Below are 50,841 nucleotides of genomic sequence, written 5' to 3'. Positions count from 1 at the left end.
GGGGGGCGGGGTCCCGGGCGCCGTGGGGGTCAACGCCGGGGTGGGGGGGCGGGACAGCGGACTCCTCGGACGTTCCGCCCGCCGTTCCGACGAGCGAGCCGACCGAGGGGGCGATGACGGCGGCCACCGCGATGACCGCGGCGGCGGCGCCGCCCGCGATCCACAGCCGGCCCCGGCGCGTGCGCCGGGCGGACCGACGCGTGCGCTCCCGCGCGATGTCGGCGAAGAGGGCGTCCTCCATCTCGTCGATGCGCTGCGCGCTGAGCTCGGGCAGGGGTGCCGATGTCTCGGGCACCGGGGACTGCGTGTTCATGTGCTCTCCTTCACGACGGTCCGCAACCGGGTGCGGATACGGGAGAGACGGTTGCGGACGACGCCGTGTGCGACGCCGAGCTCGTCAGCGGCGGCCTGGTAGGCGTAGCCCTCGGTGGCGCACAGCCGGAAGATGGCGCGATCGAGTTCGCCGAGGCCGGCGACCTCCCGCAGGATCGCGTCGGCGAGCCGCTCGTCGATCACCTGCTGTTCGACGTCGACCGTCGACGGGAGCTCCTCGTCGGCCGCCGCCGCGGTGTGCACGCGGTCGCGTCGCTGCCGGCGCACGCGGTTGGCGGATTGGAACCGGCAGATCGTCGCCAGCCACGGGAGGAGCGAGTCACCGGCGAGCTCGAGGTCGGGGAGCTTTCGCCAGGCGACGAGGAACGTCTCCTGGGTGACCTCCTCGGCGTCGGCCGGGTTGCCGACCAGCCCGTGCGCCATCCAGTACACCGGGCGCACATAAGCCCGGTAAAGCGTGCGGAAGGCGTGCTCGCTCCCGCCCGCGGCCAGCACCACGAGCTCGGCGTCGCCGGTGGCGCCGTGCGGCAGGTCGTCGTCGGGCATGCCCATCCTCCGAATTGTCTCTCACCGTGTCAGTGTCCGCACTGGCGGGATCGTCTCACGGCACGCGGACCCGGCATCCCCACCCTGTATTCTGTTGCGAGCGAGAGGGAGTATCCCGATACCGCGCATCCGTCATCACGGGTCCCGACAGAGCGACCCCGGGTGTGCACCGCAGGCCGCTCGGCCGGCGGGGGAGAGACTTTCGGCTTCGACCGACCCCGCTTGTACGCCCCCTTCGAAAGGCCCTGAATGGACCTCGAACTCCCGCTGTGGTTCGAAATCGGATCCCTGGTGATCCTCTCCCTGATCCTCCTGGCTGATCTGCTGATCATCCTGAAACGCCCGCACATCCCCTCCACCAAGGAGTCGACCCTGTGGGTCGTCTTCTACGTGTGTCTGGCGCTGCTCTTCGCGGGGCTGATGTGGATAATCGCCGGCCCGGAGTATGCCGGCCAGTTCGTCGCCGGGTGGCTCACCGAGTACAGCCTGTCCATCGACAACCTGTTCGTCTTCGTGCTGATCATGTCGCAGTTCGCGGTGCCGCGCCGCTACCAGCAGGAGGTGCTGATGGTGGGCATCATCATCGCGCTCGTGCTGCGCGGCCTGTTCATCCTCGCGGGAGCGGCGATCATCGAGCAGTTCAGCTGGGTCTTCTACATCTTCGGCGCGTTCCTGGTGTGGACGGCGTGGCGGCAGGCGTTCCCGGGCGGCGACCACGACTCCGACGTCAAGCAGGAGAACTTCGTGGTGCGGCTGCTCCGTCGCACGATCGACATCAGCGATCACTACGACGGCGCGAAGGTCCGCACGGTCGTGGACGGCAAGAAGATGTGGACGCCGATGATCATCGTGTTCGCGGCGATCGGCGTGACCGACCTGCTGTTCGCGATCGACTCCATCCCGGCGATCTTCGGCATCACCCAGAGCGCGTTCATCGTCTTCACGGCGAACATCTTCGCTCTCATGGGCCTGCGCCAGCTCTACTTCCTGCTGGGCGACCTGCTCGACCGCCTGCGCTACCTCCACTACGGGATCGCGTTCATCCTCGCCTTCATCGGCCTGAAGCTCGTCTTCCACGCGATGCACGTGAACGAGCTGCCGTTCATCAACAACGGCGAGCCCATCGAGTGGGCGCCCGAGATCTCCACCTGGATGTCGCTCGGCGTCATCGTGGTCTCGATGGCGGTGGCGACGATCGCGAGCGTCATCGCGTCCTCGCGCGAGAAGAAGGCGGCGAACGCGGATGCCGCGGCCGCCCTCGTGGCCGACGAGAAGGGCACGCCGCCGACGGTCGAGCAGCCGCGGGACGACGTCCGCTGATTGCGCGCACCGGGTCGCGCCGGACGTCCACCGACGTCGGGCGCGACCCGGTGTCGTCCGCGCGAGTGGTAATCTGGGCCCGTGCGGATCGCTCGCCTTCTCCTTAGCGGCCGCGACGAGTCCTAGTTTCCAGGCCTCTCTCGTCGCGGAGTTCGTCGCGGGCCCCACCCCATGCGGGCACAGTCCCACAGAGGAGAACGACAAGCAATGAGCATCACCGACGCGTCCGGCATCCCCGACCGCCCCCGCACTCTGGCAGAGAAGGTCTGGGACGACCATGTCGTCGTCCACGGCGAGAACGGCCAGCCGGACCTCATCTACATCGACCTGCATCTGGTGCACGAGGTGACGAGCCCCCAGGCCTTCGACGGCCTGCGCGCCGAGGGCCGTCCGGTGCGCCGGCTCGACCTCACGATCGCCACCGAGGACCACAACACCCCGACGCTCGACATCGACAAGCCGATCGCGGATCTGACGAGCCGCACGCAGATCGAGACGCTGCGCCGCAACGCCGAGGAGTTCGGCGTGCGCCTGCACTCGCTGGGCGACAAGGAGCAGGGGATCGTCCACGTCGTGGGTCCCCAGCTGGGCCTGACCATGCCCGGCATCACCGTCGTGTGCGGCGACAGCCACACCTCGACGCACGGCGCGTTCGGCGCGATGGCCTTCGGCATCGGCACCAGCGAGGTCGAGCACGTGATGGCCACTCAGACGCTGCCGCTCAAGCCCTTCAAGACCATGGCGATCACGGTCGAGGGCGAGCTGAAGCCGGGCGTGACCGCCAAGGACGTCATCCTCGCGATCATCGCCAAGATCGGCGCCAACGGCGGGCAGGGGTACGTGCTCGAGTTCCGCGGCTCCGCGATCCGCTCCCTCTCGATGGAGGGGCGCATGACGATGTGCAACATGTCGATCGAGGCCGGTGCCCGCGCCGGCATGATCGCGCCCGACGACATCACCTTCGACTACGTCAAGGGCCGCCCGCACGCGCCGCAGGGTCAGGACTGGGAGGATGCCGTCGCCTATTGGCGCACGCTGCCCAGCGACGAGGGCGCGGCGTACGACGCCGAGGTGTTCCTGGATGCGAACGAGCTCGAGCCCTTCGTCACGTGGGGCACCAACCCCGGGCAGGGCGTGTCGCTGTCGGGCGCCGTGCCGTCGCCCGCCGACTTCGCCGACGCCAACGAGCGGGCCGCGGCCGAGCGTGCCCTCGAGTACATGGACCTCGCCCCCGGCACCCCGCTCAAGGAGGTGCCCGTCGACGCCGTCTTCATGGGTTCGTGCACCAACAGCCGCATCGAGGATCTCCGGGCGTTCGCGTCGGTGATCCAGGGCCACCGCAAGGCCGACGGGGTGCGCGTCATGGTCGTCCCCGGATCCGCGCGCGTCCGCCTCGAGGCGGAGGCCGAGGGTCTCGACAAGGTGTTCCAGGAGTTCGGCGCCGAGTGGCGCTTCGCCGGCTGCTCGATGTGCCTCGGCATGAACCCCGACCAGCTCGCGCCGGGCGAGCGCTGCGCCTCGACGAGCAACCGCAACTTCGAGGGCCGGCAGGGCAAGGGCGGGCGCACGCACCTCGTGTCGCCCCTTGTCGCCGCGGCGACCGCCGTCATGGGCCGTCTGGCCAGCCCCAGCGATCTTCCCACGGCTGTCGCAGCCGCTGCCCAGGGTTCGGAGGCCTGACATGGACGCGTTCACGACGCACACCGGCATCGCCGCCCCGCTGAAGCGGTCCGCGGTCGACACGGACCAGATCATCCCCGCGGTGTACCTCAAGCGGGTCACCAAGACCGGCTTCGAGGACGCGCTGTTCGCCAGCTGGCGCCAGGACCCCGAATTCGTCCTCAACCAGCCGGTCTACGCGGGAGCGAGCATCCTCGTCGCCGGGCCGGACTTCGGCACGGGCTCGAGTCGCGAGCACGCCGTCTGGGCGCTGCGCGACTTCGGCTTCAAGGTCGTGCTGAGCCCGCGGTTCGCCGACATCTTCCGTGGCAACGCGGGCAAGCAGGGGCTCGTGGCCGGTGTGATCTCCGAGGCGGACCTGCAAGCCGCGTGGGCGGCGATCGAAGCGAACCCCGGCGTGGCCATGACGGTGGACCTCTCGGCGCGCACCGCGACGATCGGGGACCCGGCGGCGAGTTCCGCGGAGCGCCTGGAATTCGCTTTCGAGATCGATGATTACACTAGGTGGCGGCTTCTCGAAGGGCTCGACGACATCGGGCTCACGCTGCGTGACGAAGACAAGATCGCGCAGTTCGAGGCTCGCCGAGAGGCGTGGCGGCCGCGGACACTCCCCGTCCCGTAAGCCGGGCCGTGCGCCCACAACCCGGGCGCGCGACCCTCTCAAGCCCCCTCGTGCACACCAAGTGAGGACCACCCGGATGAAGCCACTTCTGAATGTCGCCGCCGGCGAGAGCAAAGCCGCCGAAGCGGAGGAACAGGAAGTGACCGGAGAAGTCCTCGCGATCAGAGGCGGGCGGCCGCTCACCGGTCGGGTCGAGGTCAAGGGTGCGAAGAACCTCGTCACCAAGGCGATGGTCGCGGCCCTTCTCGGCGAGACCGCGAGCACCCTGCGCGATGTCCCCGACATCAGCGACGTGCATGTGGTGCGCTCGCTGCTCGAAGTGCACGGCGTCCGGGTCGACGAGGGTGACGAGGAGGGCACGTTCCACTTCGACCCCAGCGGCGCCGTGTCGGCCCACTTCGAAGAGATCGACGCGCACGCCGGAGCGTCGCGCATCCCGATCCTCTTCTGCGGACCGCTGCTGCACCTGCTCGGCGAGGCGCTCATCCCGGACCTCGGCGGCTGCCGCATCGGCGACCGGCCTATCAACTTCCACATGGACGCGCTGCGCGCGTTCGGCGCGGTCGTCGACAAGAGCTACGAGGGCATTCGCATCACCGCCCCGAACGGTCTGCACGGCGCGAACATCGAGCTGCCGTACCCGAGTGTCGGCGCGACGGAGCAGGTGCTGCTCACGGCGGTCAAGGCCAAGGGCACGACGGAGCTGCGCAACGCCGCGATCGAGCCCGAGATCATGGATCTCATCGCGGTGCTGCAGAAGATGGGCGCGATCATCTCGTACGAGCCCAACCGCGTGATACTCATCGAGGGCGTCGACACCCTGCAGGGCTACGACCACCGCGCGATCTTCGACCGCAACGAGGCCGCGTCCTGGGCCTGCGCCGCTCTCGCCACCGACGGTGACATCTTCGTCGGCGGGGCGAAGCAGCAGGAGATGCTGACCTTCCTCAATGTGTTCCGCAAGGCCGGAGGCTGGTTCGACGTCCGGGAGGACGGCATCCAGTTCCGCCGCGGCGGCGCGCTCAAGCCCGTCGTCGTCGAGACCGACGTGCACCCCGGCTTCATGACCGACTGGCAGCAGCCCCTGATCGTGGCGCTGACGCAGGCCGAGGGCACCTCGACCGTCCACGAGACGGTGTACGAGAACCGTCTGGGCTTCACCGACGCGCTCAACCAGATGGGCGCCGACATCGTGGTGCACCCTCAGGGTCTCGACACCGCCGGACGCCGCGTTCCCCGCCGCGCTCTCGAGCAGGCCGCCGTGATCAACGGCCCGACCGCGCTCCACGGCGCCGACGTCGTCGTCCCCGACCTGCGCGGCGGGTACAGCTATGTGATCGCGGCACTCGCGGCCGAGGGGCAGTCGATCGTGCGCAACGTCGGCATCATCCGCCGCGGCTACGAGAAGTTCCTCGCCAAGCTCGACATGCTCGGCGCCGACTTCGACGTCATCGGATAGCCCGGTGGCGACGGAACGCCGGCGCGCATCCGCGGAGAAGACGCGTCCGAGCGTCTTCTGGCCGCTCGCGGCCATCGTGGTGCCCCTGCTCAGCCTGCTCTTCAAGCTCGAGATCGACGGTCGGGAGAAGCTCCCGCGCGACGGGGCCTACGTGCTCGCACCGAACCACCTCAGTGAGGTCGACCCTCTCGTCGTCGCACTGGCGGTGTGGCGCAGCGGCCGGGCGCCCCGGTTCATGGCGAAGGAGAGCCTGTTCCGCGTGCCCGTGCTGGGCTGGGCCCTGAGGGCGACCGGCATGGTGCCCGTCGCGCGCGCCGCCTCGGCCGCCTCGGCCCGCGCGACGCTCGAGGCGTCCGAGACCCTGGCGCGGCACGGTCGCGGCGTGATCGTCTACCCCGAGGGCTCGCTCACGCGCGAGCCGGACCTGTGGCCGATGCGCGGCAAGACCGGCGCCGTCCGTCTTGCGCTGGCCGGCGGCATCCCCGTCATCCCGATGGCTCACTGGGGCGCGCAGCAGGTGCTGCCGCGCTACGGAAAGCTCAAGCTCTGGCCGCTGCGCCGCCGCGTGCGCGTGGTCATCGGCGACCCGGTCGACCTGTCGGCCTACGTCGGCCGGGCGTCCTCGCAGTCGGCGCTCGTCGAGGCGACCGACGTGGTGATGGCCGACATCGCCGGGCTGCTCTCGCAGCTGCGCGGGGAGCCGGCGCCGCCCGAGCGATGGAACCCGGCCGATCACGGCCAGAAGGAGACGGGGCGCCTTGAGCCGTAGGCAGGATGCCGCGCGCCCGCGCGTCGCCGTGGTCGGCGCGGGCAGCTGGGGAACGACGTTCGGCAAGATCCTCGCCGACGGCGGTGCGCACGTGACCATGTGGGCGCGTCGCCCGGAGCTGGCGAGCGAGATCCAGGAGGGCAAGCGCAACAGCGAGTACCTCCCGGGCATCAATCTGCCGCGCGACATGCACGCCACCCACCACCTCTCCGAGGCGCTCGAGGGCGCCGAACAGGTCTACCTGTCGATCCCGAGCCAGGCGGTGCGGCAGAACCTCAAGGCCGTGCGGCCGCTCATCGCGCAGAGCGACGCGCCCATCGTCTCGCTGATGAAGGGCGTCGAGCGGCGCACCGGCCTGCGCATGAGCCAGGTGATCGAGCAGGAGCTGCACTGCGATCCCGCGCGCATCGCGGTCGCCTCCGGACCGAACCTCGCCCTCGAGATCGCGCGTGAGCAGCCGACCGCCGCTGTCATCTCGTCGACCAGCCAGGAGACCGCGGAGGCCGTCGCCCGCCGCGCCCGCAACCAGTACTTCCGCACGTTCGTGAACACCGACGTGATCGGCACCGAGTTCGGCGGCGTGCTCAAGAACCTGATCGCGGTCGCCATCGGCATCGTCGACGGCGTGGGCTACGGCGAGAACACGAAGGCGTCGATCATCACGCGCGGTCTCGTCGAGATGACCGACTTCGCGGTCGCGTTCGGCGCCCAGCCCGAGACCCTCCAGGGTCTTGCCGGCCTCGGCGACCTCATCGCGACGTGTCAGTCGCCGCTCAGCCGCAACAACACTGCGGGACGCCTGCTCGGCCAGGGATATCGTTTCGACGATGTGGTCAAGCAGATGAACCAGACGGCGGAGGGACTCGCGTCCGTCGCGCCCATTCTGCAGCTGGCACGTGAAGTGGGCGTGCAGATGCCCATCGTCGAGCAGGTCAAGATGGTGCTCGACGGCACGATGAATCCGCGCGACATCGCGCCGCATCTCACAACAGACGACGACACCCCCCAGGGTGAGAGGACGACGAATGGACAAGCCGGCGGTGGCGGTGCTCTTTGGCGGTCGATCCAGCGAGCACTCGATCAGTTCCGCAACGGCGGGCGGGGTGCTCCGGGCGATCGACCGTGACCGTTACCGGGTGATACCGATCGGAATCACCCGCGACGGCGTGTTCGTCCTCGAAGACGACGATCCCGACAAGTTCGCGCTCGACGCCGACCGGCTTCCCGAAGTCGTCGACAACGGCACGCGCGTCGTGTGGCCCGAAGGTGGCGCCGACCGGACGCTGCGGGTGCGTCGTGCCGACGGCTCCGTGGACGAGCTCGGCCGCCTGGACGTGGTCCTGCCGATCCTCCACGGGCTGCACGGTGAGGACGGCACCGTCCAGGGCTTCTTCGACACGCTCGGCATCCCGTATGCGGGCGGCGGCGTCCTGGACTCCGCGCTGTGCATGGACAAGCACTTCATGAAGATCGTGCTCGCCGCGGCCGGCGTGCCGGTGTCGCCGTGGGTGACGGTCACGCGTGCGCGCTGGGAGAGCGATCCCGAGGGTGTGCGAGCGGATGCCGCGCCCCTGGGTGAGCCCACGTTCGTCAAGCCTGCGCGTGCGGGGTCGAGCGTCGGCGTCTCGAAGGTGCACGATTCCTCCGAGCTGGCGGGAGCCCTGGAACTGGCATTCGCCGAGGACGACAAGGTGCTCATCGAGTCGGCCATCGTCGGTCGCGAGGTCGAGGTGGCGATCCTCGAGGGCCGCGGGGGCGCGATTGCCCGCGCGTCTCTGCCCGGCGAGATCGTGCTGACCACACGGGATTTCTACGACTTCGAGGGCAAGTACCTGGGGGGTGAGGGGGCCGAGGTCGTCTGCCCGGCCGACCTGACGGACGCCGAGATCTCGGCGATCCAGGAGCTCGGCATCCGCGCGTTCCAGGCGGTGGACGGCAAGGGACTCGCCCGCGTCGACTTCTTCCTGACGGCCGACGGCCTGTATGTCAACGAGCTGAACACCATGCCGGGATTCACCCCGATCTCGATGTTCCCGAAGTGCTGGATCGCCTCGGGTGTGTCGTACCCGCAGCTGATCACCGAACTCGTCGACACGGCGCTCGAGCGCACCACCCGAGTGGCGGCGACCGCGAACGCGCGCTGAGGCGCGCGTCCGGCGTTCGGCCGAGCCGTGCGTCGGTGTGCGCTGCGTCGTCCCGAAGCGCCGGCGTGTCAGGGGGCGGGCGTCGCGTCGTCGCGTTCGAGGCACTGCCCGTCGACCGGCAGCACGCTCACGATCGGCGACAGCGCATCGAGGACATCGCGGCTGGACGCCCCCTCGCCGTTCTCATCGGCGGTGGTGTCGAGGTAGATCTCGACGGCCGGAGTGCGGCCGAACGTCGTGAGCCGGAAGCGCGGCGCATCGGAGTCGTCGACGATCCAGTCGACGCCTGCCACGCTCTCGCAGCGCAGGGTCGTGGGCCCCGGAGGCTCGACGCCGCATGTCAGCAGCACCTTCGCGGGCTCGCCCCACGCACCCGTGGCCTGGGCGTCCGTCCACCGGCGCGGCTGTTCGCTGACCGTGCCGGGCAGGTTCGACGTGATCTCCGCACACAGCGGGTCGTTCGCGGACTCGGCAGGATCGAGGTCGACGGTCGAGGTGCACCCCGTCAAGCCGATCGCGGCGACCGCGGCCATTCCGATCGCGACGAGCCTGATCGCGACCGGCCTGATCGCGACCGGGGAGGGAAGAACACGCACCGCTCCAGGCTAACCCGGCGCGGCAGGCTGCTTCGCCGACCGCGGTAGCGTGGTGAGGTGGATGGCGCGCACGGGGATCCGACGGTGGGGGAGCTCAGCGAGGGGACCATTCTTCGCAGCATCCTGGAGCGGCTCGGTGAGTCGAACGCCCTCGTCGGTCCCGGTGACGACGCCGCCGTGATCGCGACCGCCGACGGGCGCGTGGTCGCGACCGTCGACACGCTCGTCCACGGCCCTGATTTCCGGCTCGCCTGGTCGAGCGCCTTCGACCTCGGCTACAAGGCGGCCGCCGTCAACCTCGCCGACATCGCCGCGATGGGTGCGACGCCGACCGCATTGCTGGTGGCGCTGGCGATGCCCGACGCGACGCGACTGTCGTTCGTCACCGGCATCGCCGACGGACTGCGAGCAGCGTGTCGCGATCTGGCGCCCGGCTGCCGGGTCGAGGGCGGCGACCTCACCGTGTCGGACACGCTCACCGTCGCGGTGACAGCGCTCGGCGCCTTGGCGGGACGCGCGCCCGTGCTCCGCTCAGGTGCGCGGGTGGGTGACGTCGTGGCGGTCGCGGGTGAGCTCGGCAGAGCGGCGCGTGGCCTGCGCATCCTTTTCGAGCGCTTCACGGATGCCGCGGGGACGCCGACTGCGGTCGACGAGCGTGTGCTCGAACCGGAGGAGCTCACCGATCTCGTCGCACAGCTCCGGCCGTCGCCTCCGGTCTGGCTCGGTCCCGAGGCCGCGGACGCGGGGGCCACCGCGATGATGGATGTCTCGGACGGCCTCGTGCTGGACGCCTCACGGCTGGCGGCGGCATCCGGTGTCACCCTCGCGCTGGAATCGTCGCTTCTCGGCGCGGATCCCGCATCGGCGCTCGGAGGGGGCGAGGACCACGCGCTGCTGGCGGCGTTCCCTGGTGGCCGGGCCCTGCCGCACGGGTTCGTGCGCGTCGGCACGGTGCGGGCGCGCGGCGAGCACGCCGTCCTGATCGACGGCGGGCCGTTCGAAGGCCGCGGCGGCTGGGATCCCTATCGCGACTGGGACGCCCGCACGGGCTGAGCACCACCCGGTGCGTCGATGTCGGGCTCGCCGCTACTGTGGGCTCGATGACCGACCTGCTGCCGCGATCGCGGCCCGAAGACCAGGGTGTTCCCACCGCGGCACTAGCGCGTCTCGTGTCGGCCCTCGACGCGATCGAGCACGTCCACACGGTGACCGTGATCAGGCACGGCCATGTCGTGCTCGCGGCGACGTGGGCGCCGTATGAACGGGATGCTCCGCACGCGATGTACTCGGTGAGCAAGAGCTTCACGTCGACGGCCGTGGGTCTCGCGATCGACGAGCGACTGTTGGCGCTGGACGATCTCGTCGTGGATCTGCTGCCCGATCTCGTGCCCGAGGAGCCGTCGCCGCAGCTCGGCGCCCTGAGCGTCCGCCACCTGCTGACGATGTCGACAGGGCACGCCGCAGAGCCGGAGTGGCACGCCTCCGACCAGTGGGCCCGCGCGATCCTCGCCGCCGAACTGGAGTTCGCGCCCGGAACGCACTGGCTGTACAACACCGCCGCCACCTACCTCCTGTCCGAGATCGTGCAGCGACGCACCGGCGAGCGCCTGCTCGACTACCTCACGCCGCGCCTGTTCGCGCCGCTCGGCTTCCAGGAGCCGTGGTGGCTGCAGAGCCCTACCGGCGTGGACGCGGGCGGCTACGGGCTCATGATCCGCGCCGAGGAGCTCGCCGCGTTCGGGCAGCTGCTGCTGCAGCGCGGTGAATGGCACGGCGACCAGCTGGTGCCCGCGCAGTGGATCGACCTCGCCACGAGTGCGCAGATCGCCAACGGCGACGAGGCGAGCGGGCACTGGGACCAGCAGGGGTACGGCTTCCAGTTCTGGCGGTGCCCCGACGGTGCCTACCGCGGCGATGGTGCGTTCGGCCAGTACGTCATCGTGCTGCCCGAGCAGGACGCGGTCGTGGCGATCACCGGGGGATTGGAGAACATGCACCTGCCGCCCGCTGCCATCTGGAGCGAGCTGTTGCCGGCGTTCGACACCACCGAAGCCGAGGCTTCGCTCCCGTCGCCCCTCGTGATCCCACCGGCGGGTGGCGCGCAGCGCGACACGGAGCTCGAGTACGCCTACACGGCAGGACCGATCGCGCGACTGCGGATCGGGCCGGAGTCCCTGGCGATCAATGGGGTCGAGCTCGCCTGCGCGCCGGACGAGTGGGCCGTCGGCGAACTCGTACTCGACGGAGAACGCGAATGGTTCGGCGACCGGGTCGCGGTATCCGGCGGGTGGCGGGGAGGCGACTTCATCGCGCTGCTGCGCGTACTCAAAGACGCGGTGACCTTCCGCATCCGGCTGTCTCCGAGTGGTGAGCTGACGATCACCCGCGATGTCGGCTTCGACGGCCCGGATGTCTGGAGCGGCCCGCCCGCCACTGCCCCCATCCGCGAGGCACCGTCGTCAGCCGGCTGATCCGCTGATCGTGTCGCCGCCGGCGCCCGCCTCGGCCTCGCGGGTGGTCGCCCACCACAGCGTCGTGTCGCCGTAGCGCTTGGAACGGGTCGCGACCAGCCCGGCCGGGAGCGCGGGCTCGGGGGAGCGCGATGCCCGCTCGACGATCACCTCGGCGCTGTCCGCGAGAAGCGGGACGAGCAGCGCGAGAGTCGCGGCGAGCTCGGACTCGCCCACGTCGTAGGGCGGATCGAGGAAGACGATGTCGAACGGGCCGCGGGCCGTCCGCAGGAACGCGTCGGCGGCGGTGCGGTGCACGCGCAGGGCGACCTGGGTGCCGACGGCTTTGGCCACGCGGCCGGCGTTGCGCTGCGCGACCGCCGCCGCTCGCGGTGACTTCTCGACGAGATCCGCGGATGCCGCGCCCCGACTGACCGCCTCCAGCCCGAGCGCGCCCGAGCCGGCGTAGAGGTCGAGCACTGCCGCACCGTGCAGCACACCGGCCGACTGCAGCGCACCGAAGAGCGATTCGCGCACGCGGTCGCTCGTGGGCCGCGTGCCCGCGTCGGGGACGTCGAGCACGATCGAGCCGGCTCGCCCGGAGATGATGCGTGTCACAGCTTCACGATATCGAGGCGAGTCCGCTCGGAGCGGCGCTCACGCGATCGCGGCGTCCTCTTCGCGCAGGCGCGGTTCGGTGCGCAGCTCCGGGTGGAGGCCGGACTTGTCGGCGTAGAACGCGCGGATGACATCCATGTCGGCGCCGACGTCCCCGGTGAGCTCGATCGTGGGGCCGAGACCCGTCGTCATCGTGGTGCGGTCCACGTAGCCGAGCGTGACCGGCAGCCCCGCCGCGCGGGCGATGCGATAGAAGCCGGACTTCCAGTAGGAGCTGGAGCCGCGTGTGCCCTCGGGGGTGACGACGAGGCCGAACACCTCGCCCGCGTGGATCCGTGCGACGACGTCGCCGACGACGCGGGAGGGGTCGGCGCGGTCGACGGGGATGCCGCCGAGGCCGCGCATGATCGGTCCCTTCCAGCCGCGGAACAGACTCGCCTTGCCGAGCCAGCGCACCGGCATGCGCAGCCGCCACGCGATGCCGAGCATGAGCACGAAGTCCCAGTTCGAGGTGTGCGGCGCGCCCAGCAGGACGGTGGGGCGATCCGGGGCCGGTTCGGTGGACAGCGTCCAGCGACTGCAGGCCCAGTAGACACGGGAGAGGAGTCGTCGGAGCATCCCGCAACCATACGATTTCCCGCTGTGCTTCGGCCGACAGTGGCCGCCGTGGCTCCCCGACCTGCGCGCTGTGGGTTCGCCGACGGTCGTCGGCGGCGGATCCTAGACTCGACTCATGGCGTCCTTCACCCTCGACTCGAGCCTCGGCGGCGCGGTCGGCGGCAAGACGGCGGCGGCGCTCGAGCGTGCCTTCGGCATGACGACGGTCGGCGACCTGATGGCGCACTATCCCCGCCGGTACGCGCGTCGAGGCGAGCTGACGCAGATCTCCTCGCTTCCGGTGGGCGAGCCGGTGACGATCGTGGCCGAGGTCCGGCGGGCGAGCGAACGGCGCATGAAGAACCGGAACGGGTCGCTGCTCGAGGTGGTGATCAGCGACGGCAACGGCGAGCTGTCGCTGACGTTCTTCAACCAGGCCTGGCGCGTCAAGGACCTCAAGCCTGGCCGGCGCGGCATCTTCGCCGGAAAGGTGGGGGAGTATCGCGGCGCGAAGCAGCTCGCCCACCCCGACTACGAGCTGTTCGACGACGAGGAGCAGGCCCGCCTTCAGGCCGAGGCGAACGTGAACCTGCCCATCCCCATCTACCCGGCGACGAGCACGATCGCCAGCTGGCAGCTGCAGAAGATCGTCGACCTCGTGCTCGATGGGCTCGGCGATGTCCCGGACCCGCTCACCGACGAGCTTCGCGCGCGGCACGGGCTGCTCGACGCCCGCACGGCGATCGAGCGCATCCACCGGCCGAAGGCCCTGGAGGAGATCGAGCCGGCGCGCGCGACGCTGCGCATGCAGGAGGCCTTCGTCCTGCAGGTCGCACTCCTGCAGCAGCGACAGTTCGTCCGGGCGCTGTCTGCGACACGCCGGGCTCCCGGGGCGCTGCTGGAGCGGTTCGACGCAGCATTGCCGTTCCCCCGCACGCCCGACCAGGTCAGTGTCGGCGATGACGTGGCCCGCGATCTCCAGGGCGACTGGCCGATGAACCGCCTGGTGCAGGGTGAGGTCGGCTCGGGCAAGACGCTCGTCGCTCTGCGCGCGATGCTGCAGGTCGCCGAGTCCGGCGGCCAGTCGGCGCTCATCGCCCCGACAGAGGTGCTGGCGGGGCAGCACGTGCGCTCCATCGCCCGGATGCTGGGCCCGCAGCTCGCCCCCGAGCTGATGCCCACCCTGCTCACCGGGCAGCTGCCCGCGGCAGAGCGGCGCAAGGCCGCGCTGCGCGCCGCATCCGGCCAGGCGCGCATCGTCGTCGGCACCCATGCCCTCCTCAGCGAGAGCACGACGTTCGCCGATCTCGGTCTGGTCGTGGTCGACGAGCAGCACCGCTTCGGCGTCGAGCAGCGTGAGTCGCTGCGCGCGAAGGGCTCGTCGCCGCATGCGCTGGTGCTGACCGCGACGCCCATTCCACGCACCGTGGCGATGACGGTCTTCGGCGACCTGGACGTCTCGACCATCCGCACGATGCCGGCCGGGCGCGCGGGCATCGAGACGTTCGTCGCTCCGCTGGCCGAGCATCCCGGCTGGTTCGGGCGGGTGTGGGAGCGCATCGCCGAGGAGGTCGGCCAGGGGCGCCAGGCGTTCGTGGTCTGCGCCGCCATCGACGCCGAGGCGCTCACCAAGGACGACACCGCCGACGAGCCGCCCGGAGACGTCGGCGGTGAGACCGCCCGCACGCGCTGGGGAGTCGTACAGGTCGCAGACCTGCTGTCGCGGCATTCGTCGTTCTCCGACATCCGTGTCGAGATGCTGCACGGCAAGATGCCCTCTGACGAGAAGGATGCCGTGATGCAGGCGTTCGCCCGCGGTGACATCGACGTGCTCGTGGCGACGACAGTGGTCGAGGTCGGCGTGGACGTGCCGAACGCGTCGACGATGGCGATCCTCGAGGCCGACCGGTTCGGCGTGTCGCAGCTTCATCAGCTGCGCGGTCGCGTCGGTCGCGGCGGCATCCCGGGCCTCTGCCTGCTGGTCACCGAGGCGCCCCGCGGCACCCCGGCGCGCGATCGCGTCGAAGCCGTCGCTTCGACTCTGAACGGCTTCGCGCTGGCCGAGGTCGATCTCGAGCTGCGAGGGGAGGGCGACGTCCTGGGCGACGCGCAGTCCGGCGCGCGGTCGTCGCTGCGCCTCCTGCGGGTGGTGAAGGATGCCGACATCATCGCCGAGGCGCGGATCGCGGCCGAGCAGGTGCTGGCCGACGACCCCGCGCTGCAGCGGCATCCTGGTCTGTCCGCCGCGCTCGAACGCAACGTCGGAATGGCCGAGCGCGCGGCCCTCGCGAAGAACTGACGCGCGGCGGATTCGACCTCGAGGCGCCCAGTAGGCTGGTCGGCATGAGCAGCCGGATCGCCGTCGTCCCTGGTTCGTTCGATCCGCCGACGCTCGGTCATCTCGACGTGATCCGCCGCGCCGCGTCGCTTTACGACGAGCTCCACGTGCTCGTCGTGCACAACCCCGGCAAAGAGGCCATGCTGCCGATCGCGCAGCGTCAGGCGCTCCTCGAGCAGTCCATCGCCGAGAGCGACATCGACGGCGAGGTCGTCGTGGCCTCGTGGAGCATGGGCCTGCTGGTCGACTACGCGACGGATGTCGGGGCGAGCGTCCTGGTGAAGGGCATCCGCTCGCAGATCGACGTGGCGTACGAGACGCCGATGGCGATCGTGAACCGCCACCTCGCGCACGTCGAGACGGTGTTCCTCCTGCCCGACCCCGCGCACGCGCTCGTGTCGAGCTCGCTGGTGCGTCAGGTCGCCGCGCTCGGCGGCGACGTCTCGCCGTACGTGCCGTCGGCGGTGGCGCGGTTCCTCGACACCGGCGCGCGGGGCATCTGACCAGGAACCGCGGCTAGGCTGGAGTCGTGGCCAGAAAGCATGTGACGGGTCCGTTCGTCCTTCCGATCCGCGACATCATCCACCGCTCCGGCGAGATGCGCGAGCACACCATCGAGGTCCCGGCACCCGCGAAGTGGGGAGAGGGCCTGGTATCCATCCCCGAGGGGGAGCCGGTCGTCGTCGAGGTGCGGCTCGAGTCCGTGCACGAGGGCATTCTCGCCTCCGGCGACATCGACACCGAGTACTCCGGCGTCTGCAGCCGGTGCCTCACCGACATCACCGAGGGGCTCCAAGTCGAGTTTCAGGAGCTTTTCGCGTATCCTGGGGAGGAAGAAGCTGACTTCGAGGTTCAAGACGATCACGTGGATCTTGAAACTCTGGTCAGGGAAGCGGTCGTCCTGTCGCTTCCGTTTCAGCCGGTGTGCCAGCCGGATTGCCCCGGCCTCGATCCGGTCACGGGCGAGCGACTGGCCGATAGCGCCGGATCGCAGCTGAGCGAGCCCCTCGATCCACGTTGGGCCGCGCTCCAGGACTACACCACAGACCACGACGACGAAGCACCGCGCCCCCGCGGTTGATTCCCGGCGTCGAGAACACAGAAGAGAGCAAGTCATGGCAGGTAACCCCCCGAAGCGGAAGGTCTCCCGCTCCAACACTCGTTCGCGTCGCGCCCAGTGGAAGGCGGCGCCCATCACGCTGACGACCACGATCGAGAACGGCAAGAAGGTCTACAGCCGTCCTCACCAGGCGAAGGTCGTCACCGACTCGCAGGGCACTGAGCTGTTCCTCGAGTACAAGGGCCGCAAGGTCGCCGACGTCTGATCATCGCGCACTGACGTGACAGACGTCGCTGCCGAGAGCATCGCGCACGCTGACCTCACACAGAAGCTCGGAGTCGTCATCGACCCCGAGCTTCTGTCGCTGGCGCTCACGCATCGGTCGTGGGCGTACGAGCACGGGCAGGGGCCGAACAACGAGCGTCTCGAGTTCCTCGGCGACTCGGTGCTGGGTCTCGCCGTGACGGTGCGACTGTTCACCGGACACCCCGACCTCGAAGAGGGCGCACTCGCTAAGCGACGTGCCGGTGTCGTCTCCACCGTCGCCCTCGCCGAGATCGCCCGCGGCATCGGCCTGGGGGAGCACCTCCTGCTCGGCCGGGGCGAGATCCTCACCGGCGGTCGCGACAAGGACTCGATCCTCGCCGACACGATGGAGGCGATCTTCGGGGCCGCCTACCTGTCAGCCGGCACGGATGCCGCCACCGGCCTGGTGCTGCGGCTCGTCGAGCCGCTGCTCGCAGATCCCGAGCGCTACGGCGCGGCGATGGATCCGAAGACCGCGCTGCAGGAGCTCGCCGCGCACAGCGGCTTGCAGCCCCCGATGTACGCGGTGACCTCGACCGGACCCGACCACGATCGTCGCTTCACGGCGGCCGTCACCGTCGGCGACCTCATCGCCGAGGGTGCGGGGACGAGCAAGAAGCACGCCGAGATGGCCGCCGCGCTCACCGCGTGGCGCGACCTCAGCGGGCGTGCCTGAGCTTCCCGAGGTCGAGGTCGTGCGCGCAGGCCTCGCGCCCGCGGTCAGCGGCGCCCTGGTGCTCGGCGTCACGGTGCTCGACGAGCGAGCGCTGACGCGGCACTCCGGCGACGCGACGGACTTCGAGGCTCGGCTCACCGGGCGGGTCCTGCTCTCCGCCGCCCGGCGCGGCAAGTTCCTGTGGCTGCCGCTGCATCCCGACGCCGGCGGCGGCACGGCCTCCGATGCCGTCGTGGGCCACCTGGGAATGAGCGGCCAGATGCTGCTGCGAGCCCCGGGGGCGGCTGCCGAGCGGCACGAGCGCGTTCGCATCGACCTGGCGCACCCGCTGCACGGGGAGCTGTCCGTCGTGTTCGCGGACCAGCGGACGTTCGGATCGCTGGCGATCGACGACCTGATCCCGACCGCTGACGGCGCACCCGGCGGACGGGGGTGGGCCGAGGCATCCGTCCCGGCACAGGTCGCCCACATCGCTCGGGATCCGCTGGATCCCGCATTCTCGGATTCCGCCGTCCGACTCATCCTCCGGCGCAAGGACTCGGCGATCAAACGGGTGCTGCTCGACCAGACGATCGTCAGCGGTGTCGGCAACATCTACGCCGACGAGTCCCTGTGGGCTGCGCGCATCCACCCGGAGACGCCGGCACGGGTCCTGTCGACGCGCGCGGTGAACCGCCTGCTGGGCGAGGTGCGGCACGTGCTCGACAAGGCGCTGGCCGAGGGCGGCACGAGCTTCGACGCGCAGTACGTCAACGTGAACGGCCAGGCAGGCTACTTCGCCCACTCGCTCAACGCGTACGGCCGCACCGGGGAACCGTGTCCCCGATGCGGCCGTCCGATCGTGCGCGTGTCGTTCACGAATCGCTCGAGTCACTTCTGCGCGCACTGCCAGCGGATGCCGCGCTCGGTGCCCGGACCCCGTGACGGCGTCTGAAGCGCGCGCCGTTCGTCGGCGAGATCAGAGCTCGAGCACCTTCTTCCACGCACCCGCGTATGAGGCGGGCACGAAGCCGATGGCTTCATTGATGTCGAGCATGTGGCGGTTCTCCTCGGCGTTGAAGGTCGAGACCCGCGGCGACTCGGGAACCAGGTCGCGCCAGCGCAGCAGGTTCGCGCACTTCACGATGGTTCCGAGGCGATGCCCGCGGTGCTCCTTCACGACCAGCGTGCCGAACTGCTGGGTCGCGCCGGAGCGGTCCTCCGCGATGGCGAGTTCGTTGTACGCCGCGATCCGGCCCGTCGGCACGTGCAGCACGACGGCTACCGAGACGGTGAGGCCCTGCGCCTTCAGCCGGGCGTCGCGACGCTGGACGCGTGCGGCATCCCAATGCTGCTCGTCGATGACCAGACCGCCGGCGGGCGCATCTGTCGACATGCGCGAGATCGCGTACGCGAACCCATCGAGGTACTCGGGCGGCGTCGGCGACGTCCACTGGATCGAGCGGTAGTCCTCACCGGCGGTCGCCACCGCCTCGGCGAGCATGCGCTCGACGGTGCCGAAGTCGCCGGTGAGGTCGAAGACGCTGTTGCGCTCCACCTGCTCGAGCGTGAAGCCGCTCGCCAGCTGGAATCGCGTCTGCGGATCGTCGGCGGGGATCGAGCCCCATCCGGTCGGCGGCTCCAGGCGCGGGCCCTCCGTCTGGGGCCGGTGTAGCGTCCAGGTCTGGATGGTGGCGAGTCCTCGTTCACGCGCCTCACGCTCGACTTCGGCGAGCAGCAGCTCCTCGACGCCCTGGCTGCGATGCGGCGGGTCGACCATGAGATCGAACTCCACGGTGCTGGTATCGGCCTGGTTCGAGACCATCAGCTTCACGGCGCCGAGCACCGCGTCGCCGCGCAGCGCGGCGAAGCCGAGCTGGGTCCAGTCGGTCTGGTCCTGCCAGAAGCCGAGGACCTCGTCGGCATCCTCGTTCAGATAGTCGTGACCCGCATCTTCGAGGCAGACCGCGTTGGCGATCCGCACCATCTCGAGGAAGATGCGGGCGTCCGGCGCATCCACCGCTGCGGGAACGGCGATCCGCTGGACGGTCACGACCGCGGTGACGGCGAAATCAGTCATCGAGCACCTTCTTCCAGGCCCCCACGTACGCGATCGGCGCGAAGCCGATCGCCTCATTGATGTCCAGCATCGGCCGGTTCTCCTCTGCGTTGTAGGTGATGACGCGCGCGGATGCGGGCGCCACGTCGCGCCAGGACAGGAGTCCGGCGCACTTGACGAGCGTGCCGAGCTTGTGGCCCCGGTGCTCCTTGAGCACGAGCGTGTCCTCCTGGTGGGACGGCTCGGTGCGGTCCTTGCCGATCACGAGCTCGTTGAACGCGCACAGCTCACCGGTCTCGATGTGCTGCGCAGCGGTCACCTGGATCGTGCGACCGGACGACGTGTAGCGCGCGTCGTGCTCGGCGATGCGCGCGGCGTCCCACGCCTCTTCGGCGAACTCGAGGGCTGCCGAGGGCGCGTCGGTCGACATCCGCGACTTCATCCAGGCGTATCCGGCCACGTACTCCTCAGGGGTGGGGGCGAACCACTGCACCAAGCGGTAACCGGGTGAGGCTGTCTGCGCCTCGGCCAGCAGTCGCTCCACCTCGGCGAACGAGCCTGTCAGGTCGAACGCGCTGTTGCGCTCGACCTGTTCCAGCGCGTAGCCGTGGCGCAGGTAGAACCGGGCGATGTGGTCGTGGGGGATCTGTCCGAAGCCGGTCGGCGGAGCCAGCCGCGGGCCGGCAGTGGCAGGATGCTCCGCCCAGGACTGCAGCACGGTGCGGCCGTGGGCACGCGCGGTCTGCTCGACGAGCTCGTACGCCGCCGAGCCGATGCCGCGACCCCAGGAATCGCGCAGCAGCTCGATCAGCCAGAAGGCCTCCTTCGAACCCGCCTCCTGGGGGATGTCGACGCCGACGCGGCCGATGCACCGCCCGTTGTCCACGATCACCCACGACAGCCGGGTCTGGTACTCGGTCGGGCGGTAGTGGGGGAGCAGTTCGTCCGCGGTGATCCGATGGTCGTCGTGACCGGAGATCTCGCGGTAGATGATGTTGCGCACCCTGACCATCTCGACGAAGTCGGCGGCGTCCGGTGCGTCGATCGAAGCGGGAACGACGAGGGGTCGGAGTTCGAGCCCGGTGATGGTGGTCATGTCGATGCGTCCTTGCGATGTCGATGCGTGTTGCGAGGGGGTGGGGTCCGCCGCCCGGGTGCGGGCGGCGGACCCGGTGGCCGTCACGGCCGGGGCGCGAGGCTGGCCTCGCGGAGGTAGGCGCGTTCACGCTGCGCGGTGGCCTCCTGGTGCTGGAACGCGTGAGCGTGCCGGCGGCGGTCGTCCGCGAGTCGCGGTGCGCGGGTGCTCCACAGCAGGAGACGCAGGCCCACATGGAGGGCGAGGCGGTCCAGGAGCGGGATGCGGGTGTCGCGGCTCGGGAGCCGCAGCGTATCGGGAAGGCCCGATCGGCGCTGCGGCGCAAGGAGAGTGTTCATGATTGCTCTTTCCGATTGTGAAAGGATGCCTCGGCGGGCGCCGGAGGCGGAGATGTCATGCCGCAGCACGACGGAACGAAGGCAGGGGGTGCGCGCTCAGCGCCGCGAAGCGGAGCCAGCGCAGTAGACGAGCAGCGCCCGGAAGCGGGCAGACTCGTCCCCTGCGGGGGTCAGATGGCGGCGGGGAAGCGGCCGCTCAGCACAGCGCCGAAGGAGTAGGTCCCCGACGCGACGGCACGAATCGCTCCGCCATCACGGGCGGCGATTCCAGTGGGGTTCATCAGCATCATCGGGGGACCTCCTTTCTCGACTTCAGACGCGAAGAGTGACGCTACCGCCTCCGGAATACCCGCGTCAAGCTTTCTCCCAGATTCGGCGAACGTATCGCGTGTCGCGGCCCGGCACGCGCTGGGGGTTCGAACGGCGCCGGGCCGCGGACGACAGATACGCAGACGGCTCGTCCTGCGGCCGGTCTACCGGGCGCGACCGCTTCGCTCGGGTAGCGTAGGCGGGTAATCGACCGGGGCGGGGGCGAATCCATGCACCTGAAGAGCCTGACGCTCAAAGGGTTCAAGTCGTTCGCCCAGCCGACGACGTTCGCGCTCGAGCCGGGCGTGACCTGCATCGTCGGCCCGAACGGCTCGGGCAAGTCGAACGTGGTCGACGCCCTCGCCTGGGTGATGGGCGAACAGGGTGCCAAGACCCTCCGCGGCGGGAAGATGGAGGACGTCATCTTCGCCGGCACGGCGACGCGCGGCCCGCTCGGCCGTGCGGAGGTGCAGCTGACGATCGACAACAGCGACGGCGCGCTGCCCATCGAGTACGCCGAGGTCACGATCAGCCGCACGCTCTTCCGCAACGGCTCGAGCGAGTACGCGATCAACGGCGACTCCTGCCGGCTGCTCGACGTCCAAGAGCTGTTGAGCGACTCCGGGCTCGGCCGCGAGATGCACGTGATCGTCGGTCAAGGGCGACTCGACAGCGTGCTGCAGGCGACTCCGGAGGACCGTCGGGGCTTCATCGAAGAGGCCGCCGGCATCCTCAAGCACCGGCGGCGCAAGGAGAAGACGCTCCGCAAGCTCGACGCGATGGAAGCAAACCTCACGCGCCTGAGCGATCTCGCCGGCGAGCTGCGCCGGCAGCTGAAGCCGCTCGGGCGGCAGGCTCAGATCGCCCGGGAGGCCGCGACCATCGCGGCCGTGGTGCGCGACGCGAAGGCCCGGCTGTTCGCCGACGAGATCTCGGGGCTCCGGGCCGAGCTCGCATCGCACGCGCAGAGCGAGCAGGAGCGTCACGCCGAACGGATGGTGCTGCAGGACCGACTCGACAACTCCCGGGTCCGCATCGAGCAGCTCGAGAACGACCAGCGCTCGGAGAACGTGGACCGCGCCCGTCGCATCGCCTTCGGGCTGGAGCGCGTTCAGGAGCGCCTCCGTGGCCTCTACGCGCTCGCAGGCCAGCGACTGGCGCTGCTCGGCGACGCCGAGGACGAGGAGCGGATCGAGTTCACCACCGTGTCGCAGGCGATGATCGACGAGGCGCGTGCCGAGATCGACGACGTCTCGGACGGAATGGGGGCCTCGCAGGACGCTGCCGCGGCGGCCGCCCGCGATGTCGTGCGGGCCCGCGCCGAGCTCGACGCCCTCGATGTCGACATCGCCGCGCAGAGCGCGCTCGTCTCGGAGCACGACATGCGCATCACGGCCCTGCGGGGGACCGCCGAGGCCGCGGCATCTGCTCTCGCCGCCGTCCGCACGGCCGTCGAGCGGCAGCAGAAGGCGCTGGATGCCGCGCTCGCACGCCGCGCGGAGGCCGAGGAGGTCCTCGCCGGGGTCGACCCCGACGTCGTGCCCGATGCGTCAACGGCCGATCACGCCGCCGCGTATGAGCGCGCGCAGCGCGACGCCGCCGAGGCGGAGGCCGCGGTGTCGGCGCTGCGCGAGCGTCTGCATGCGGCGGAGCGGGAGCGTGAGGCGCTGACGGCGCAGACGGCCGCGCTGAGCAGGGCGCTGGATGTGAAGAACGGCGCCTCTGCGCTCATCGCGCAGGGTCGCGATGGCGTGCGCGGTCTCGTCGGCGACGCGGTGCAGGTGAAGTCGGGGTTCGAGGCGGCGATCGCAGCCGTGCTGGGCCCGATCGCGGAAGGCGTGCTCGTGGAGGACCGCGCGAGCGCATTCGCGGTGGCGGAGGCGGCACGCGATGCCGAGGCGGGCATGGTCGACATCGTCATCGCGGAGGCGGGCACGATGCGGCCCGCGTTCCCCGAGCTGCGCGGCGTCGTCCCCGCAGGTGAGGTGGTGACCGCACCCGAGGGTGTGCTCGGGCTGCTCTCGTACGTCGTGGTCGTCGACGACCTCGAGGTCGCGCGCGAAGCCGGTCCCGCCCTGGCGGACGCCGAACTCGGCGGCCCGCTGACCCTGGTGACCCGACGCGGAGAGGTCTACACGGAGTACTCGCTCCGCGCCGGTGCCGGCTCGTCCCGCTCCCGGCTGGAGCTCGCCGCGGAACGGGATGCCGCAGCCGAACGCCGCGACGAGATCACCGTCGTGGCGGAATCGCTGCGGGAGGCGCTCGGCGACGCGACCCGCGAGCTCGAGTCCGCGCGTCAGCGCACCAGGACGACGCTCGCCACCCTCCGAGAGCACGATGCGGCCCTCGCCGCCCATGCCGAGCAGGTCAATCGCGCGACTGTCCGCCACGAGGCCGCTGTCGCCGAGTGCGACCGGCTCGCCGCCGGCGTTGCCCAGGCCGCCGCGGCGGTCGAAGAGGCCGAGGACTCGGCTCGCTCGGCTGAGGACCAGCTGACCGCGGCCCTCGAAGCCCCGCGGCCGATCCTCGACGCGTCGGCGCGCGAGGGCATGCTCGCCGAGCTCGAAGCGGCGCGTGACGCCGAGATGCGCGCGCGGCTGGACGTCGAGACCCTGCGCGAGCGCATCCGTGCCGGAGAGGCGCGTGTCGTCGCACTCGAACGGCAGCGCGAACGCGAACGCGAGGCCGCCGCGGAGGCGGCGCGACGGGCAGTCGTGCGCCGTGCGCAGCGCGAGATCGCCGCCGGCGTCGCGGGGCAGCTGCCCGCCGTCATCGACTCCGTCGACCGCTCGCTGGCGCAGGCGCGGGCGGAGCTCGCCGCCGCGGAGTCCGAGCGCACGGCTGTGACCACCGAACTCGGGCAGCTCCGCACCCAGGAGAGCGCGCTGCGCGAGCGCCTGGCAGGCCTCACCGAGAGCGTCCACAGCCTGGAGCTGCAGATCCACGAGAAGCGCCTGCACGTGGGTGGTCTGCTCGAACGCGTGCAGTCCGAGCTCGGGCTCGACGAAGACATTCTGATTTCGGAATATGGACGCGATCAGCCTGTTCCTGTCGCCGCAGACGCCGATCCCGCGCAGCCGGACGTGGCAGCCGATGCCGATGACGACGGAGACGACGTCGCGGTGCGCACCGTTCCCTTCGACCGTGCACAGCAGCGCAGGCGACTTCAGGAGGCGGAGCGCAAGCTCACCCAGCTGGGGCGGGTGAATCCCCTCGCACTGGAGGAGTTCGAAGCCCTCGAGCAGCGTCACAAGTTCATGACCGAGCAGCTCGCCGACCTCACCCAGACCCGCAAGGACCTGCTCACGATCATCGAGGAGCTCGACGAACGGATGCAGTCGATCTTCCTCGCCGCGTTCGAAGACACGAAGGTCGCGTTCGGCGAGGTGTTCCCGATCCTGTTCCCGGGAGGAACGGGATCGATCGCGTTGACCGACCCCGACTCACCACTCACGACGGGGATCGAGGTCGCCGTGCGCCCGGTCGGCAAGAAGATCGAGCGGCTGTCCCTGCTCTCGGGCGGCGAGCGTTCGCTCGCAGCGGTGGCGCTGCTCACCGCCATCTTCAAGGCGCGGCCGAGCCCTTTCTACATCCTCGACGAGGTCGAGGCGGCGCTCGACGACGCGAACCTCGGTCGTCTGCTCGGCGTCTTCGAGCAGCTGCGCGCCTCGAGCCAGCTCATCGTCATCACGCACCAGAAGCGCACCATGGAGATCGCCGACGCGCTCTACGGGGTGTCGATGCGCCAGGACGGCGTCTCGGCCGTCGTGGGTCAGCGCATCGTGGAGCGTGTGGCCTCCTGACGGACTCGGCCACTCGGCCATGGCAACCGCCGCAGCAGCGGCGGAGTAGCGTTCCCGTATGCACACCTCAGCGCGGGCGGCGGGCCTGGTTCTCGCGGCATTCCTGTTGACCGCGTGCACTCCGGACGTGTCCGGTGCCCGGCGCGCGACGCCCGAGCCCACGGGGTCGGCGTCAGCCGAGGCGACCGCGACGCCGGAGGCCGGCGAGGACGCGGCCATGCCTCCCACCGACATCACCTTCGAGGCGGGCGCAGAGCTGGACCCGGGATCCTGGCGGGTGGGCTGGGACGACCGGCTGATGGCCGCAGACGAACGCTTCGCGGTGTCTTCACCCGACGACGGCAACGGCAGCTGGGCGTACCTCGATGGGCAGACGCAGTGCACGATCGCGTTCTATCAGGGCGCGATCACCGACCTGGAGCTCGGGGCGGACGACCGCGCCAGCACCGACAACATGCTCGCCGCGGTGCTCAGCACGCAGATCCCGGGCGTGACGGCCGCGGATGTGACGGCGAACGCGTCGGACGACTACGTGGCGCAGACGACGCAGGAGGGCACGGTCGACATCCGCCTGGTCGGCGGCAGCGGCGGCGGTGGCGGCAGCGAGGCCGGCTGGAGCGAGTTCGGACGAACGTTCGGCGCGCTGGGCACGTCGCTCGTCGTCAATGTGGAGTGCCCCGCGGGGCACGACGTCGGCACCGAGGTGACCGCCCTCCTCAACGAGTACGTCGGGATCGCGATCGCACCCGCGTCGGACTGATCGGCGGCGGCCCTAGGCTGGAGGAATGGCAGAGAGCTCCTGGTCGCTGGGCCGTGCGCTGCGCGGCATGTTCGTCAAGCCCACGATCGACGAGACCACCTGGGAAGACCTCGAGACCGCGCTGCTGACGGCGGACTTCGGCCCCGACATCACCGAACGCATCGTCGACGAGCTGCGCGAGAAGGTCGAGCGCTACCGCACGACCGACCCACGCGATCTGCAGCGGATGCTGAAGGAGACGCTCGAGGAGCACTTCGCGAAGTTCGACACCACCCTCCGCCTCACCGAGCGGCCGGCCGTCGTGCTCGTCGTCGGGGTCAACGGCGTCGGCAAGACCACGACGATCGGCAAGTTCGCGAAGTTCCTGCAGCGCTACGGGCGGTCCGTGGTGGTCGGCGCGGCCGACACCTTCCGCGCGGCGGCCGTCGACCAGCTCGCGACCTGGGCCGAGCGGGGCGGGGCGACGATCGTCCGGCCGCAGCAGGAGGGGCAGGATCCGGCATCGGTGGCCTTCCAGACCGTCGAGTACGCGAAGAGCACCGGCACCGAGATCGTGCTGATCGACACGGCGGGACGCCTGCACACCAAGGGCGGGCTGATGGACGAGCTCAGCAAGATCCGCCGCGTCATCGAGAAGCAGGCGCCGATCAGCGAGGTGCTGCTGGTGCTCGACGCGACGACCGGTCAGAACGGCGTCATGCAGGCGCAGGCGTTCCTCGAGCACGCGGGTGTGACCGGCCTCGTGCTGACGAAGCTGGACGGCTCGGCGAAGGGCGGATTCGTGCTCGCCGTACAGGAGCGCACCGGGATTCCGGTGAAGCTGCTGGGCCAGGGCGAGGGCATCGGCGACCTCACCGGCTTCACTCCGCACGTCTTCGCGGCATCCCTCGTCGACTGAATCCGCCGTCGCGGCAGACCGAATCCGCGCCATGCCGTGTCCGGGCTATCGCGGACGCGCTGGTTGCTGTTTCATTGGGACATGGCGATCGAGCACGACTACTTCGGACTCCTCGAATCGGGGCCTGACGGATCGATCTTCTGGTCGGAGAACGTCGACCTGGGCGACCAGTCCGTCACGGTCGATCTGACCGCGCCCGATCAGGACGATGTGTCGGAGGCTGCCCTCGACGTCGCCGCGGCCCTCATCTCGTCGATCGAAGACATCGACGGGAGTGCCCGCAACGCCATGGTGAACGAGCTGAACGATCGCACCAGCGAAGTCACCGAGTACATCCTGCAGCAGCAGGAGGCGCTGGGAGAGGCCCTTGAAGACGCGCTCGTCGACATCTCGGGCGACATCCAGATCGACGTGATCCGCTCGCTGCAGCTCATGAGCATGACGATCCTCGCCGACGAGCACGGCGGCTCCGACCCGTTCGCCGTGCTGGAGTACGCGCTCGATCCGGACGCCACCGACGACGTGCTGCTGGTCAACCTGGATTCCGCCGGCGCGGTGCTGTCGGTCACGAGCGCAGACTGACCCGCTCGATGCTGCTGCTCCGCTGAGCCGTCCGGTGTCGTCTCACCTCTCTGAGTGAGGGGGTCGGATGCCGGCGGTCGGGCCTCTCTCTGTCAGACCGCCTGCGCGAATCCGCGTTCGACGTGCACGTCCTCGGCGATGTGCGCCAGGTGCGGCGGAATCTCGCGGCCCTTCGAGAGCATCGACTGCGCCCACAGGCGCCCCGCCCGATACGACGAGCGCACCAGTGGCCCCGCGAGCACTCCGAGGAATCCGATTCGCTCGGCCTCGTCTTTGAACTCGACGAACTCCTGCGGCTTGACCCAACGTGCGACGGGAAGATGCCGGGGCGACGGCCGCAGATACTGGGTGATCGTGATGATGTCGGTGCCGGCGGCGTGGAGGTCTTCGAGCGCCTGCACGACCTCCTCGGGCTCTTCGCCCATGCCGAGGATGAGGTTCGACTTGGTGATGAGGCCGGCATCGCGGGCCTGGGTCAAGACGTCGAGCGACCGCTCGTAGCGGAAGGCGGGCCGGATGCGCTTGAAGATGCGCGGCACCGTCTCGACGTTGTGCGCGAAGACCTCGGGGCGGCTCTCGAACACCTCGCGCAGGAGCGCCGGGTCGCCGTTGAAGTCGGTCGCGAGGATCTCTACGCCCGTGTTCGGGTTCATCGCGTGGATCTGCCGCACCGTCTCGGCGTGGAGCCATGCGCCGCCATCCGGCAGATCGTCGCGTGCGACCCCCGTCACGGTGGCGTAGCGCAGGTTCATGCGCACCACACTCTCGGCGACACGGCGCGGCTCGTCGATGTCGTAGTCCGCCGGCTTGCCGGTGTCGATCTGGCAGAAGTCGCACCGGCGCGTGCACTGCGAGCCGCCGATGAGGAAGGTCGCCTCGCGGTCCTCCCAGCACTCGTAGATGTTGGGGCAGCCGGCCTCCTGGCAGACCGTGTGCAGCTCTTCGCTCTTCACCAGCGAGTGCAGCGCCTGGTACTCCGGGCCCATCTTCGCCTTGGTCTTGATCCATTCCGGCTTGCGCTCGATGGGCGTCTGCGCGTTGCGCACCTCGAGGCGCAGGAGCTTGCGCCCCTCCGGGCCCGAGGCAGCGGCACCCGCCGTGCCCGGAGCGCCTGCAGCCCCGCCAGGAGCACTGCCGCACGCACTCATGCCGGCACCCCCGCGAAGTCGGCGGCGAACACGCGGCTCACCGTGTCGATCACGTCGCTCGGGCCGATCTCGGCGCCGGCGACTTCGCTGATCGTCGTGACTCCGGCATCCGAGATGCCGCACGGGATGATGCCGCGGAAGCCGGCGAGGGAGTTGTCGCAGTTGAGCGCGAAGCCGTGCATCGTCACGCCGCGCTGCACCCGCACGCCGATCGCCGCCACCTTGTCTTCGCCGAGGGGGCGCCGCACCCAGACGCCGCTGCGACCCTCGACCCGGTAGCCCGCGATGTCGAACTCGCGCAGCGCCTCTATGAGGAGGTGCTCGATGCGTCGCACGTGCGCGACGACGTCCACCGGCTCGGCGAGCCGCACGATCGGGTATCCGACGAGCTGCCCGGGCCCGTGCCACGTGATCTTGCCGCCGCGGTCGACATCCACGACGGGCGTGCCGTCTGTCGGACGCTCGTGCCGCGCCGTGCGCGCGCCCGCGGTGTAGACGGCCTCGTGCTCGAGCAGCAGCAGCGTGTCGGGCCGGGCGTCCGCCACGACCTCGGCGTGGATGCTGCGCTGGAGCGCCCACCCGTCGAGATACGGCACGTAGTCGGGGGACAGACCGACGGTTTGGATGTCGAGCATCGCACTCCTTCACTCGATCGCTCGTGGCGATTGATGAACTGCGTCCAACAATACATCCGGATTCTCCTGGACATGTTCCCCCTTCTTCTGATGGCTGTTCGGACAGGAAGGTGAGTGATTCAGGACACTCTGTCGTCGGGGTGGGAAGCGCTCGGTGCGACGGCCTGGGCGTAGCGGTGGGCGAGTTCACGGACCTTGTCCACGAGTTCGGGTGGCTCGGTGACCTCGAATCCCACGTCGAGCAGGCTCAGGTGCACGGCGATGGTGTCGAGTGAGTCCGCTCCCGTGCGGAAGAGGCACGTGCGCTCATCGCGTGCCTCGACTGTTCCTGCCGCCGGCGGAATACGTTCGGCGATGACGGGGGCTGGGGCATGGACCACGACGGTCGTGTGATACCGCCAGGCGGCTGCTGAGGCTCTCGCGGAGACGTAGGCACCGACGTCTTCCGGCGGCGGACGAGGGACGAAACGCGGGCCGGTCGGCACTCGCGGTGTGATCCGGTCTATGCGGAAGGTGCGCCAGTCCTGGCGGTCGAGATCCCATGCGAGCAGGTACCACCGGCGGCCCCAGTTGATGAGCCGGTGGGGTTCGACGTCGCGTCGTGATCCGTGACCTGGGTGCGATTCATAGTCGAAGCGCAGTCGTTCAGTGTCCCGACAGCACGCGGCGATCGTGCTGAGAAGCTCGGCATCCACCACCGGGTAGGGGTCGTCGGTGGGTACGGTCACGGCATACGCGTTCAGTGCCGCAACCCGGCGACGTAACCGGTGCGGAAGCACCTGCTCGAGTTTTGTCAGTGCTCGCAACGAGGTTTCCTCGACACCGTCCAGTCCAGTGGCCGCGCGCAGGCCGAGCACGATCGCAACAGCCTCGTCGTCATCGAGGAGCAGCGGGGGGAGCTGCCCGCCGACCCCCAGACGGTAGCCGCCCGCGGCGCCGCGAGTGGCGTCGATGGGGTAGCCGATGGTGCGCAGCCGCTCCACGTCATTGCGCACGGTGCGTTCACTCACGTCAAGTCGCTGCGCGAGCTGGGGACCGGTCCAATCGCGACGAGCTTGGAGCAGCGACAGCATCCTGAGCAGTCGTGCAGATGTTTCCAACATTCTTCGATTCTCTCTTTGATCAGGAACGAGGTGTGCCTGATTGCGCTCTAGCGTTGCCTCATGAACATCACACCGTTTCGCATCGATGTCCCCCAGACGGATCTCGACGATCTTGCTGACCGTCTCGCGCGCACCCGCTTCGCCGGCGAACTGTCCCCGGATGCCGGCGACTACGGCGTGCGAGTCGATCCGGTGCGCGATCTGGTGCTCCGCTGGCGCGAAGATTTCGACTGGCGCCTCGTCGAGCAGCGACTCAATGAGATCCCGCAATTCACGACCACGATCGACGGACAGAACATCCATTTCCTGCACGTGCGGTCTCCCGAGGCGGGAGCCTTCCCGCTGATCCTCACTCATGGTTGGCCCGGCTCGTTCGTGGAATTCCTCGACGTCATCGGCCCGCTGACCGATCCGCGCGCCCACGGCGGCGATCCCGCACAGGCATTCCACGTCGTCATCCCGTCGCTGCCCGGATTCGCTTTCTCCGGTCCCACGACGGAACCAGGCTGGAATCGTTATCGCACGGCACGAGCGTGGGCGGAGCTGATGGCGGGATTGGGTTACACCCGGTACGGCGCGCACGGCAACGACGCCGGCGCGCTCGTCACGCCCGAAGTCGGACGCCATGACGGCGCGCATGTGGCCGGCGTGCATGTCGACCAGGTCTATTCCTTTCCCTCTGGTGACCCCGCTGAGTTCGCCGGCATGACCGAAGCTGACCTGGCCCAGCTGCGGACTCTGCAGAGTTTCAGCGCCGACAAGCTGGCTTACAACGAACTGCAGGCGACCCAGCCGCAGAACCTCGCTCACGCTCTCGCTGATTCCCCGACCGGGCAACTCGCATGGAGCTACCAGTTGTTCGGCGATGCGGTCGATCCGGACTTCGTGCTCACCAACGTGGCCCTGTATTGGCTGACCGGAACCACGGCTTCGTCGATGCGGCTCTACTGGGAAGATCGGCATACCCCCGATGAGGAAAAGCCGCAGGGACCCACGACGGCTCCGATGGCCGTGGCCTCGTTCGCGGGAGACTTCTCCGGCATCCGCCAGTTCGCAGAACGCGACCATGCCAGCATCACCTCGTGGAACGAGTTCGACCGAGGCGGGCACTACCCGGCGCATCAGGCCCCCGACCTGCTGGTCGGAGACCTGCGGCAGTTCTTCGACGGACTGCGGGGCTGACCTCATGGTGAAGGTGCTGAGCCAGCGGGCGCTCAACCGCGCCACGCTGGCTCGGCAGCTGCTGATGCAGAGATCCGACATGTCGGTAATTGACGCGGTGGAGCACCTGGTGGGACTGCAGGCCCAGACGCCCCACAGCTGGTACATCGGTCTATGGAGCCGACTCACCGACTTTCAGGCGGACGACGCAGCCGAACTGCTCATCGACCGGAGTCTGGTGCGCATCGCACTGATGCGGTCCACGATCCATCTGGTCACCGCCGCAGACGCCGGCGCACTGCGGGCCGTGGTGCAACCCGTCCTCGATCGAGATCTGTATGCCAACGCCACGCACGGACGCCCGATCCATGGAGTCGACATGAAGGTGCTGACCGCTGCCGGACGGGATCTGCTCGCGGAGCGGCCGATGACGGCCAAAGAGCTGGGCGAGCGTCTGCATGCCCAGGGTTTCGACGTTCCGCCCGCCACGCTCGCCTACGCGATCCGCAATCTGGTCCCGTTGGTGCAAGTCCCTCCTCGCGGAGTATGGGGTCGCAGCGGACCGATCGCGCACACCACTGCGGACGACTGGGTGGGTCCTCTCTCGGCACCCGCACCGACGATGCAGGACCTGGTGCTGCGCTACCTCGCCGCCTTCGGGCCCGCCACGATCGCCGACATGCAGCGATGGTCAGGGTTGACCCGTCTACGTGAAGTCGTCGACCCGTTGAGGTCGCAGCTGCTCACCTTCCGCGGCGAGGAGGGGCAGGAACTCTTCGACCTGCCTGACGGACCGCGGCCCGACGCGCCCGCGCCGCCGCGCTTCCTGTATGACTTCGACAACCTCCTGCTCTCGTACGCCGACCGCAGCAGAGTCATCACAGACGACTTCCACAGGCACTCCTTCCGCCCACATGGACCCGTGCCCTCCGTCGTGCTCATTGACGGCTTCACCGCAGCCGATTGGACCATCACACAGAGCGGCGATACGTCCACTCTGAAGATCCGAACCTACGCGCCCGTGTCCGAAGCAGTTGCCGGCGAGCTGATCGACGAAGGTCGACGCCTGCTCGCCTTCACTCATCCACAATCCGCATCCCGTCACGTCGACCTCGTCACGGACCTGTTCCCGTGAAGACTCGACCGGTGACCCGACCCCAGCCGTGCGTCCGAAGCAATTGCCTGTGAAGGTGGGCCAGGATGTGGCGGGACGGTCGGTTGTGTAGCGATCCCCGAACGGACTTGTGCGGTCACCTCGCCCCAACACAACTGTCGGCGGCGGCGGCGCGACGCACGCTGCGCAGCAGACAGCGCCGATGCCGGATGGACCACCGGTCATAAGGTGGCTTCATGTCCACCGAGCCGCGCGCGGGGCGACCGAAGGCGTCGTCGCGCGAAACCATCGCCGAAGCGGCGTGCGAGCTGTTCCTCGAGCAGGGCTACGAGCAGACCTCGATCGCCGACATCACCAGCCGCGCCGGCGTCAGCCGGTCGAGCTTCTTCAACTACTTCTCCTCCAAGTCCGATGTGCTGTGGGCGGGTCTCGACGAGCGGCTCGCCGCATTCGAGCGGCACCTGAGCTCGGACGGGGAGACGGCTGCCGTCGCCGACGTCCGTGCGGCGACCCTCGCCGTCGCGGAGGGCTTCGCGCCCGACAGCCTCGCGCTGGGCATCGTCAACGCGAAGGCGATGGGACTCGAGGCCGAGTACGAGCGCGACGCCGCCCTCCGCCGGGCGCGCGTGGCGAGGGCGGTCTCGACGCGGTTCGTCCGCGCCGGGTCGGATCGCGTGCACGCCGAGGTCGGCGGCGCCGCGTGGGGCGGGGCGGTGCTCGCCGCCGTCGAGGCGTGGGCCCACGACGGTGCCGGTCGCACCTCGCTCGAGCGCTTCCTGGCTCGTGCGGCGGACGCCGCCGAGGCCGTCGGACCTGCGCGTGCCGGGGAGGTGCGACAGCTGCGCGTGGTCGTCGAGGCGCCCGACTTCGAGGGCGCCCTCCGGTTCTACCGCGACGTCGTCGGGATGCCGCAGGTCGAGGCGTACGAGGCCGAGGGCGGTGCCCGCGTGGCGATCCTCGACGCCGGGCGCGCGACCCTGGAGCTGTCGAACCCGGCGCAGGTCGCGTTCATCGACCGCGTCGAGACCGACGGCGACGCCCCGAGCGACCGGATCCGGCTCGCGCTCGAGGTGGACGACAGCGCTGCCGCCGCCGAGCGCCTGGCGCACCGCGGCGCCGAGGTGCAGGCATCCGCCCGCGTCACACCCTGGCGCTCCCGCAACGCGCGTCTGCGGGGTCCTGCGGGTCTGCAGCTGACCCTGTTCCAGGAGCTCGGACCCGAGAGCTGAATCGCCCGCGGCGGCGGGCGCCGGGACGCGGCATCCGCTCGCGTAGAATCGGGGGATCATGGCGACTTTCGGCACCCTCTCCGACCGGCTCACCGAGACCTTCCGCAACCTCCGCAAGAAGGGGCAGCTCACGCCCGCGGACGTCGACGGCACCGTCCGTGAGATCCGGCGCGCCCTGCTCGACGCCGACGTGGCGCTGCCCGTCGTCAAGGACTTCACCGCCAGGGTGCGCGAGCGCGCACTCGGCGACGAGGTGAGCAAGGCGCTGAACCCGGCGCAGCAGGTCGTGCAGATCGTCAACGAGGAGCTCGTGGCGATCCTCGGCGGCGAGCAGCGCCGCCTGCAGTTCGCCAAGAATCCGCCGACGGTCATCATGCTCGCGGGCCTCCAGGGCTCGGGCAAGACGACCTTCGCGGGCAAGCTCGCCAAGATGCTCGAGAAGGACGGCCACACGCCGCTCCTCATCGCCGCCGACCTCCAGCGTCCGAACGCGGTCAACCAGCTCCAGGTCGTTGCTGAGCGCGCCGGTGCCGCCATCTACGCGCCGGAGCCCGGCAACGGCGTCGGCGATCCGGTGCGCGTCGCGCGCGACGGCGTCGAGGTCGCGCGCCGGCAGCAGCACGACGTCGTGATCATCGACACCGCCGGCCGCCTCGGCGTCGACGCGGAGCTCATGAAGCAGGCGGCCGACATCCGCAAAGCGACGGACCCGGACGAGGTGCTGTTCGTCATCGACGCGATGATCGGACAGGATGCCGTCAACACGGCGAAGGCGTTCCAGGACGGCGTCGACTTCACCGGCGTCGTGCTCTCGAAGCTCGACGGCGACGCCCGCGGTGGTGCCGCCCTCTCCGTGGCCTCGGTCACGGGCCGTCCCATCATCTTCGCTTCCACGGGAGAGGGGCTCGACGACCTCGAGGCGTTCCACCCCGACCGCATGGCGTCGCGCATCCTCGACCTGGGCGACATCCTCACCCTCATCGAGCAGGCCCAGCAGGCGTTCGACGAAGAGGAGGCGCTCAAGGTCGCGGAGAAGCTCGCGACCGAGCAGTTCACCCTCGAGGACTTCCTCGCCCAGATGCAGCAGATGCGCAAGATGGGCTCGATGAAGAAGATGCTCGGGATGCTCCCGGGCATGGGGTCCATGAAGGACCAGCTCGAGAACTTCGACGAGCGCGAGATCGACCGGACCGAGGCGATCATCCGCTCGATGACCCCCTCCGAGCGCCGCAACACCAAGCTCCTCAACGGCTCCCGGCGCCTGCGCATCGCGCGCGGCTCGGGTATGACCGTCACCGACGTCAACCAGCTCGTGCAGCGGTTCGAGCAGGCCGCCAAGATGATGAAGACCGTCGCCCGCGGCGGCGTTCCCAACATCCCGGGCATGGGGCCGATCCCCGGTGCCGGCCGGACCGGCGCCTCGTCCAAGCGCGGCAAGCAGCAGAAGTCCAAGGGCTCACGGTCGGGCAACCCGGCCAAGCGCGCAGCCGAGAACGCCGGCATGGCGGCTCAGGCCAGCGAGACGCCGACGGGCTCGGGCTTCGGGCTCGGCGCCGGCGGCGCGAAGGGCGCTCCGACCGAGGCGGACCTCGCCGAGCTGCAGAAGATGCTCGGTCGCGGCTGAGCCGGCGAGCCGTCTGCCGTGGGCCGCGGCATCCGTCCCCTCCTCGACGAGTTCAGGCGATGTCACCGGCGTAGGCCGCTGACGCGGGAGATAGCCTGGGCCCATGACGTCACCTGATGCGGTGGCGGTGCAGCTGCTGGGCGACGGCCATCAGGATCGTCTCGACGATGTAATCCCATTCGAAGTTGACCTGGTAGAAGTCGAAGCGCAAGACCGTGAACCCACGGAGCCGCAGGCGCGCGTCGGCCTCGATGTCGCGTCGGCGGTCCCGCGCCGAGCTGTGGAAGGCGAACCCGTCCAGTTGAACGACGAGTGAATCGCCGATCAAACCGTCGACGGGGCGACCATCGATCCTCACCTGCTGGCGCACCACGACACCGTGCCTTCTCATCCCCGCGACGAATCGGGTCTCCAGCTCGGAATCCGAGAGGTCTCTCGCGGCCGCGGCGAGGGTTGCAGCCCGGGCGCTGCGCCACGAGACGCGCGCGAGCGTCGAGCGGTCGACCCTCTTCATCCTGATAGCCGACTCCCAGACGCCAAGGGCATCGCGCGGTGAGAGGCAACGGGCCGCATGGAAGAGCATGTTGACGATCGGCTCTTCGGCCATCGTTCTGCTGACGGGTGCCGGCCCGCTCGCCCAATGCAGCCGAACGCCTTCGACGCGGTTGCGAGACGCCGTCGCCTGAACGGCGACATGGACCTCCGAGTGTTCGGGCACCCAGATCCCGAGGAGCGCCGCGGCGCTCACACACGTCGGCCGGCCGCCTGCCTCGGCTGCTCTGACACGGCGCTCGTCGGCGTCCGCAGCGACCAGCCAGCAACGACGCACACGACGCACCGACGCGTCGGCGACTGCGCGCGCCATCTCCCGGTGGCTGTAGCCGGCGAGTAACAGTTCCGAGGTGTGGGACACGCCGTTTCGCGCCGCGATCCACTCGGCGACGGTCTTGCGCGCCCGAGCTTGTGGGACTCGTGTGCTGTGCATGGACACCAAGGCTTCCCGCCCGCACGCCGACAAGGCGCCCGCACGCCGCGATCTGGGGACAGTTCGAGCCCGTCGGCGATGGGGGAGGAAGGGCGAAGGCCGCATCGCGCGGCCCGGGCGCTGCAAGGTCAGTCGATGTCGCCGACGCAGGCGGGGGCGGGGCGGGCTGGATCCTCCTGATGTGGTCACATCACCTGACGCGATGGCGCTTCATCGGGGCAACACGCGCGACGTGGCGCCCTGGCGAGTGGTGGCGGGACGGGTGCCCGGGCAGGTCGCACGTGAACCCGGGCAGTCGGAGCTTCATTGGCGCGGCATCCGCGCGCTCGGGGTGGGATGAGCTCAGGTGATCTCACCGGCGTAGGACGGTGTGGACCGGAGCGTCCTGGCACCGTGACATCACCTGACCCGGTGACGTCAGACCCGTCAGGTGATGGCACCGGTGCAGGCTGCGAGCGCCGAGGATCGCCTGCGACGAGCGGCGTCGATCAGCGGCCGAGCGTGGCGAGGTGCTCGCGCAGGGTGGGACCGGAGCGGAACTCGCCGACCAGGTGTCGCACGACCGCTCGGAGGTCGCCGTCTGATGCATCCGCGACGGCGAGCTGGCGCGAGTAGCTCGCGCCATCGGTGAGGATCGTCTCGATGCCGCCCAGTTCGCGGGCGCACTTGAGGTCGTCGGCGATCCCGCCGATCTCTGCCAGTGTCTCGCGCAGATGGTCGGTGACCAGCCGCTGGGTGCCGAGGTGGTCGACGATCACGCGTGCGTCGAGTCCGTAGCGGGCCGCCCGCCATTTGTTCTCGCGGATGAACCACGGCTGGATCGTCTCGAGCGGCAGCCCCTCGTCGAGCCGGCGCGAGAAGTGCTCCACCAGCACCTGGACGAGGGCGGCGAGGGCGGCGAGCTCGGGAAGAGTCGACATCCCGTCGCACGCGCGCACCTCGATCGTGCCCCAGCGGGGCGCCGGGCGGATATCCCATCGCACCTCGGTGGCATCCTCCATCACTCCGGTGGCGACCATGTCGTCGAGGTAGCCCTCGAACTCGCTCCAGTCCTGGAGCGGCCAGGGCAGCCCGGCCGTGGGCAGCTGCTGGAAGACGAGGGCGCGGTTCGAGGCGTAGCCGGTGCGCTCGCCCGCCCAGAACGGGCTCGATGCGGACAGCGCCTGCAGGTGCGGCAGGTACACCGCGAGGGCGTTGATGATCGGGAACACCTTGTTGACATCGTCGACGCCCACGTGGATGTGGATGCCCCAGATCATCATGTTCCGCCCCCACCACTGGGTTCGCTCGATCAGCTTGTGGTAGCGGGTCTTGTCGGTGACGCTCTGGTTGTACCACTGGGCGAACGGGTGGCTTCCCGCGCAGAGCAGGTCGATGCCGTGCGGGTCGGTGTAGGTGCGCACTTCGGCGATCGCGTCGGCGATGTCGTCGACGGCGGCCGCGACCGTGTCGCCGATGCCGCTCGTCACCTCGACGGTGTTCGTCAGCAGCTCGCCGGTGACCGTGTATCGCTCGAGGCTGGAACGCTCCTCGAGAGCGGCGAGCAGGTCCGGAGCGCGGGGGATGAGGTCTCCCGTCGCGGTGTCGGCGAGCATGACCTCCCACTCCATGCCGACGGACGAGCGGGCGGATGTCGCGAAGGGCACCGTCATGGGCACAGTCTGGCATGTGGATGCCGCCATCCGGCCGGTTCGCGAGGTGCTGCGTCATCTGGCAGAATAGAGGGCTGGACCACACGCTCGACCCTCTATCCAGCGTGGCGGTCCTCCTTCTGAGCTTCCGCCGGGTGTGCACCCCACTCCCCAGGCGACCAGTTCGTTCACTTCCCACACATTCAGGAGAATCGTGGCTGTCAAGATCCGTCTCAAGCGCCTCGGCAAGATCCGTGCGCCCTACTACCGCATCGTCGTGGCCGACTCGCGCACCAAGCGCGACGGCCGTGTCATCGAAGAGATCGGCAAGTACCACCCCACCGAGGAGCCCTCGTTCATCGAGGTCGACTCGGAGCGCGCGCAGTACTGGCTGAGCGTCGGCGCGCAGCCGACCGAGCAGGTCGCGGCGCTCCTCAAGCTCACGGGCGACTGGGGCAAGTTCAAGGGCGACAAGGACGCGGTCTCGACCGTGAAGACCCGCGAGGAGAAGCCCGCGTTCGAGATCGACTCCGCAAAGAAGTCGGTCGTCAAGCCGAAGGCTGAGAAGAAGGCGGAGCCCGCCGAGGCTCCCGCCGACGAGGCCGCCGCCGAGTCCGCAGAGTAATCCGTTGCTCGCCGCCGCGCTCGAACACGTCATCAAGGGGATCGTCGATCACCCCGATGACGTCCGCATCGACTCGTCCACGTCGCCTCGCGGCGACGTGCTCGAAGTGCACGTCCACCCCGATGACCGGGGTCGCGTGATCGGGCGCGGCGGCCGCACGGCCAAAGCCCTGCGCACCCTCATCAGTGCCCTCGCCGACGGACGCCGTGTGCGCGTCGACGTCGCGGACGACTGAGGTGGCAGGCGAAGACACCACGGGATCGGGCGCAGACGCCCGCAAGCCCGTGAACGCTGTTCCCCCCGCAGGCAAGACGCAGCTGCGGGTCGGCCGCCTCGTCAAGGCGCACGGACTCAAGGGCGCCATCAAGCTCGAGCTCTACACCGACGACCCCGAGGGGCGCTTCGTCCCCGGGGCGACCTTCACACTCCAGGTTCCGGAGTCGTCGCCGTGGCACGGCAAGCCGCTCACGGTGCGCGAGTTCCGCTGGATGAACAGCCACCCGGTCGCGTTCTTCGACGGGGTGGAGGACCGTGACGCCGCCGAAGGGCTGCTCCGGGCGATCCTCTGGGTCGACGAGGATCTGCAGGCCTCGCCCGCCGAGGACGACGCGTGGTTCGATCACCAGCTCGTCGGACTCGACGTGGTGCGCGACGGCCAGGTCGTCGGCAAGGTCGCGCGGGTGGATCACTTCCCCGCGCAGGATCTGCTCATCGTGAAGGTGCGCGACGACGAGGTTCTGGTGCCGTTCGTCAAGGCGATCGTGCCCGAGGTCGACATCGCCGCCGGGCGGGTCATCGTGACCCCGCCGGCCGGTCTCTTCGAGGAGCTGCCCGACGGCGGCGACGAGGCGCCCGCGAACCCTTCTTCGGATGACGCCGGCACAGCCGACTGACCCGTCCTCACGTGGTGCCGCCGGCGCCCGTGCGTCAGATGTGATCTGCGGGTAACACCCCGGGAAACGTCCCGGAACCTCCATCCCGGATCATCGAGGCATGGGCGAAGTTCGCACCGTGTGCTCTTACTGCGGCGTCGGCTGCGGTATCTCGGTGACGACCTCGGACGCGGGGGCGGGGCATCCGCTCACCATCGCCAAGGTCGCGGGCGACCGCGCCCACCCGACGAACGCCGGGCGCCTGTGCACCAAGGGCGCCACCCATGCCGAGATGATGCAGGCTCCGGGCCGCATGACCACCGCGCACGTGCGCCCCGCGCGAGGGGAGCCGGCCGAGCCGGTCGCGCTGGCTGATGCCGTGACGGATGCCGCGACCCGCCTGCGCGGGATCCTCGATGAGCACGGGCCCGACGCCATCGCGATGTATGTTTCGGGCCAGATGAGCATGGAGGCGCAGTACCTATCGAACAAGCTCGTGAAGGGGTACCTGCGGGGCATCCACATCGAGTCGAACTCGCGCCTGTGCATGGCATCCGCCGGGACGGGATACAAGCAGTCGCTCGGCGCCGACGGCCCGCCCGGCTCGTACGAGGACTTCGACCACGCCGACCTGTTCTTCGTGATCGGGTCGAACACGGCGGACTGCCATCCGATCCTGTTCCTGCGGATGGCGGACCGCCTCAAGCAGGGCGCGCGGCTCATCGTCGTCGATCCGCGCCGGACGACGACGGCGGACCGCGCCGACCTCTTCCTGCAGATCGCCCCCGGCACCGACCTCGCGCTCCTCAACGGCCTGCTGCACCTGCTCGTGGAGGCGGGCGACATCGACGAGGAGTTCATCGCCGCCCACACCGACGGGTGGGAGCACATGGCGGAGGTCCTCGCCGAGTACCCGCCCGGGCGGGTCGCGGAGCTGACCGGACTCGCCGAGGACGACATCCGCACCGCCGCGCGCTGGATCGGCGAGGCCGACGAGTGGATGACGCTGTGGACGATGGGACTGAACCAGTCCACCCACGGCACGTGGTCGACCAACGCCATCTGCAACCTCCACCTCGCCACGGGTGCCATCTGCCGGCCGGGAAGCGGGCCGTTCTCGCTCACCGGCCAGCCGAACGCGATGGGCGGGCGCGAGATGGGCTACATGGGGCCTGGGCTTCCGGGGCAGCGCGCGGTGTTCAGCGCGCCGGACCGCGCCTTCGTCGAAGAGGTCTGGGGACTCGAGCCTGGGTCCATCCGTGGCGAGTCCGGCGCCGGCACCATCGACATGTTCCGCCGCGCCGCCGACGGCGAGATCAAAGCGGTGTGGATCATCTGCAGCAATCCGGTCGCCTCGGTCGCGAACCGCAAGACGGTGATCGAGGCACTCGAGAGCGCCGAGCTCGTGATCGCCCAGGACGTCTACACCGAGACCGCCACCACCGCGTACGCCGACATCCTGCTGCCCGCCACGCTGTGGGTGGAGGCGGACGGCGTGACCGTCAACAGCGACCGCACGCTCACGCTCGTCCGTGACGTGCTTCCCGCCCCGGGCGAGGCACAGCCCGACTGGCTGATCATCTGCCAGGTGGCACGCGCGATGGGGTTCCCCGGCTTCGACTTCGCCTCCAGCGACGAGGTGTTCGACGAGATCCGCCGTTTCTGGAACCCGCAGACCGGATGGGACCTGCGCGGCGTCACGTACGAGCGGCTGCGCGAGACACCGGTGCAATGGCCCGCGCCGCCGGACGACGCCGGGACGCGGCATCCGATCCGCTACCTCAACGACGGGGTGAGCCAGACGCTGCACGTCGAGGACGACGGGACGGTGCCGCGCCTCGCGTTCGCGACGCCGTCGCGACGGGCGCAGTTCCTCGCGCGCCCGCACCTGCCCCCCGCGGAGCTGCCCGACGACGACTACCCCTGGGTGCTCAACACCGGGCGACTGCCGCACCACTGGCACACGCTGACGAAGACCGGCCGGGTCGCGAAGCTCTCAAAGCTGCACCCCGGTCCTTTCGTCGAGGTGCACCCCGTGGACGCTGAGCGCCAAGGGATCGCCGAGGGCGACCTCGTCGAGGTCGCCTCGCGCCGCGGCCGCTTCGTCGTGCCGGCGGTGCTGACCGACCGGGTGCAGCCCGGGGGTCTGTTCGCGCCGTTCCACTGGAACGACGAGCACGGCGAGTACGTGACGGTCAACGCGGTGACCAATGACGCCGTGGACCCGCTGTCGGCCCAGCCGGAGTTCAAGTTCGCGGCCGTGACGCTGCGGCGCGTGGGGCCGCCGCCGGGCGGCGCGGCGACCGGTTCGGCCGACGAGGCGCTGGCCGCCGCCGGCGTCGACGTCACGCCGCCGGCGCTCAGCGACCTCGAGGGCGCGTACCTGGCGGGCTTCCTCTCGACCGTGCGCTCGGCGGTGCTCGCGCCGGGCGAGGTGCCGGTGCTTCCGGCAGAGGCGCCCCTCGGCGCGCGTGCGCGCGCCTGGTTCGACGGCGTGCTCGCCGGCGCCTTCTCGCGCACCACGGTCGGGGGCGGGATGCCGGCGGCCGCGGCCCAGGACGAGGTCGTGGTGCTGTGGGGGTCGCAGACCGGCAATGCCGAGGAGTTCGCGACGGCGGCGACCGCGGCGCTCGGTGCCCGTGGCATCCCGGCGCGTGCCCGCAGCATGGCGGAGCTGCGCGCGTCGGACCTGACCGCCGTCCGCCGGCTGCTGGTCGTCACGTCGACGTTCGGCGACGGAGGTCCGCCCGACAACGCGGCGTCGCTGTGGCACGAGCTGAAGGCCGATGGCGCCCCCGAACTGTCGGGGCTGCGCTACGCCGTCCTTGCGCTGGGCGACTCGAGCTACGACGACTTCTGCGGCCATGGTCGACGGCTCGATGCGCGGCTCGGCGAGCTCGGCGCGACGGCGCTCCTCGAGCGCGTCGACCTCGAGCCGGATGCCGAGGAGCCGCGCGCGGCGTGGCTCGCTCAGATCCTCGAGACGCTGGTGGCAGAGGGTCCTGATGCCTCGGCGCTCGGCGCAGGTCATGGGGGAGCAGCCGTCGGCTTGCCGGCGCCGCCCGCCCGCCGGTTCTTCAGCCGCTCGAACCCGGTGGGTGCGTCGCTCGTGCGCAACGACCTGCTCAGCGGACCGGGCTCCCAGAAGGAAGTGCGGCGGATCGCCTTCGATCTCTCCGACACCGGCGCGCAGTACGAGGCCGGCGACTCGCTCGGCGTCGTCTGCGCCAATTCGCCCGGCGTCGTCGCGGAGTGGCTCGAGGCCACCGGGATCGCGCCGCACACGATCGTGGAGCTCGACGGACAGGAGCGCACGTTCGTCGATGCTCTCCGCAATCGGCTCGACATCACCAAGACCCCGCTCGACCTGGTCAGGTTCATCGCGGAGCGCAGCGGCGACGGCACGCTGTCGGCGCTGCTCCGGCGCGAGAACAAGGGCCGCCTCGAACAGTTCCTGTGGAGCCAGCAGGCGGTCGACCTCGCGCGCGACTTCCCGGTGACGGCCACCGCCGCGGACTGGGTCGGCGTGCTGAAGCGCCTGCAGCCGCGGCAGTACTCGATCTCGTCGAGCCCGAAGAGCAACCCCGACACCGTCGAGCTGACGGTCTCGGTCGTGCGCTTCGAGACGGAGTCGGGGCGCGCTCGTGGCGGCGTCTGCTCGACGTTCCTCGCCGACGGCGATGCGGCCTCGGCGCCCGTCTACCTGCAGCGATCGCCCGCCTTCCGACCGCCCGCGGCCGGCGACACGCCGATGATCATGATCGGCCCGGGCACCGGTATCGCGCCGTTCCGCGGGTTCCTGCACGACCGCCGCGCAGACGGGCACACCGGCCGCAACTGGCTCTTCTTCGGGGAGCAGCACGCTGCGACCGACTTCTACTATCGCGAGGAGCTCGAGGAGATGCGTCAGGACGGCTTCCTCACGCGCCTCGACCTCGCCTTCTCGCGCGACCAGCGGCAGAAGATCTACGTCCAGGACCGCATGATCGAGCACGGCGCCCGCCTGTGGCGCTGGCTCGAGGAGGGCGCTCACGTCTACGTGTGCGGCGACGCGACCCGCATGGCCAAGGACGTCGACGCGACCCTCGTCGCCATCGCGCAGCAGCACGGCAAGCTCTCGGCAGAGGCCGCGGCGGAGTACACGCGCGCCCTCGCCGCCGAGGAGCGCTACGTCCGCGACGTGTACTGACCCCAGGTTCGTCGCGCTGCCCTGCATGTCCCGTTGTTCCGTGTGCGTGTCCCGATCTCGGTCGCAAGAGGTGCCCCTTGCGCACGAAAGTGGGACACGCTCACGCCCGGGAGGTCGACAGGAGGTCCATCGGGTCGCGAGGGCGCGAAGAGAAGCGGATGCTCCCCACGTCAAACGCCCCGTCCAGCGATCGTGCGGGAAACGGCTGCCCGATTCCCCTGCACACACGGAAGAGCGGATGCCTCGAGTCGAGGCATCCGCTCTTCCGGCGAAGACGTGCGGTCAGATGCGCTGCTTCGCCAGCGACGGTCGCGGAAGGACGTAGACGAAGAACGTCAGGAGGAGCAGCCCGACGTAGACGGCGACGAAGCCCACGAACGCCGCCGAGTATCCGCCGGTCGCCAGCTGCGACGCGTTCAGCACCTGCGGCACCAGGAAGCCGCCGTACGCGCCGATCGCCGAGATGAGGCCGAGAGCCGCAGCCGACTTGCGCTGCATCTTGGCGGCGTCCGGTGTGCCCGGCGCGAAGCCGCGGGCGAGCGCGCGGCCTGCGAAGATGCTGGGGATCATGCGGTAGGTGGAGCCGTTCCCCATTCCGGTCGCGGCGAAGAGCACCAGGAAGCACGCCAGGAACACCGCGAAGTTCTGCATGGGCAGTGTCCAGACCAGGGCGAGTGCGCCGAGCGCCATCACCGCGAAGGCCCCGACGGTGACCCGCGCGCCTCCGAAGCGATCGGCCAGACGGCCGCCGTACGGGCGGGCGAGCGAGCCGACGAGTGCCCCGAGGAACGCCAGTGAGACGGCCGCCTGCCCGACCTGGATCGTCGAGAACTCCGGGAACTGGTCGGCGATGAGTTTCGGGAACACGCTGGCGAAGCCGATGAATGAGCCGAAGGTGCCGATGTAGAGCACAGCCATGATCCACAGGTGCGGTTCGCGAAGGGCCGCCGCCGAGCTGCCGAAGTCGGCCTTCGCGGACGACAGGTTGTCCATGTAGCGCCACGCGCCGAACATCGCGAGCAGGATCAGCGGGATCCACATCCATCCGGCGAGTGCGATGTTGAGCGTCGCACCGGCGCCGATCGTGACGGCGATCGGGACGGCGAACTGGGCGACCGAGGTGCCCAGGTTGCCACCGGCGGCGTTGAGGCCGAGTGCCCAGCCCTTCTCCTTCTGCGGGAAGAAGTAGGTGATGTTCGCCATCGAGCTGGCGAAGTTTCCGCCGCCGACGCCACCGAGTGCGGCGACGAGCAGCAGCACGCCGAACGGCGTCTCCGGGTTCGAGACGACGATGCCGAGCAGCACCGCGGGAATCAGGAGCAGCCCCGCCGAGACGATCGTCCAGTTGCGACCGCCGAAGATCGCGACCATGAACGTGTACGGGAAGCGCAGGGTCGCGCCGACGAGGCTCGGGAGCGAGATGAGCCAGAACGACTCCGAGCTGGTCAGCTGGAAGCCGGCGGCCGGGAGCATCACGACGACGATGCTCCACAGCTGCCAGATGATGAAGCCGAGGAACTCCGCGAAGATCGACCAGCCGAGGTTGCGCCGCGCGATCGCACGACCCTCCCCGAGCCAGAACGTCGCGTTCTCGGCGTTCCACCCGTCGATCCAGCGGCCCGAGCGGTGGTTGAGGACGACCGGCGCGTCGGCCGGCGAGGTGGTGCGGGGCGAAGCAGCGGTATCCGTCAACGACGGCGAATCGGTCGTGGTCATGGCGCCTCCCTGAGGTGAGCAGACACGTGAGTGAGTGTGTCTCCACGCTAGGAACACGGTGTTTCGGCCCGGCAGCCCGCGCGGTTACTTCTCGATCACTTCTGCGTCACCGGCTCCCGGCCGCCATGGTGGACGTCCCGACACACATCGGAAACACGGGGGGCTCCTAGACTCGGAGGCATGCGCGTCGACATCGTCACGATCTTTCCGACGTTCTTCGACGTGCTCGGCGTCTCGCTGATCGGCAAGGCCCGTGACCGCGGCATCCTCGACATGCACGTCCACGACCTCCGCGACTGGACGCACGACCGTCACCGCACCGTCGACGACACCCCATACGGCGGCGGCGCCGGGATGGTCATGAAGCCGGAGCCCTGGGGTGAGGCGCTCGACGCGCTGCTGAGCGACGACGCCGTGCTGCTGGTGCCTTCGCCCGCCGGGGAGCTGTTCTCGCAGCCGATGGCGCGGGAGCTGGCCGAGGAGAAGCACCTCGTGTTCGCGTGCGGACGCTACGAGGGCATCGACCAGCGGGTCGTCGACCACTACGCCGCGCGCGGCCGGGTGCGGCTCGTCAGCTTGGGGGACTACGTGCTCAACGGCGGCGAGGTGGCTGCGATGGCGGTCATCGAAGCGGTGTCCCGCCTCATCCCCGGCGTCGTCGGAAACCCGGAGAGTCTCGTGGAGGAGTCGCACGAGCTGGGCATGCTCGAGTACCCGAGCTATACCAAGCCCTCCGAATGGCGCGGCCTGGAGGTGCCTCCGGTCCTGCTCAGCGGCAACCACGGGGCGATCGCCGCGTGGCGGCGCGAGCAGAGCCTGGAGCGCACCCGGGCGCACCGTCCCGACCTGCTGCGGGAGCCCGAACCCGAGTCCGCGCCCTGACGCGGTTCAGACGGGGTCGACCACGTTGAGCCGGTAGCCCCGCTTGACGACCGTCTTCACGAGGTCGGGGACCCCCAGTGCTTCACGCAGGCGTGCGACGGCCATCTCGACCGCGTGGGTGTTCTCTCCGGACCGGGGGAGCGCCGCCTGCAGACGCGGCCGTGAGACGACGCCGCCCTGTGCGTCGAACAGGGTCGCGACGATGTCGGTGGCGCTTCGTGAGAGCGCGATGTGGCGACCGTCCAGCACGATCCCGCCGCTGCGCAGCTCGAGCCGGCCCGCGGATGTCGGGAGGGATGCCGCGCCCCCGCCGCCGAAGTGCGTCACCACCGCCCGGACGAGAGAGCCGAGGCGTCCGCGCTCGGCGATCAGCGGGTGCAGCCCCGCCTCCTGCAGCGGACCTGCCGTGATCGGACCGACCGCGGCCATGAGCACGCGTCGCTCGGTCTCGCGCTCGACGATCGCCTCGAGCGCGCCTTCGTGGCGAGCCGCGGTGACCCATTCGGCGGCGCCGGGTGCGGAGGTGAACAGCACGGCGTCGACCTCGCCGGCCGCAGATGCGATGACCGAGCGGGAGACGGCCGCGGGATCCGGCGGCGGGCCCCAGCGATACACGGTGAGACTCACCACGTCAGCGCCGGCACGCGTGAACAGCTCGTCGAGCCCGTCGGCTCCGGAGCCGTGGTGCTGCACGGCGACGCGCCTGCCGGCGACTCCCTCGGCGAGGAGGAACTCGCCGAGCTCGACGGATGTCTCGGACTCCGCGACCCAGTCGGCCGTGAGTCCCGCCTGCTGGATCGCGCCACGGGCCTTGGGGCCGCGAGCGACGATCTGCGCGCGCGTGAGCGCCGCGTGCAGGTCGTCCAGCAGGCCAGCCTCGTCGGCCGCCTCCATCCAGCCCCGGAATCCGACGCCGGTCGTCGCGACCACCACGTCGGGCTGACGCGCGATGAGCTCTCGCGTCGCAGCGATCAGGGCGTCGTCGTCGATGTGGGGGACGATCGTCAGCGCCGGCGCGTGACGGACCTGCGCGCCGTGGCGTTCGAGGGCAGCGGCGAGCTCCGACGACCGACGGTCGACGGCGATGACGATCGTGCAGCCTTCGAGTGCGGCCGAGAGGGCGGGACGGGTGGTGGAGCTCAAAGGACGGTGTCACCTGCCAGCTGGTGTTCGGGCTGCAGCAGCCCGGCACGGGCGACGTCGCCCACGACGATGACGGCGGGGTTCCGGACACCGGCACGGCCGGCATCCACCACCACCGTGCCCAGCGTACTGCGCGTCGTCCGCTGATCGCGATGGTGTCCGCGCTCGACGATCGCGACCGGGCGGTCGGCCGGTACGCCGGCGTGCAGTGCGTCGGAGACGATGCGCGGCAGTGCGCCGACGCCCATCAGGATCACGGTGGTCACGCTGTCGTCGCGGAGCGCGGCGAGCGTGGCGTCGGTGACCTCGGATGGACCGTTGACGATGTGGACGGCGCCTGCGACACCGCGATGGGTGACCGGGATGCCGGCAGCCTGCGGCACCGCGATGGCGCTCGAGATGCCGGGCACCACGTCGACGGGGATGCCCGCAGCCAGACAGGCGGCGACCTCTTCGCCGCCGCGGCCGAAGACGAACGGATCGCCGCCCTTGAGGCGCACCACACGCTTGCCGTCCAGGGCGCGGGCGACGAGGAGGTCGTTGATCGCCTCCTGCGGCACGGGATGGTGCCCGGGGTGCTTGCCGACGTCGATGACCTCGACGCCAGGCCCCACGTGGTCGCGGATGTCGGTCGGACCCAGCCGGTCCATCACGACGACCTCAGCGCGCTGCAGCAGACGCCACGCCCGCAGGGTGAGCAGGTCGATCGGACCCGGACCGCCGCCGATCAGGTCGACGCGGCCGACCGTGTTCTTCTCCCGCCCGGTCATCCCTCTCCCTCCCAGCGGACCAGCACGTGTCCGTCGTCCACCGCGACGGGCCAGACGTGCAGGCTCAGGGGTTCCTTGCCCTGCGTGTCGAGGCACACGCCCGTCCGCAGATCGAAGACCTGCTTGTACATGGGGGACGCCACCGTCGGGACGTCCTGCCGTGTTCCGACGATGCCGCGCGAGATGACGTGGGCGTGACTGTAGGGGTCGAGGTTCGAGACCGCGTGTACGCGGCCGCCCGACCCGTCCGGTCCGTGGAGCAGGAACAAGGCGATCTGGGTGCCGCCCAAGAGGGCGGCCCGGCCGCGCTCCACCTCGAGGTCGTCGAGGTCGCACACACGCACCCAGCCGTCGGGAGCGGTGTACTCGGCCGTCTGCGGATCGACGAGGGTCATCGGCGCACCTCCAGGGTCGTTCCGGCGATGAGCACCCGCGAATCGGTGCGCTCATCCTCGGTCGCGGGTCGGGGCTGTCCGCGCTCTGCCGTGTAGGCGAGCGAGGGGTCGGGGGTGGTCGGCGCGTTCACGAAGGACGCGAAGCGACGCAGCTTCTCGGGATCCTCGAGCGTGGCCTTCCACTCGTCCTCGTAGGAGTCCACGTGCGCGGCCATGGCGGCATCGAGATCGGCGCAGATGCCCAGACTGTCGTCGAAGATCACGGCTCGGAGGCCCTCGATGCCCCCCTCGAGGTCCTCGAACCAGGGCGCCGTCCGCTGCAGGCGGTCGGCGGTGAAGATGTAGTACATCAGGAAGCGGTCGATCGCGGTGAGCAGCTCTTCGTCGCTGAGCCCCTCGGCCAGCAGCACCGCGTGGCGGGGCGTGAAGCCGCCGTTGCCGCCGACGTACATGTTCCAGCCCGCCTCGGTCGCGATGACCCCGACATCCTTGCCGCGCGCCTCGGCGCACTCGCGGGCGCAGCCCGAGACGCCGAGCTTGATCTTGTGCGGGGAACGCAGTCCCCGGTAGCGCAGCTCGAGCTGCACGGCCATGCCGACGGAGTCCTGCACGCCGTACCGGCACCACGTGGATCCGACGCACGACTTCACGGTGCGCAGCGACTTGCCGTAGGCGTGCCCGGACTCGAAGCCCGCCTCGACCAAGCGCTGCCAGATGTCGGGCAGCTGCTCGAGGCGCGCGCCGAACATGTCGATGCGCTGCCCGCCGGTGATCTTGGTGTACAGCCCGAAGTCCTGCGCCACCTTGCCGATCACGACGAGTCCCTCGGGCGTGATCTCTCCACCCGGGATGCGGGGGACCACCGAGTAGCTGCCGTCCTTCTGCAAGTTGGCCATCACGTGGTCGTTGGTGTCCTGCAGTGTCGCGTTCTCGCCGTCGAGGACGTGTCCGCGCACCAGCGTCGAGAGGATGCTCGCCAGCGCGGGCTTGCAGATGTCGCAGCCGCGGCCGGTGCCGAACCGCTCGATCACGGCGCTGAAGGTGGTCAGCCCCGACACGCGGACCGCGTCGAACAGCTGGCGGCGCGACAGATCGAAGTGCTCGCAGATGGCGTTGCTGATCGCCGCGCCGGTCTTGGCGAGCTCGGTGCCGACGATCTTCTTGATCATCATCACGCACGAGCCGCAGGCGGCTCCCGCCTTGGTGCACGCCTTGATGCCGGCGACATCGGTGCAGCCCTCGTCATGGACAGCACCGCGGATCCGCCCGGCGGTGACGCTGTTGCACGAGCACACCAGCGCCTCGTCGGGCAGATCACCGCTCGGGGCCGCGACGCCGCCCTCGGGCATGAGGTAGGCTGCCGGGTCGCCGCCGAGCGCACCGCCGACGAGGGGACGCAGCGAGCCGTAGGCCGAGGCGTCGCCGACGAGGATGCCGCCGAGGAGGGTCTTCGCGTCGTCCGACAGCACGAGCTTCTTGTAGACGCCGGCCACCGGGTCGGCGTACGTGACGTCGAGCGCGCCCGGGGTCTCGGCGAAGGCATCGCCGAAGCTCGCCACGTCGACCCCGGAGAGCTTGAGCTTCGTCGACAGGTCGTACCCGGGGAAGGATGCCTCGCCGCCGAGCAGCCGCGTCGCGGCGACCTCCGCCATCGCATAGCCGGGGGCCACCAGGCCCACGCACATCCCGTCGAAGTTGGCGACCTCGCCGATCGCGAGCACCCGCGGGTCGGAGGTCTGGCAGCCGCCGTCGATCAGCACGCCGCCGCGGTCGTGCACATCCAGGCCCGCCGCGCGGGCGAGCTCGTCGCGCGGCCGCACGCCCACCGTGAAGACCACCACGTCGGTCCGTTCATAAGAGCCGTCGCGGAACTCGAGGCCGGTCACCTGCCCCGATCGATCAGGGTCCAGGCGCGTGGTGACCGTCTCGGTCTTGACCGCGATGCCGCGGGACTCGATGAGGCGCCGCAGCGCGTTGCCCGCCGGAAGATCCAGCTGCGCCGACATCAGCCGGTCGGAGGACTGCACCACCGTGCAGGCGACGTCGAGCCCCTGGAGCGCGCCCGCTGCCTCGAGGCCGAGCAGGCCACCGCCGATCACCGTGCCGACGAGCGGGCGACCGAGCTCGGCCGAACGTCGCTGCACGAACTCCTCGAGCTTCTCGACGTCGTCCAGGGTGCGGTAGACGAAGCAGCCTTCGAGGCCGAAGCCGTCCACGGCGAGGCGGGCGGCATAGGAGCCGGGAGCGAGGACGCGACGGTCTTACACGGCGCTCGTTCCGC

At 70.0% G+C, this 50,841-nt stretch carries 45 protein-coding genes and 2 pseudogenes; 29 read left to right on the top strand and 18 right to left on the bottom strand.

Annotation, left to right across the window (positions count from 1 at the left end; all coding sequences use genetic code 11):
• Together B1729_RS06690 and B1729_RS06685 are read right to left on the bottom strand one after the other, a co-directional pair.
• Positions 1–313: pseudogene (locus tag B1729_RS06690) on the bottom strand (DUF4349 domain-containing protein); the annotation flags it as partial.
• Positions 310–879: a sigma-70 family RNA polymerase sigma factor gene (locus tag B1729_RS06685; protein WP_163617381.1), complete on the bottom strand. Its 570-nt coding sequence runs from the start codon at positions 877–879 to the stop codon at positions 310–312. The pseudogene B1729_RS06690 and the gene B1729_RS06685, both read right to left, overlap by 4 nt.
• 249 nt (positions 880–1,128) lie before the next feature.
• Between B1729_RS06685 and B1729_RS06680 the strand changes: the two genes are divergently transcribed.
• From B1729_RS06680 to B1729_RS06650, 7 genes are all read left to right on the top strand, one after another.
• A complete protein-coding gene (locus B1729_RS06680) occupies positions 1,129–2,199 on the top strand; it encodes a TerC family protein (protein ID WP_163617380.1) in 1,071 nt (356 codons plus the stop codon).
• 207 nt (positions 2,200–2,406) lie between these two features.
• Positions 2,407–3,879, top strand: coding sequence for a 3-isopropylmalate dehydratase large subunit (leuC, locus tag B1729_RS06675; RefSeq protein ID WP_163617379.1), 1,473 nt, complete (start codon positions 2,407–2,409; stop codon positions 3,877–3,879).
• A gap of 1 nt (position 3,880) precedes the next feature.
• Positions 3,881–4,501, top strand: a complete 621-nt coding sequence (leuD, locus tag B1729_RS06670; protein WP_163631430.1) for a 3-isopropylmalate dehydratase small subunit — start codon at positions 3,881–3,883, stop codon at positions 4,499–4,501.
• Between the two features lie 76 nt (positions 4,502–4,577).
• Positions 4,578–5,960, top strand: a complete 1,383-nt coding sequence (gene murA / locus B1729_RS06665; RefSeq protein WP_239525773.1) for a UDP-N-acetylglucosamine 1-carboxyvinyltransferase — start codon at positions 4,578–4,580, stop codon at positions 5,958–5,960.
• Positions 5,961–5,964: 4 nt separating this feature from the next.
• On the top strand, positions 5,965–6,729 hold the full coding sequence (locus B1729_RS06660) for a lysophospholipid acyltransferase family protein (protein ID WP_163617377.1): 765 nt from the start codon (positions 5,965–5,967) through the stop codon (positions 6,727–6,729).
• Entirely contained in the window at positions 6,719–7,855 is a 1,137-nt protein-coding gene (locus B1729_RS06655) for an NAD(P)H-dependent glycerol-3-phosphate dehydrogenase (RefSeq protein WP_163617376.1), read from the top strand. The genes B1729_RS06660 and B1729_RS06655 overlap by 11 nt, the downstream gene beginning before the upstream one ends.
• On the top strand, positions 7,755–8,873 hold the full coding sequence (locus B1729_RS06650) for a D-alanine--D-alanine ligase family protein (protein WP_163631428.1): 1,119 nt from the start codon (positions 7,755–7,757) through the stop codon (positions 8,871–8,873). Before B1729_RS06655 ends, B1729_RS06650 begins: the two co-directional genes overlap by 101 nt.
• A 68-nt stretch (positions 8,874–8,941) precedes the next feature.
• Here B1729_RS06650 and B1729_RS06645 read toward each other — a convergent pair whose 3' ends face one another.
• On the bottom strand, positions 8,942–9,469 hold the full coding sequence (locus B1729_RS06645) for a DUF3515 family protein (RefSeq protein WP_239539462.1): 528 nt from the start codon (positions 9,467–9,469) through the stop codon (positions 8,942–8,944).
• Between the two features lie 57 nt (positions 9,470–9,526).
• Here B1729_RS06645 and thiL point away from each other — a divergent pair, with 57 nt between their 5' ends.
• Positions 9,527–10,522 (top strand): thiamine-phosphate kinase, encoded by a 996-nt coding sequence (gene thiL, locus B1729_RS06640; RefSeq protein ID WP_163617374.1) that lies wholly within the window; start codon positions 9,527–9,529, stop codon positions 10,520–10,522.
• A 47-nt stretch (positions 10,523–10,569) separates the two neighbouring features.
• Entirely contained in the window at positions 10,570–11,940 is a 1,371-nt protein-coding gene (locus tag B1729_RS06635; protein WP_163631426.1) for a serine hydrolase, read from the top strand.
• On the opposite strand, the gene rsmD is transcribed toward B1729_RS06635, so the two are convergent.
• The gene (gene rsmD, locus B1729_RS06630) at positions 11,929–12,537 is read right to left on the bottom strand and encodes a 16S rRNA (guanine(966)-N(2))-methyltransferase RsmD (RefSeq protein ID WP_163617372.1); all 609 of its coding nucleotides are present in this window, start codon (positions 12,535–12,537) and stop codon (positions 11,929–11,931) included. The genes B1729_RS06635 and rsmD overlap by 12 nt on opposite strands.
• 39 nt (positions 12,538–12,576) lie before the next feature.
• Positions 12,577–13,155 carry a 1-acyl-sn-glycerol-3-phosphate acyltransferase gene (locus B1729_RS06625; protein WP_163617371.1) on the bottom strand — a complete coding sequence of 193 codons (579 nt, stop codon included), beginning with the start codon at positions 13,153–13,155 and terminating at the stop codon, positions 12,577–12,579.
• Positions 13,156–13,270: 115 nt separating this feature from the next.
• On the opposite strand from B1729_RS06625, the gene B1729_RS06620 reads away from it, so the two are divergent.
• Genes B1729_RS06620 through mutM form a run of 6 tightly spaced genes read left to right on the top strand, consistent with a single transcriptional unit; the run spans position 13,271 to position 18,448 of the window.
• On the top strand, positions 13,271–15,433 hold the full coding sequence (locus B1729_RS06620; RefSeq protein ID WP_163631424.1) for an ATP-dependent DNA helicase RecG: 2,163 nt from the start codon (positions 13,271–13,273) through the stop codon (positions 15,431–15,433).
• 44 nt (positions 15,434–15,477) lie between these two features.
• The gene (coaD, locus tag B1729_RS06615) at positions 15,478–15,975 is read left to right on the top strand and encodes a pantetheine-phosphate adenylyltransferase (protein ID WP_163617369.1); all 498 of its coding nucleotides are present in this window, start codon (positions 15,478–15,480) and stop codon (positions 15,973–15,975) included.
• 41 nt (positions 15,976–16,016) lie between these two features.
• Positions 16,017–16,553 (top strand): DUF177 domain-containing protein, encoded by a 537-nt coding sequence (locus B1729_RS06610; protein WP_163617540.1) that lies wholly within the window; start codon positions 16,017–16,019, stop codon positions 16,551–16,553.
• Between the two features lie 34 nt (positions 16,554–16,587).
• Positions 16,588–16,797 carry a 50S ribosomal protein L32 gene (gene rpmF, locus B1729_RS06605; RefSeq protein WP_163617368.1) on the top strand — a complete coding sequence of 70 codons (210 nt, stop codon included), beginning with the start codon at positions 16,588–16,590 and terminating at the stop codon, positions 16,795–16,797.
• A 15-nt stretch (positions 16,798–16,812) separates the two neighbouring features.
• On the top strand, positions 16,813–17,514 hold the full coding sequence (rnc, locus tag B1729_RS06600) for a ribonuclease III (RefSeq protein WP_163617367.1): 702 nt from the start codon (positions 16,813–16,815) through the stop codon (positions 17,512–17,514).
• Complete coding sequence (gene mutM, locus B1729_RS06595; RefSeq protein WP_163631422.1) at positions 17,507–18,448, top strand: bifunctional DNA-formamidopyrimidine glycosylase/DNA-(apurinic or apyrimidinic site) lyase; 942 nt, start codon at positions 17,507–17,509, stop codon at positions 18,446–18,448. Before rnc ends, mutM begins: the two co-directional genes overlap by 8 nt.
• A 24-nt stretch (positions 18,449–18,472) precedes the next feature.
• On the opposite strand, the gene B1729_RS06590 is transcribed toward mutM, so the two are convergent.
• The 3 genes from B1729_RS06590 to B1729_RS06580 form a co-directional block, all read right to left on the bottom strand.
• Positions 18,473–19,573 carry a GNAT family N-acetyltransferase gene (locus B1729_RS06590; RefSeq protein WP_163631421.1) on the bottom strand — a complete coding sequence of 367 codons (1,101 nt, stop codon included), beginning with the start codon at positions 19,571–19,573 and terminating at the stop codon, positions 18,473–18,475.
• Positions 19,566–20,648: a GNAT family N-acetyltransferase gene (locus B1729_RS06585; protein ID WP_163617364.1), complete on the bottom strand. Its 1,083-nt coding sequence runs from the start codon at positions 20,646–20,648 to the stop codon at positions 19,566–19,568. The genes B1729_RS06590 and B1729_RS06585 overlap by 8 nt, the downstream gene beginning before the upstream one ends.
• Before the next feature lie 83 nt (positions 20,649–20,731).
• Positions 20,732–20,986, bottom strand: coding sequence for a hypothetical protein (locus tag B1729_RS06580; protein ID WP_163617363.1), 255 nt, complete (start codon positions 20,984–20,986; stop codon positions 20,732–20,734).
• Between the two features lie 539 nt (positions 20,987–21,525).
• Here B1729_RS06580 and smc point away from each other — a divergent pair.
• The 4 genes from smc to B1729_RS06560 all read left to right on the top strand — a co-directional run bounded on the left by smc (position 21,526) and on the right by B1729_RS06560 (position 27,338).
• Positions 21,526–25,098, top strand: a complete 3,573-nt coding sequence (gene smc / locus B1729_RS06575) for a chromosome segregation protein SMC (RefSeq protein WP_163631419.1) — start codon at positions 21,526–21,528, stop codon at positions 25,096–25,098.
• Positions 25,099–25,156: 58 nt separating this feature from the next.
• Positions 25,157–25,858, top strand: coding sequence for a hypothetical protein (locus tag B1729_RS06570; RefSeq protein WP_163617361.1), 702 nt, complete (start codon positions 25,157–25,159; stop codon positions 25,856–25,858).
• Positions 25,859–25,883: 25 nt separating this feature from the next.
• Positions 25,884–26,756 carry a signal recognition particle-docking protein FtsY gene (ftsY, locus tag B1729_RS06565; protein ID WP_163617360.1) on the top strand — a complete coding sequence of 291 codons (873 nt, stop codon included), beginning with the start codon at positions 25,884–25,886 and terminating at the stop codon, positions 26,754–26,756.
• A gap of 81 nt (positions 26,757–26,837) precedes the next feature.
• Positions 26,838–27,338, top strand: coding sequence for a DUF2004 domain-containing protein (locus tag B1729_RS06560; protein ID WP_163617359.1), 501 nt, complete (start codon positions 26,838–26,840; stop codon positions 27,336–27,338).
• A gap of 92 nt (positions 27,339–27,430) precedes the next feature.
• On the opposite strand, the gene lipA is transcribed toward B1729_RS06560, so the two are convergent.
• The 3 genes from lipA to B1729_RS06545 form a co-directional block, all read right to left on the bottom strand.
• Positions 27,431–28,486, bottom strand: coding sequence for a lipoyl synthase (gene lipA / locus B1729_RS06555; RefSeq protein WP_239525771.1), 1,056 nt, complete (start codon positions 28,484–28,486; stop codon positions 27,431–27,433).
• Positions 28,483–29,121, bottom strand: a complete 639-nt coding sequence (gene lipB / locus B1729_RS06550) for a lipoyl(octanoyl) transferase LipB (protein ID WP_163617358.1) — start codon at positions 29,119–29,121, stop codon at positions 28,483–28,485. Before lipB ends, lipA begins: the two co-directional genes overlap by 4 nt.
• Positions 29,122–29,240: 119 nt before the next feature.
• Positions 29,241–30,224, bottom strand: a complete 984-nt coding sequence (locus B1729_RS06545) for a YafY family protein (RefSeq protein ID WP_163631417.1) — start codon at positions 30,222–30,224, stop codon at positions 29,241–29,243.
• A 60-nt stretch (positions 30,225–30,284) separates the two neighbouring features.
• Here B1729_RS06545 and B1729_RS06540 point away from each other — a divergent pair, with 60 nt between their 5' ends.
• From B1729_RS06540 to ffh, 4 genes are all read left to right on the top strand, one after another.
• Positions 30,285–31,406: an epoxide hydrolase family protein gene (locus tag B1729_RS06540; protein ID WP_163617356.1), complete on the top strand. Its 1,122-nt coding sequence runs from the start codon at positions 30,285–30,287 to the stop codon at positions 31,404–31,406.
• A gap of 4 nt (positions 31,407–31,410) precedes the next feature.
• On the top strand, positions 31,411–32,520 hold the full coding sequence (locus B1729_RS06535) for a winged helix DNA-binding domain-containing protein (RefSeq protein WP_163617355.1): 1,110 nt from the start codon (positions 31,411–31,413) through the stop codon (positions 32,518–32,520).
• 215 nt (positions 32,521–32,735) lie between these two features.
• The gene (locus B1729_RS06530; protein ID WP_163631415.1) at positions 32,736–33,728 is read left to right on the top strand and encodes a TetR family transcriptional regulator; all 993 of its coding nucleotides are present in this window, start codon (positions 32,736–32,738) and stop codon (positions 33,726–33,728) included.
• A gap of 58 nt (positions 33,729–33,786) precedes the next feature.
• Complete coding sequence (gene ffh / locus B1729_RS06525) at positions 33,787–35,352, top strand: signal recognition particle protein (protein ID WP_163617353.1); 1,566 nt, start codon at positions 33,787–33,789, stop codon at positions 35,350–35,352.
• 109 nt (positions 35,353–35,461) lie between these two features.
• Here the strand turns inward: ffh and B1729_RS06520 are convergent, their stop codons facing one another.
• Positions 35,462–36,337 carry a DUF559 domain-containing protein gene (locus B1729_RS06520; RefSeq protein WP_163631434.1) on the bottom strand — a complete coding sequence of 292 codons (876 nt, stop codon included), beginning with the start codon at positions 36,335–36,337 and terminating at the stop codon, positions 35,462–35,464.
• A gap of 202 nt (positions 36,338–36,539) precedes the next feature.
• Here B1729_RS06520 and B1729_RS06515 point away from each other — a divergent pair, with 202 nt between their 5' ends.
• Entirely contained in the window at positions 36,540–36,677 is a 138-nt protein-coding gene (locus tag B1729_RS06515; protein WP_163631413.1) for a hypothetical protein, read from the top strand.
• A 148-nt stretch (positions 36,678–36,825) separates the two neighbouring features.
• Here B1729_RS06515 and B1729_RS06510 read toward each other — a convergent pair whose 3' ends face one another.
• Positions 36,826–37,989, bottom strand: a complete 1,164-nt coding sequence (locus tag B1729_RS06510; RefSeq protein ID WP_163617352.1) for a glutamate--cysteine ligase — start codon at positions 37,987–37,989, stop codon at positions 36,826–36,828.
• A 193-nt stretch (positions 37,990–38,182) separates the two neighbouring features.
• On the opposite strand from B1729_RS06510, the gene rpsP reads away from it, so the two are divergent.
• The 4 genes from rpsP (at position 38,183) to B1729_RS06490 (ending at position 43,654) form a co-directional block, all read left to right on the top strand.
• A complete protein-coding gene (gene rpsP, locus B1729_RS06505) occupies positions 38,183–38,593 on the top strand; it encodes a 30S ribosomal protein S16 (RefSeq protein ID WP_163617351.1) in 411 nt (136 codons plus the stop codon).
• A 4-nt stretch (positions 38,594–38,597) separates the two neighbouring features.
• Positions 38,598–38,828: an RNA-binding protein gene (locus B1729_RS06500; protein ID WP_163617350.1), complete on the top strand. Its 231-nt coding sequence runs from the start codon at positions 38,598–38,600 to the stop codon at positions 38,826–38,828.
• A 49-nt stretch (positions 38,829–38,877) separates the two neighbouring features.
• The gene (gene rimM, locus B1729_RS06495) at positions 38,878–39,486 is read left to right on the top strand and encodes a ribosome maturation factor RimM (protein WP_163631432.1); all 609 of its coding nucleotides are present in this window, start codon (positions 38,878–38,880) and stop codon (positions 39,484–39,486) included.
• 100 nt (positions 39,487–39,586) lie between these two features.
• Entirely contained in the window at positions 39,587–43,654 is a 4,068-nt protein-coding gene (locus B1729_RS06490) for a bifunctional nitrate reductase/sulfite reductase flavoprotein subunit alpha (protein WP_163631411.1), read from the top strand.
• Between the two features lie 282 nt (positions 43,655–43,936).
• Here the strand turns inward: B1729_RS06490 and B1729_RS06485 are convergent, their stop codons facing one another.
• On the bottom strand, positions 43,937–45,370 hold the full coding sequence (locus B1729_RS06485) for an MFS transporter (protein WP_163617348.1): 1,434 nt from the start codon (positions 45,368–45,370) through the stop codon (positions 43,937–43,939).
• A gap of 180 nt (positions 45,371–45,550) precedes the next feature.
• Between B1729_RS06485 and trmD the strand changes: the two genes are divergently transcribed.
• Entirely contained in the window at positions 45,551–46,252 is a 702-nt protein-coding gene (trmD, locus tag B1729_RS06480; RefSeq protein ID WP_163617347.1) for a tRNA (guanosine(37)-N1)-methyltransferase TrmD, read from the top strand.
• Positions 46,253–46,258: 6 nt separating this feature from the next.
• Here the strand turns inward: trmD and B1729_RS06475 are convergent, their stop codons facing one another.
• From B1729_RS06475 to nirB, 4 genes and pseudogenes are all read right to left on the bottom strand, one after another.
• Positions 46,259–47,395: a uroporphyrinogen-III synthase gene (locus B1729_RS06475; protein WP_163631409.1), complete on the bottom strand. Its 1,137-nt coding sequence runs from the start codon at positions 47,393–47,395 to the stop codon at positions 46,259–46,261.
• Positions 47,392–48,165, bottom strand: coding sequence for a uroporphyrinogen-III C-methyltransferase (cobA, locus tag B1729_RS06470; RefSeq protein WP_163617345.1), 774 nt, complete (start codon positions 48,163–48,165; stop codon positions 47,392–47,394). The genes B1729_RS06475 and cobA overlap by 4 nt, the downstream gene beginning before the upstream one ends.
• The gene (nirD, locus tag B1729_RS06465; protein ID WP_163617344.1) at positions 48,162–48,560 is read right to left on the bottom strand and encodes a nitrite reductase small subunit NirD; all 399 of its coding nucleotides are present in this window, start codon (positions 48,558–48,560) and stop codon (positions 48,162–48,164) included. The genes cobA and nirD overlap by 4 nt, the downstream gene beginning before the upstream one ends.
• Positions 48,557–50,821, bottom strand: a pseudogene (nirB, locus tag B1729_RS06460) (nitrite reductase large subunit NirB); the annotation flags it as partial. The pseudogene nirB and the gene nirD, both read right to left, overlap by 4 nt.
• Positions 50,822–50,841: the final 20 nt, after the last annotated feature.

This window comes from Microbacterium sp. B35-04, assembly GCF_010634885.1.
Classification (GTDB): domain Bacteria; phylum Actinomycetota; class Actinomycetes; order Actinomycetales; family Microbacteriaceae; genus Microbacterium.
The sequence above is the reverse complement of the archived record's forward strand: the minus strand, read 5'-3'. Positions and strand labels throughout refer to the sequence as shown.

Coding starts and splice junctions, on each gene's coding strand:
- lipA (WP_239525771.1), bottom strand. CDS start 28,486: ATGAGTGCGTGCGGCAGTGCTCCTGGCGGGGCTGCAGGCGCTCCGGGC.
- cobA (WP_163617345.1), bottom strand. CDS start 48,165: ATGACCGGGCGGGAGAAGAACACGGTCGGCCGCGTCGACCTGATCGGC.
- B1729_RS06485 (WP_163617348.1), bottom strand. CDS start 45,370: ATGACCACGACCGATTCGCCGTCGTTGACGGATACCGCTGCTTCGCCC.
- B1729_RS06685 (WP_163617381.1), bottom strand. CDS start 879: ATGCCCGACGACGACCTGCCGCACGGCGCCACCGGCGACGCCGAGCTC.
- trmD (WP_163617347.1), top strand. CDS start 45,551: ATGCGCGTCGACATCGTCACGATCTTTCCGACGTTCTTCGACGTGCTC.
- B1729_RS06560 (WP_163617359.1), top strand. CDS start 26,838: ATGGCGATCGAGCACGACTACTTCGGACTCCTCGAATCGGGGCCTGAC.
- ftsY (WP_163617360.1), top strand. CDS start 25,884: ATGGCAGAGAGCTCCTGGTCGCTGGGCCGTGCGCTGCGCGGCATGTTC.
- B1729_RS06570 (WP_163617361.1), top strand. CDS start 25,157: ATGCACACCTCAGCGCGGGCGGCGGGCCTGGTTCTCGCGGCATTCCTG.
- B1729_RS06580 (WP_163617363.1), bottom strand. CDS start 20,986: ATGAACACTCTCCTTGCGCCGCAGCGCCGATCGGGCCTTCCCGATACG.
- lipB (WP_163617358.1), bottom strand. CDS start 29,121: ATGCTCGACATCCAAACCGTCGGTCTGTCCCCCGACTACGTGCCGTAT.
- B1729_RS06490 (WP_163631411.1), top strand. CDS start 39,587: ATGGGCGAAGTTCGCACCGTGTGCTCTTACTGCGGCGTCGGCTGCGGT.
- B1729_RS06590 (WP_163631421.1), bottom strand. CDS start 19,573: ATGACTGATTTCGCCGTCACCGCGGTCGTGACCGTCCAGCGGATCGCC.
- B1729_RS06510 (WP_163617352.1), bottom strand. CDS start 37,989: ATGACGGTGCCCTTCGCGACATCCGCCCGCTCGTCCGTCGGCATGGAG.
- B1729_RS06530 (WP_163631415.1), top strand. CDS start 32,736: ATGTCCACCGAGCCGCGCGCGGGGCGACCGAAGGCGTCGTCGCGCGAA.
- B1729_RS06650 (WP_163631428.1), top strand. CDS start 7,755: ATGGACAAGCCGGCGGTGGCGGTGCTCTTTGGCGGTCGATCCAGCGAG.
- smc (WP_163631419.1), top strand. CDS start 21,526: ATGCACCTGAAGAGCCTGACGCTCAAAGGGTTCAAGTCGTTCGCCCAG.
- B1729_RS06585 (WP_163617364.1), bottom strand. CDS start 20,648: ATGACCACCATCACCGGGCTCGAACTCCGACCCCTCGTCGTTCCCGCT.
- coaD (WP_163617369.1), top strand. CDS start 15,478: ATGAGCAGCCGGATCGCCGTCGTCCCTGGTTCGTTCGATCCGCCGACG.
- ffh (WP_163617353.1), top strand. CDS start 33,787: ATGGCGACTTTCGGCACCCTCTCCGACCGGCTCACCGAGACCTTCCGC.
- B1729_RS06545 (WP_163631417.1), bottom strand. CDS start 30,224: ATGTTGGAAACATCTGCACGACTGCTCAGGATGCTGTCGCTGCTCCAA.
- murA (WP_239525773.1), top strand. CDS start 4,578: ATGAAGCCACTTCTGAATGTCGCCGCCGGCGAGAGCAAAGCCGCCGAA.
- B1729_RS06625 (WP_163617371.1), bottom strand. CDS start 13,155: ATGCTCCGACGACTCCTCTCCCGTGTCTACTGGGCCTGCAGTCGCTGG.
- B1729_RS06540 (WP_163617356.1), top strand. CDS start 30,285: ATGAACATCACACCGTTTCGCATCGATGTCCCCCAGACGGATCTCGAC.
- B1729_RS06520 (WP_163631434.1), bottom strand. CDS start 36,337: ATGCACAGCACACGAGTCCCACAAGCTCGGGCGCGCAAGACCGTCGCC.
- B1729_RS06620 (WP_163631424.1), top strand. CDS start 13,271: ATGGCGTCCTTCACCCTCGACTCGAGCCTCGGCGGCGCGGTCGGCGGC.
- B1729_RS06515 (WP_163631413.1), top strand. CDS start 36,540: ATGGCGCTTCATCGGGGCAACACGCGCGACGTGGCGCCCTGGCGAGTG.
- B1729_RS06535 (WP_163617355.1), top strand. CDS start 31,411: ATGGTGAAGGTGCTGAGCCAGCGGGCGCTCAACCGCGCCACGCTGGCT.
- leuC (WP_163617379.1), top strand. CDS start 2,407: ATGAGCATCACCGACGCGTCCGGCATCCCCGACCGCCCCCGCACTCTG.
- B1729_RS06635 (WP_163631426.1), top strand. CDS start 10,570: ATGACCGACCTGCTGCCGCGATCGCGGCCCGAAGACCAGGGTGTTCCC.
- leuD (WP_163631430.1), top strand. CDS start 3,881: ATGGACGCGTTCACGACGCACACCGGCATCGCCGCCCCGCTGAAGCGG.
- rpmF (WP_163617368.1), top strand. CDS start 16,588: ATGGCAGGTAACCCCCCGAAGCGGAAGGTCTCCCGCTCCAACACTCGT.
- B1729_RS06680 (WP_163617380.1), top strand. CDS start 1,129: ATGGACCTCGAACTCCCGCTGTGGTTCGAAATCGGATCCCTGGTGATC.
- nirD (WP_163617344.1), bottom strand. CDS start 48,560: ATGACCCTCGTCGATCCGCAGACGGCCGAGTACACCGCTCCCGACGGC.